Origin of the sequence: Nannocystis punicea, from assembly GCF_026965555.1 — a bacterium.
In the GTDB taxonomy this organism is placed as follows: Bacteria; Myxococcota_A; Polyangia; order Nannocystales; family Nannocystaceae; genus Nannocystis; species Nannocystis punicea.
In genome coordinates, this window is sequence record NZ_CP114040.1 from 10,077,746 (window position 1) to 10,135,416 (window position 57,671).

Below are 57,671 nucleotides of genomic sequence, written 5' to 3' on the forward strand. Positions count from 1 at the left end.
AGACCCCGCTGGCGTCGGCCAGCATCGCCCAGGTCCACCGCGCCACCCTCAAGACCGGCGAGCGCGTGGTCCTCAAGGTCCAGCGCCCCGGTCTCCGCCCGAAGATCGCCAGCGACCTCAACATCCTGCTGGCGACCGCCGGCTACGTCGAGGAGGCCTTCCCCGAGGCGGCGGCGATGGACCTCGTCGGCGTCATCCGCGGGTTCGCCAAGTCGCTGGCGCAGGAGCTCGACTTCTGCGTCGAGGCGCGCAACATCGCCCGCTTCCACCGCAACTTCGCCGACGACGACAGCGTCCGCGTGCCGGTCGTCTACGACGCCCTCAGCACCGAGGAGGTGCTGTGCATGGAGTTCGTCGAGGGCCGCAAGTTCAGCGAGGTGCTGCAGTCCGGCGAGGACACCCGCCCGCTCGTCGAGGTGTACTTCAAGACCGCCTACAAGATGCTGTTCATCGACGGCTTTTTCCACGGCGACCTGCACCCGGGCAACGTGTTCGTGCAGGAGGGCGGCCGGCTGGCGATCATCGACTGCGGCATGGTCGGCCGCCTGTCGCCGTCGATGAAGGACAAGCTGATCGACATCCTGTGGGCCGTGATGTCGGAGGACATGGAGGCGCTGGCGCGCTCGTTCTACGCCCTGGCGATCCCGACCGCCGGCAAGGTCGACTACGCCGCGTTCGAGGCCGACGTGGTCGAGATCGCCGAGCGCTACCTCGGCGGCGTGCCGCTGTCCGAGCTGCAGATCGGCGAGCTGTTCGGCGAGCTGGTCGCCGGCGCCACGCGCCACCGCGTGCGCATGCCGACCGACTTCACCATGATGTTCAAGGCGATCCTCACCACCGAGGGCCTGGCCCGCTCGATCGCCCCCGACGTCGACCCGCTCGAGCTGGCGCGTCCGTTCATCTCGCAGATGATCCAGGACCGCTACAGCAGCGACCGCATCAAGCAGACCCTGCTGGCCGACTTCCACCTGCTGTCCCGCGCGGCCCACAGCCTGCCGCAGCGCCTGCCCGCCCTGCTCGAGGACATCCACGAGGGCCGCCTCGCCGTCGGCCTCTCGCCCGCGTCGCTCACCGCCCTCGACAAGGCGTCCGAGCGGCGCATGAACCAGGGCGTACGCGCCGCGCTGACGATCACCTGCATCGCCTGCGGCACGTACGCCCTCGGCCTCGGCCTGCCGGCGACGTCGCCGATCGGGATCCCGTGGATCTCGACCCTGTTCTACGCGGCCGCCGCCTACGGCGTGATCGGCCTGCGCTGGCGCTCGTGAGCGGCGCTCACTGGCAGAGGCCGGCCTCGCCCGGGAACGGCAGGTTGCACACGTTGCTGAAGCAGTCCTCGTTGGAGCTGCACGGCGCGAACGGGCCGCCGTCGCTGCAATAGCCGATCACGGCGTTGGGCTGGTCCTTGACGCACTTCCAGTCGGCCGGGCAATGCGACGCCTCGGTGCACAGGCCGATCAGGCAGATCTTGTCCTTGGCGGTCAGGATGTCGGTGTTGCACACCGCGCCCTCGGGGCCGACCGGGCAGGTGTCGTCCTGCGCGCAGTACGGCAGCGTGTAGCACTTCGCCTCCTCCTCCGAGCTGTACAGGCACACCGCGTTCGACTCGCAGCCGTCGTCCGTCAGCGACGGGGTGCACTGAGTGTCCGGCGGCGGGGTGCTGCAGAAGCCGTTGACGCACACCTGGCCCTCTTCGCACGGCACGTCGGGGCAGGTCGTGACCTCCTTGTTGTGGCACAGGCGATCGGTGTCGGTCGCGCAGAACTGGTCGTCGGCGCAGTCCTCGTTGCTGTTGCAGCCGAGCGCGCAGAGGCCGTTCCAGCAGAACTGGCCGTCCGGGCACGGGTTGGACGAGCTGCACGGGCCAGGCACGTCGCCATCGGTCGTGGTGGGGGTGCCCGTGGGGTTCGACGCGCCGGTCGGGTCGGCGCCGGTGTCGTCCGAGCCGTCGGTCATGTCGCCGAGCGAGGGGCTGCAGGCGGCGAGGCACACGGCGGCGAACAACGAGCGGATCGTAAGGGTCGTGGTGAGCTTCATAGCGTCGTTCTCTTCTTCCATCGATTCGTTACCGCCGCGGCGTTTTTTCAGCGGGACCAGGCCAGGAGGTTCCTCAACACGCGGTCCATGTGAGCCAGTGAATACGCCCCAGGCCGACACATGTCCGCGAAATCCACCTTCGGACATGGTAAAAAGGACATGTACGATCGTACATGTCCTACAAGAAGATCAGCGAGCTTCACGCGCCGGCGCAGCTGCTCTTGACCCGCGGCGCGTGCGTCGAGTCGGGCCACTTCGCCAGCATGTCGCGGGCGACGCGCCGCGCGTCGGCGACGCGACCGGCGGCGCACAGCGCCTCGACGTGGTAGGCGAGTCGCTCCTGCACCAATTGTCCGCGCGCGCCGAACCGCCGCTCGTGCTCCTCGACCCCGGCCAATGCGCGGGCGCTGTCGCCCCGCTTGAGCGCGCCGCGGATCTCGGCGATGAGCTTCAGCTCGGCGGCGAAGTCGGCCGGCGCCGCGTCAGCGGGCAAAGCCTCGAGCTTCGGCTTGGTGCGCGGCGGCTTCTTCCTGGTCTCGCTCGGCTCCTCGGCCGCGGGCTCGTCGGGCGCGGGCGCCTCGGCCACGGGAGGATCGGGCGCAGGCGCAAGCGCCTCCACCCCTGCGGGTGTCGGCGCCGCCACGGGTGCGGTGATCGGTGACCTGGCCTCGGGGACAGCTTCGATCGGCGCCGCCGCGGCCACGACCGGCGGCGCTTCGGGCCGATCGCGGGCGGCCCACACTCCCACCGCGGCCGCGACCAGCGCGAGCCCGGCGATCACCTTGAGGACGACTCCGCCGCCGCCGGTGGCCCCTGCGAGGGTCCCCGGGGCGACGTCGGCGCCGCTCGGCGGAGCTGGCCCATGGGCCAGGCGATGCTCGACGGCCGCCCAGATCCGGTCCTCCGCGCCCGGCTCGGGCACGACCTCGCGCTCGGCGCGGAGCAGATCTTCGAGCCTGTCGGACTGCATCAGCGCACCTCCGTCCGCGCCGCCGCCGGCAACGCACGTTCGAGCTGCTGCCGCGCCGCTCGCAGCCGCGAGTACACGGTGTTGACGTTGAGCCCGAGCCCCGCGGCGATCTCCTGCGCCGTCATGCCCTCGAGCTCGGCGAGCACGAACACGGCCCGGCGCTCGTCGTCGAGCTGGTCGAGCAATTTTAATAGGGTGTCGGTCGCGTCCTTGCGGGCGTAGGGGTCGGAGCCGCCGTCCTCCGCGTGGGCCTCGGCGAAGGCCTCGACCCGCCGCAGGTGCCGCGAGGCGCTGCGGCGGTGGAGCTGCACCACGCGCATGGTGATGGCGAACAGCCAGGTCCGCATCGAGGCCTCGCCGCGGAACTCGGCGAGCCGGCGCGCGACGATGAGGAACACGTCCTGGACGACGTCGTCGAGCGCGGGCGCGGGCGCACCGAGCCGCCTGGCGCTGCGCCACACGAACTGGAAGTGCTCGCGGTAGACCGCCACCAGCGCGGGGCTGGGAGGAGCGGCGGCTTGGGCGGCGGCGGCCATCGGTTCGCGGGTTGGTGACCGGCTCCGCGAATTATCATCACGGCTCGTCACGGAAATCGGACTTCGGCGGCGAGCAGCGCGCGAACGCTCGCCGGGGCGCTGCGATAGGTCTCCCCGTGGTTCTCGACGGTGAACCGGGGTCGTACGATGTGGACCGCGCCCTCGACGATGGCGCCGACCGCGACGCGCGGATGGATGGCGTAGAACACGCCCGGCGCCAGATGCAGGGCGACGAACAGCTGACGCGCGTCGCTGGTGATCTCGTAGCCGACCCCGCGGCCGTACATGGCGCCGAGCTCGAGGCCGGCGCACAGCGGGAATTCGAACTTGCGCGCGTGCAGCAACGGACAGCCGCGCACCGCCCCGACCGCCAGCTGGAGGTCGGCGCCGCGGTCGGGCGCGTCGTCGAAGCGAGCCCGTCGCAGCGGGCCGTAGCCGACCTCGAACTCGAGCCGCGCGCGCGGCCAGATCAACGCCGGCGTGAGTTTAACTAAGGCGCCGACGCCGGGCAGGTCGCCGAAGCTCAGGCCGGCGCCGAGCCGCACGCCGCCCCGCACCCGCCTCTCCTTCTTCTTCTCCGGCGGTCTGGGTGGTTCCACTTCCTCGGGCTGCGGCTGCGGCTGCGCGGGCTCCGGCTCCGGGGGCGGCAGCTGGGGCTCCGGCGGTGGTTCCGGGTCGTCGACCGTCTTCGCCTCGGCCGCGACCTCGGCGGCATCTGTCTCTTCGGACATGCGATCGAGGACTGACGGATCGATCGCCATCGCGGCGATCAGCGCCCCGGCCCGCGCGAGCGCGTCGCACTGCGCGTGGGTCAGCGACCGCTGCAGCGTACCCTCGTCGCTGACGGTCCACAGCCGGAGGTCGAAGCCGCCGGCGGGCTCCTGGCGGACGCGGGCGATCGCAGTCAACCGCGGGCCCGTGCGAGCAGCCAGCGGTCCGCCGAGCAGGCGTTCGAGCTCGGCGACGACCTCGGCCTCGGCGGGGCAGCTCGCGGGCGCGTCCCAGCGGAACTCGACGACCGGGCGCGAGCTCGCGGGCGCCTCGCTCGGACCTGCCGGGCCCGCGAGCAGCGCCGCGACCAGCCCGCTGTGAAGCATCCCCACGCGTGCGGAGGATCGTCCGCCGCCGCCGCGATTTCAACGGCGAAAGCGGCGCGCACGGCCGCGCGCCTAGGACATGCCGCGACGGCGCATGAAGGCCGCCTTGTTCTTGGCGCCGCGCCGTTCGAGCGCGGGTCGCAGCCACGCGCGCAGGCGGGGCGACAGGTAGCCGAGCGTCGCCAGCTTGCCTGACGCAAAGGGCAGATCGATCTCCATCGGGCTGCGCGGGTCCTGAATGCACGCCAGCACCGCCTCCGCGCACTGCTCGGGGGTGCTCATCGGCTGCGAGAAGGTCAGGTTGCTGACGCCCTGGATGTCGGAGTCGAAGAAGCTGCTGTCGACCGGGCCGGGGTTGACGTTGGCGATCCGGATGCTGCGCCGCGCGAGGTCCTCGGCGGCCGCGAGGGCCCAGAAGCGCAGCCCCGCCTTGGATCCGGAGTACACCGCCGAGCCGGGCACGCCGAGCTTGCCGGCCAGGCTGGCGACGTTGACCACGCAGCCGCCCGCGCGCATGTGGTCGGCGGCGATCCGCGTCAGCACCACCGGCGCGGTCAGGTTGACGTTGAAGATCTCCGCCAGCGCCTCCGGCGGGTGGCGCAACATGTCTCCGCGGTAGTGCACGCCGGCGTTGTTGACCAGCACGTCGAGGCCGCCGAAGCGCGCCACGACCTGGTCGATGAGCCATGGCAATCGGGACAGGTCACCGACGTCGCAGGCGATCGCCACGGCGCCGTCGCCGAGCTCCGCGGCCGCGGCCGCGAGCTTGGACGCCGTGCGCGCGACCATCACGACGCGCATGCCGGACTTGTGTAGCAGCTTGGCGGTCGCCAGGCCGATGCCCGACGACGCGCCGGTGACGAGCGCGACCCTGTCCTTGAGCTCCACGCGGCGACGCTAGCAAAACCCCGCCGAAAAAGGACGAGCCCCGACCCTCGCGGATCGGGGCTCACGTGCCCCACGGCGCCGACACAGGGCGCAAAAAGGGACGAGCCCCGACCCTCGCGGATCGGGGCTCGTACGCGCGCGCAGATCGGCGAGCGCGAGCGAGGCTCACATGTCCATGCCGCCCATGCCGCCGCCCGGGTGGCCGCCGGCGCCGGCCGCAGGGGCCTCCTTCTTGGGCTTCTCGGCGATCATCGCCTCGGTGGTCAGCATCATGCCGGCGACCGAAGCGGCGTGCTGCAGCGCGGTGCGGACGACCTTCGTCGGGTCGATGACGCCGTCCTTGACGAGGTCGACGTACTGACCGGTGCGGGCGTTGTAGCCGAACGCGCCCTCGCCGTTGCGGACGGCGTTGATGACGACCGACGGCTCGGCGCCGGCGTTCGCCACGATCTGGCGGAGGGGCTCCTCGATCGCGCGGCGGATGATGTTGATGCCGACGCTCTGCTCGGCGGTCGGGGCCTTGACGTTCTCGAGCTCCTTCTGGGCGCGGATGAGGGCGACGCCGCCACCGGGGACGATGCCCTCCTCGACGGCCGCGCGGGTCGCGTGGAGCGCGTCCTCGACGCGAGCCTTCTTCTCCTTCATCTCGACCTCGGAGGCCGCGCCGACCTTGATCACGGCGACGCCGCCGACCAGCTTGGCGAGGCGCTCCTGCAGCTTCTCGCGGTCGTAGTCCGACGAGGTCTCGTCGATCTGGGCGCGGATCTGCTTGACGCGGGCCTGGATGTCGGCCTTCTTGCCGCCGCCGTCGACGATCGTGGTGTTGTCCTTGTCGATCGTGACCTGCTTGGCGGTGCCGAGGTCCTTCAGGGTCAGGTTCTCGAGCTTCTCGCCGAGGTCCTCGGTGAGCGCCTTGCCGCCGGTGAGGACGGCGATGTCCTTGAGCATCTCCTTGCGGCGGTCGCCGAAGCCCGGGGCCTTGACGGCGGCGACGTGGAGGGCGCCGCGGATCTTGTTGACCACGAGGGTGGCCAGCGCCTCACCGTCGACGTCCTCGGCGATGATGAGGAGGCTGCGGCCCTGCTTGGCGACCTGCTCGAGCACCGGCAGCAGGTCCTTCATCGTCGAGACCTTCTTCTCGTAGCAGAGGATGTACGGCTCGCTGAGCGAGACGACCATGCGCTCCTGGTCGGTGATGAAGTACGGGCTGAGGTAGCCGCGGTCGAACTGCATGCCCTCGACCACGTCGAGGTCGGTCGTCGAGGACTTGTTCTCCTCGACGGTGATCACGCCCTCCTTGCCGACCTTGCTCATCGCCTTGCTGATGAGCTTGCCGATCTCCTCGTCGCCGTTGGCGGAGATGGTGCCGACCTGCGCGACCTCCTCGTCGCTGCTGGTGGCCTTCGACAGGTTGCCCTTGATGAAGCTGATGAGGCCCTCGACGGCGATGTCGATGCCGCGCTTGAGCTCCATCGGGTCGTGACCCGCGGCGACCATCTTCAGGCCCTCGCGGTAGATCGCCTGGGCGAGCACGGTCGCGGTGGTCGTGCCGTCGCCGGCGATGTCGGAGGTCTTCGAGGCGACCTCCTTGACCATCTGCGCGCCCATGTTCTCGAACTTGTCCTCGAGCTCGATCTCCTTGGCCACGGTCACGCCGTCCTTGGTGACCGTCGGGGAGCCCCAGGACTTCTCGATCACCACGTTACGGCCGCGCGGCCCGAGGGTGACCTTGACGGCGTCGGCGAGGATGTTGACCCCGCGCAGGATGGCGTGACGAGCGGACTCTTCGAAACGAACTTCTTTGGCAGCCATGATGTGTGTCTCGTGTGTGTGGGGAAAAGCGTTGCGTCGTCAGGCCCGCTCAGGCCTCGAGGATGGCGAGGATCTCGTCCTCGCGCAGGATCATGTGCTCCTCACCGTCGAGCTTGATCTCGGTGCCGGAGTACTTGCCGAACAGGACCTTGTCGCCCGCCTTGACCTCGAGCGGGGTGCGCTTGCCGTTGTCGTCGACCTTGCCCGGGCCAGCCGAGATCACCACGCCCTTGGCGGGCTTCTCCTTGGCGGAGTCGGGGATGAACAGACCACCGGCGGTCTTCTCCTCCTCGGACATGCGCTTCACCAGCACGCGATCGTTCAAGGGACGAACCTTCGTCGTTGTCATCTGCGGTCTCTCCTGGGATTTCCGAATGCAGGCCCCGTGGGGGGGGAAGATGCTGTTCGCGGTTGCGAGCGTTCCCGCGCGACTCCGCGTAACTCTGCGGAATCGCCGTGGAAATTTGCGGGGGCTCGGTTAGCAATCACCCATGTAGGAGTGCTAACGCGGCGCGGAGTGTAAAGCGAGTCGGTACCCGGTCAACCCCTCCTCGCGGGGCGTTTTCGGCTCGGAACTCGTGCGGTTAACTCACATAATTCGCTTGCCTGCTCGTTCCTCTCTGGTAGCGTGGGGAAATAGGAAACTCCTCATGCCCGAGCCAGAACTTCGTTTTGCAGGAACCCTCGAGTCCTTCTTCTACGACCGCGTGGCCCAGGGAAAGACCGGCAGTTCGTTGCCGACCGAGGTCGGAGCGTACGTGGTCCACATGCTGGCCGACCACGTGCGCCGGACCAGCGTCGCCGGCCGGACCGCCGGACCGCTCGCGCTGCAGTACCTCGCGGCCCGCGAGCAACAAGGTACGCGACGAGCTCAAGCGTTGCGGGCCGTCGGCGACCGGGCGCTGTTCATCGCCGGCGTCGTCCCGCACAGCGTCGACCGCACCCCGGTCGACTTGCGCTACGTGCGCTCGATCGGAACCAGCGCGTACCGCCAGATCGGCGAACCAACCGTGTTCAACACCCTCGCCGCCACCTTCGAGAAGGCCGCCGAGGCGATCTCCGAGGCCACGGACAGCTGTCCTGACGGCGACCTCCTCGGCCTGTACGAGCGCTGGAAGAAGTACGGCGATCCACGCGACGAGCAGCGACTCGGCGCCGCCGGCGTCGTCCTCGTGCGCGGGAGGCGCGACGACCTGCAGTAATCGGCGAACTCGAGTTCGTCGCCGCGCCGATGAACTCGAGTTCCGCAGAGAGTCGGGGGGCCCGGGGCCCTCTTCGACTTCGGCGGACACGACCTCTTCTTTTGAGCATCGGTGCGGCACGACCGCCTGAGCTCGGTGCAGGGCCGGGAATGCTCCTCGGTCCGGAGACCTGCCCGACCCCGCAAATTGATCCACGGACCTTTGGCCTTCGGCACGACCGCCTGAGCTCGCTCGACGCAGGGCAGCGGGCCGTCATCGGGTTTGGAAGCCTCCGTCACCAGAGGGCCGCGCGAACTCCTTCCGACGACGGCTTGCCGACTTTGGCCATCTGGGCGGCGGGCGACCGTTACTGGTGCGGACGGCCCTGCGCGACCGTGCGGTCCAAACGTGGCTCGTCAGGGTCGCAGGACCGTGTTGTCGATGAGGCGCACGCCGCCGAAGAACGCCGCGACGGCGCACAGCGCCGGCCGCACCACCTCGGTCACCGGCTGCAGATCGTCGGCGTCGACCAGCGACGCGTAGTCGATTCGTCCGGGAGCGAGCGCAGCTGCGGGATCGCCGAGCAGCGCCGCTGCGTCGCGCTCGCCGGCGGCGAACCGCTGGCGCACGGAAGCCAGCCAGCGCGAGATCGCCAGCGCCTGCGCACGTGCCTCGGAGGACAGGTTGGCGTTGCGGCTCGACATCGCCAGGCCGTCGGGCTCGCGCACGATCGGCATGCCGACGACCTCGCCGCCGAGGAACAGATCGGCGTGCATGCGCCGCAGGATCGCCAGCTGCTGGAAGTCCTTCTCGCCGAACAGCGCCACGTCGGGGCGGACCAGCCCCCACAGCTTGGCCACCACGGTGCACACCCCGCGGAAGTGACCGGGGCGCGAGGCCCCGCACAGGTGGCGGTCGAGTTCCTGGACCTCGACCCATGTGTTCGTCCCGTGCGGGTACAGCTCGCGCGGGTCGGTCGGGCAGAACGCGACGTCGACCCCGCACTCGCTCGCCTTGGCCAGGTCACCGGCCTCGTCGCGGGGGTAGCGGGCGAGGTCTTCGTTCGGGCCGAACTGGGTCGGGTTGACGAAGATCGACAGCACCAGGCGATCGCCGCGCCGCCGGGCCTCGCGCAGCAGCGACAGGTGGCCTTCGTGGAGGTAGCCCATCGTCGGCACGAACGCGACGCGGGTCGCGTGACCGAGCGACGCCCGCCACACCTGCATCTCCGAACATGTCCGAACGACCAGCATGATCCTACTCCGCCGACTCCGAGCCGCTCTGGGTCGCAGGCCCGCCGGAGAAGCTGTGCTCGGCGGCGGGGAAGGTGCCCTCGCGGACCTCGCGGCCGTAGGTGGCGAACGCGTCGCGCACGACCCCGGCGAGCTCGGCGAAGCGCTTGACGAAGCGCGGCTTGAAGCGGTCGTCGAGGCCGAGCAGGTCCTGCATCACCAGCACCTGTCCGTCGCAGCCGACACCTGCACCGATGCCGATCGTCGGGATCGCTAGCGATTGCGAGATCTGCCGCGCCAGCGCCGCCGGGATGCCCTCGAGCACCACGGCATACGCGCCGGCCTCTTGCAGTTGAAGCGCGTCTTGCCGCAGACGCTCCGCAGCGGCGTCCTCGCGACCCTGCACGCGGAAGCCCCCGAATTCATGGACGCTCTGAGGCGTGAGGCCGAGGTGCCCCATCACGGGGATGCCCGCCTGCACGATCTTGCGCACCGCATCGGCCCGGCCGCCGCCCTCGAGCTTGACCGCCTCGGCCCCGCCTTCCTGCACGAGCCGACCCGCGGACAGTAACGCCTGCTCCGCGCTCACCTGGTAGCTCATGAACGGCAGGTCGACGACCAGGTGCGCTCGCTGGACCGCACGGCGGACGCAGCGGGCGTGGTAACACATGTGCTCGAGCGTGACCTCGAGCGTGTGTGGGTGGCCCTGCATCACCATGCCCACGCTGTCGCCGACCAGCACCACGTCCGCGCCCGACTCGTCGACGAGGCGAGCGAAGGTCGCGTCGTACGCCGTGATCATCACGATGCGCTGGCCCTGGCGTTTGTATTGATGGAGCACCGGCGCGGTCACTCGGCGAATGGTCGCGGGGATCTCCCCGGTTGCTGCGGGCTTGGCTCCGAGGGTCATACGTGGCTCGCGCGAAGCATATCGCAGAGCAGACAGGTCGCCGTCCATGAAGAATTTCGCCGCCGCGCTCCCTGGCCGGGTAGGACCTCGATCGGGGCACGTGTGCGGACCGATTCGCGCCTCGACTCACGAACCGAGCGCATCGTGTACGCGATACCCGCGGTGAAGATTTCACAGCACGCGAGCTTGCGATTCACCTTGCGTGGTTTCGCGGGACAGCGGTGACAAAAATCACCCGAGTGTGAAGTTCCCGCCGTGTCTTCACGCAGACTTATTCTCCTCATTAGGAAATGATGAGTTTGATGGGAAGGACTGATCGACGTCTCGCTCGCACGATTTTCAGTGCGACACCGCTGCTTCGCGGTACCTGTCCTCTCGGCCAGGTTCTCTGTGCCATGTCCCTGTGGGCTTGTGGTCAACCCGGCGGGGGCGCCTCGGAGGGCGAGGCCGACACCGAGATCGACAGCACCGGCGACACGACGGGCGGCACCGACGGGACGTCCGGGACCACGGCGCCGACCACCAGCGGCTCCGAGCCGTCGAGCTCCACGAGCGACTCGGGGATCGTCGTCGGTGAGGCCAAGGGCCTGCTCAACTTCACCTTCTATCCCGAGACCGCCGGCGGTCTGCCGGCCGAGCTGGGCATGGCGGGCGCCTGGCGCACCGAGCCGTTCACCACCGACGACTTCTTCGCCGTGCAGGCGTGGGGCATGCACCTCCCGCCGCCGCCGGAGGAGGCCAACACCGTCGTCAACAACTCGATCCCGGCCCCCTACGATTGGGGCAAGGACGAGACCTGGATCACCGGCGGCAACGCGCTCAAGCTGCGCGGCGCGGCCGGCGAGTCGCTCGCCTGCCTCGTGCTGGTGCAGGACACCTTCCCGGTCTACTTCAGCGACGACGCCGAGTTCTTCGACCCGCTGTGCGCCCCCGACCCCGCGAAGTGGGTCGCCGACGACGCGTACGACGTGATCGCCTTCGGCGGCGAGGGCAAGGACGACATCGTCCTCCCCGCGGCCGTCACCGCCCCGCCGGCGCTGACCGTCACCGCGCCCGACGTCGCCACCTCGCTGTTCGAGCACGACCGGGCCACCGACCTGGACATCGACTGGGAGGCCAACGGCGGCCAGGCGAACCGCGTCGTCATCCGCCTCATCGACACCTACGGCCAGATGCTCACCGCCCACGCCGTCGACGACGGCAGCTTCACCATCCCGAGCGCCGAGCTGACCAAGCTCGCCCCGGGCCCTGCCACCCTCACCATCTCCCGCGAGCAAAGCTTCGACCTCGGCCTCCCGGACGGCGACCTGCGGGTCGTCCTCCGCTACGAGGTCTGGGCCGATCCCGACCTGATTTAAAGGACACCCACGAGACGGACCATGCAGCGCAGAACCTTCATGAAGTCCCTCGGCGTCGCCACGGCGGCCGGCGCCTCCTTCGGCATTCTTCGCCACCCGCGGCGCGCGGAGGCTTACTGGGGCGAGTGGCCGGCCGACAAGCTCGACGCCATGATCCCGGTGGAGCGCCAGGCCAAGAACGTGCTCGAGCTCTACCTCTACGGCGGGATGAACGCCTTCGACACCTTCTACGCGGTGCCGGACTGGGGTCAGGACACCGAGCGGTTCCTCCACGCCTACTACAACCAGACCCAGACGCGCTTCGGCCAGTGCGGCTTCGGCAACACCCTCACCGACGAATTCGCCGAGGACGCCAACGGCCTGCTGGTCCACCTCGGTCCGTGGGTCGCACCGCTGCGAGCCCGGCCCGACATCGTCGCGCGCATGCGGATCCTCGTGCAGCGCCACGACCTCCTGCCGCACGAGGGCGCCAACCCCTACGCGCTGACCGGCAGCCGCCTCGGCTCGCCGCGCCTCGCCGGCGTCGGCGCGTCGATCCAGCGCCACTTCCTCGAGCAGCCCGGCGGCCTGCGCCCGACCCCGTACGCCTACGTCCTCTACCCCGGCGTCGAGTTCCCCACCGACAACGTCCTCGCCGCCTCCGCGATCGGCCTCCACCCCGGCTCCGCGCGCCCGCTCAGCGTCACCGTCGACCCCGGCTCGTCGCTGTCGCAGCTGCTCGCCCGCCCCAGCGTCGGCACCGGCCGTGACGCCTACGACGCCGCCGTCGACCACTACCTCGCCTCCTACCAGCAGCGCTTTCGGCCAGGTGGCAAGGGGCAGCTCACCCGCTCGGCCGAGCGCAGCAACTTCGAGTTCGCCCACTTCGCCCGCCGCGGCGCCGGCGAGCTGTCGGACGTGCTGTCGGCCGACCTGTTCGAGGGCGTCGCCGGCACCGAGTGCAGCGACATGGCCGGCAACGACAAGCCGCGCATGCAGGCGCGCATGGCCGCCAGCCTGCTCACCCGCGCCAAGGACCAGGCCCGCTACGTCCACTGGATCGACGGCGGCCTCAAGCCCAACCCCTCCGCCGGCCACGACACCCACGACAGCCACGTCGAGGACTCCTCGCGCAACGTCACGCACACCATGCAGTGCCTGGCGGACATCATCAACGCGCCGAACGAGAACGACCCCGGCAAGATCAACCTCGACGACACGATGATCGTCATCAACACCGAGTTCGGCCGCACGCCGCACCGGCAGGGCCAGTCGGGCCTCAACCACTGGCCGCAGGGCATGGTCAACGTCGTGATCGGCGGCCCGATCACCGAGGCCGAGCGCGGCATCTACGGCGCGATCACCGAGGCCGAGGGCTTCGCCGAGACCTATATCAGCCCGGCCGAGAACCGCATGCTCGTCATGATGGCCCTCGGCATCTACCCGTTCAGCTCCCAGACCTTCGCCGTCGGCGACGTCGCCGGCGGGGTCAAGAACCAAGTCGAGGCGGCCCAGCGGCTGCGCGACGTCTACATGGGGCTCAAGCTCTGAGCGAGAGGAGGCGCGACCATGACTCGACTTCATTCCAACCACGCTCCTCTCTTCACGGCTGTCTTCGCGTGCATGTCCCTTACGGCATGTCCGAACGACCAGTCTACGTCCGACGGCGCCAGCGCCAGCGACACCCAGGCCACCGGCGATCCGACCGAGGGTGACCCGACGGCGACCGACAGCGCGCCGACCACCACCGACGCGCCGACCACCGACGGCACCACGGCCACCACCGGCGACTCCGGCGACCCCGGCGAGGAGCCGCCGCCCGCGGGCGAGGCCGAGGAGTCGTGCGACGCCGGCGACGAAGCGTTCGTCAAGCGCATCGTCCCGCTGCTGCAGGGCCGCAAGCCCGAGGGCATGCGCGAGGTCCAGCTGCTGGTCAGCGCGATCGAGCAGCTCGACGCCAAGGGCCAGGACGGGCGAGCGATCGTCGCCCGCGGCCTCGCGTCCGGCGACCTCTACCTCCACCGCTGGCGCACCTTCTTCTGGGAGCAGCTGAAGATCAACCGCCTCGAGATGAAGTCGAACTACGGCTGCTACTCGCAGCCGACCGGCGCGGGCGACGACGGCGACCTCGCCGCTTACATCCGCGACAACGACGCCGAGGGCTCGAGCTTCGACGCCCCGTTCACCATGGCCGACGTCATGATGAGCGCCCTGCGGCTCGACGACCTGAGCCCGATGTACCGCGCCGACATGTTCGCGCGCATGGCCCGGCCGCTGTCCGGCGCCAACATCACGCAGGAGGAGTTCGAGGTCAACGCGCGCTCGAACTACGGCGAGATCTTCGAGTCGAGCTACCTCGGCCGGCGCAGCGGCTGCCTCGAGTGCCACACCAGCACCGAGTCGGTCACCTACAACCCCGACCCCAAGTACAACCACTTCTGGGCCCTGCCCGGCGACTTCGAGGGCGCCATCTACGGCGACCCGAAGGGCCGGCCGGAAGAAGAGCTGTACGCCGCGTTCCGCTGGACCGGCTTCGTCGACGACGAGGGCCCCGTCACTCCGTGGGGCTGGAGCGGCGCCTGCGGCCGCTTCACCCCCGGCACCGGCGGCGACATCCTCGGGATCCCCGGCTACCTCGGCGGCGCCCTGCCGGAGGGCGGCCAGCTGTTCGACATCGACCCGCTGTTCAAGACCGGCTTCGCCACCCTCGCCAGCGAGGGCCTCATGGTCGACGGCGACCTGTCCGTCGCCCCCGACCAGGCGCTCGCGTACCTCACCGCCGTCAACATCGCCAACGGCGTGTGGAAGGAGATGCTCGGCTACCCGCTGACCCTGGCGCACAGCTTCCCGCGCAACGAGAAGCAGCGCGAGATCCTCGGCGAGCTCGCCGACGCCTTCATCTCCGACAGCTACTCGCTGCGGACCCTCCTCGTCGAGATCGTCACGCACCCGTACTTCAACCAGGAGGCGCCCGACCTGTGCGACGCCTCGAACTCGTACCACATGAAGGCGGTGTTCGACCCGTTCTCGATCACCGCCGCCGACCCCAACATGCGCGGCAACGGCGTCGGCGACCGCGTCCAGCGCTACAGCGCCTGGGTGCTCATCGAGTCGGCCATGCGGGCGATGTGGTGGGAGCTGCCGGTGCAGCAGATCCAGGACAAGGAGTGGAACTTCCCCAGCGTCAACTTCCTGCGCGACCAGGGCATCTTCCTCAAGGACGCGATCAACGGCTTCAACGGCGTCGACTTCAACGGCCTCCTGTCGTGGGAGAACCAACTCGCCAGCGGCAGCAAGCAGTCGATGGAGGGCAGCTGCACCGGCCCGCTCGGCCAGCCGTGCGCGGAGTACGAGTGGATCGAGCTCATGCTGGTCGAGGCCAGCATGGTCCCCGGCACCACCGTCGGTGACATCGCGGCGGCGATCAAGGACCGCCTGATCACCGAACCGACCATCGACGGCCCGGCCGAGATCGCCGCGATCGAGGGCGTCATCGGCCTCCCGCTCGACACGCCGATGAGCCAGGCCGACACCGGCCAGCTCGAGTCCGGCGCCCGCCGGTTCGCCGGCATGCTGCTCAGCACCCCGCAGTTCATGCTGTCGGGCGTGCCCAGCCGCGACCAGGATCCGGCGGCCATCCCCGCCTTCGCCGTCCCCGGCACCGACACCGAGTCCCTGTGCAACGTCCACGCCCCGCAGCTCCTCGGCGACAAGTTCGCGTGGACCTGCAGCGCCGACGGACTCAAGCTGCGCTGACCGGCTGCCCTTGAGAGCATGGCCCCTGGGACATGGCCTTTCCGCCATGACCCGGGGGCTTCGCCGTATCTCCGGCGCACCCGAGCCCGCACGCGTCACATCCGTTCGCTGTCGAGCCGCCGCCCAGGTACCGACGGCGTCGCCATCGGCTGCTTCGACCTCGCCGCGAAATCTCCCCGGCCGACTGCCCAAGTCGCACCGCCGCTCAGCCGCGAGGCGCCGCTCACTCGCTCCGCCGTACCTCCCCGGCTGACTGCCCCGGTCGCCCCGTCGCTCGGCCGCGAGGCGCCGCCCGCTCGCACCGTCATGCCTCACCAACGGCCTGCCTGGGTCGCCACTCCGCTCGTCCGCGAGGCGCCGCTCGCTCACACCGCCACCTCCCCCGGCCGACTGCCCGGGTCGGCACGACGGCGAGGTGCTCAGATCGGGCGCAGTTCGGCCAGCCGCCGCTCGACCAGCCGCCGCTCCGCCTCTTCGGGCTCCGGACACGCCAGATAGCCCTTGAACAGCAGGCCCGCGTTGGCGGGGTTCTTCAGCGCGATCTGCTCGATCGCCGCCAGGTACAGGCGCTCGTGCAACGGGAGCAGGGCATCGACGGCCATCCGCTCGGCGCTCGAAGCCAGCGGCCGCAGCAGCGCCAGCTCCCGCTGAGCGGCATCGGCGGCGCCGCTGCGGTCGTAGACCAGGGACAGGATCAGCGTCGTGCGAACTTGCTCGCGGGAGGCCGCGCGCTCGCGTGCCCGGTGCGCCAGCTCCAGCGCCAGAGCGAGGTCGCCGGCCAGGAGCGCCGCGACAGACGCCAGGCGATCGATGCGATGGCCCTCGACCTCCGCCCGCGTCTCCGCCTGGGCCAGCGCGGCGCGAGCTGCTGCCGGCTCGCCGAGCCCGATCGCCGCGATCGCCGTCATCACCCACGTCATCGGCGGCGGCGCCTGCCCGCGCCGGTTCGCCTCGTTCCGCGCCGCAGCCAACCACTGCGCCGCCCGCTTGCGGCTCTGTCGCTGCGTCTCCGCCAGCGCGCCGACCTCCCCGGCCAGCTCCGACAGCGGCGGCAAGCTCGGCACCTGCGTCAACTCGAGCATCGCTGCTGCCACCAGCACCGCGGGCGCACCGGGGCACAACCGGGCCCGCTCGGCCCACAGGTTCGGCCCGTCCGCCCCGACCGATTGTTTGGCGACCGCGAGCTCGGCGGTCCGCTCGAGCTCGCGACACTGACCCCACGGTCGGCTGCCCGCCTCGGCCCACACCGTGGGTGGATCGGGCGGCCGGGGTTGCCACCCCGCCGGCGCCAGCATCAGCCAGATCGCCGTGACGAACGACATCGGTCGCGAGCCTAGCATCTGGCCCGGCCCGCTGCGGGCGCCCGATCGACAGCCCGCCGCGCCGAAATTTTGGTCCCCGCTCGCCCCCGTCGCACACTCGCCACGTGACTCCCCGGCCTCCTGTTCGCGCCGGCCAGGGCAACCGGCGCCGCCGGCCTCCCGCCCAGGCGGCTGCTCGCCGGCACACGCGCTGGCTCATGAACCAACTCCGCCGCGGCGCCCTCGTCGTGCGCGGCCTCCCCGCTCGCGTGCGCGGCCGGATCGCCTGGCGACGCGCCGGCCAGCTGGTGGTCGAGCGGAGCCGGTCCCTCATGCCCGCGGCCCAGCGCGCCATCTCCGGCGTCGGCAAGGGCCTCGACCGTGGCGCCACCGAGCTCGGCCGTTCCGCCGTCGCCGGTGGGCGCGGCCTTCGCAGCCTGTCCCGACTCGGCGCCGGCGGCCTACGCCAGTTCTCGCAGCTGAGCCTGCGCGCCTGCGCGCAGCTGGCCCGCCTGTCGCGCGTCGCAGGACTCGCCATCGGCCGCGGCGCTCGACGACTCGGCGTGGTCACCGGCCGCCTCTCGCGCCGCGTCGCCGGACTCTTGTGGGAGCGGCGGGCCGCCCTGCGCGCGCTCGCGCTGCGGGGCGCCTGGTGGGGCGCTCTCGCGCTGTTGTGGCTCGGCGGCCGGGCGCTCCTCGACCTGCGCGTCCCGCTCGCCCAGGACGCCCTCCCGCTGTTCCTCATCGGCCTGGGCCTGTGCTTGCCGCTCTTCTTCGCGGGCGCCGCGCGCCTGCGCTGGGCCGGCTTTGCTCTCGGAGCGAGCCACGCCGCCCTCGCGGTGCTCGTCTGGACGATCGCTACGTCCGGCTGACACCCCTTGGCGAGCCCGCGCGCACGCGATACGCCTGAGGCGTGCTCCCTCGTGGGCTCCTGCGTCCGGCCGTGCTGGCCCTCTCGGCCGGCCTCCTCTCGCTCGGCTGTCGACCCGACGGCGGGCCCATGGACGAGGGCACCGGCAGTGAGACCGGCACAGGCAGCGACTCCGACACCGGCGAGGTCCCGGACCCGGGCTTCCTCAACCCGGCGCTCGGCGCCTTCAACGTCGCCAGCACCCAACATGTCCCCAAGGACATCGTCGTCCAGAAGATCACTCTCGGCAACACGCAGCTGCTCATCGACGGCCAGACCGCCGGCACTTTGGGCCTCGGGAGCGCCCTCGGCGAGCTGACCGGCGACCGCCTGCGGATCTTCCTCCACGGCGCCCTCGCGGTCGGCACTCACACCCTGCAGTTGGCCTCGCACACCCCCGACGGCCCCCGCTTCTCGGCCGAGCTGACGATGAACGTCACCGCGCCGGACACCCCGCTGCCGCAGGTATGGGCCGAGCTCGACCCCGAGCCGCGCGACGGCGGTGCCGCCCTGCTCCTCAGCGGCGCCGGTCCCGACACCCTGCTCGGCGTGCTCGCTGGCGGTATCGACCCGACGCTCCGCCTCTACCGCGTCCAGGAGGGGACCTGGCCCGAGATGCCGATCCTCGAGACCAGCCTCCAGGGACATGTCCCCGAGACCATGGCTCTCGGACCAGGTGTTGCGGCAGCCGCTCTGCCGCCGACACCCGGCAGCGACATCGCCGTCGTACGCGTCGCGTACCGCCGCGGCGTCCCCGGTGATGCCGTCGTCACCCGCGACATCACGCTCGCTCCCGAGCCCAACATCGGCCCCCTGCAGACCGCCGTCGACCTGTCGGCCGGGCTCTTTCGGGACGCCGAGTTCGCCGCGCTCGGCCGCCCCTTCCTCCTCGGCGATGTCCTGTTCGCGGAGTTCCTCGCCGCCGACGACGCCGAGACCGCACACCCCGGAGATCGCGGCATCGCCTACGTGCGGCGCAGCAGCGATCGCAGCAACTGGTCGATCCCCGAGCGGGTCCCCACCGCGAAACCGCTGGACCTCGACGCCCTCGGCCCTGCGCTCTCCCTGCCTCACCTCAACCTCGGCGCCGGCATCTCCGTGCGCCTCGGTCAGCGCCTCACCGGCCTGCTCACCCTCTCCGACGCCGGCGCCGCCCTCATCTCGGCGCCGGGCGAGGACGTCGATCTGCTGCCCGGCGCGCCCGCGATCCTCAGCACGATCTCCAGCAGCCTCGGCGCCCGCACCGTCGCCGCGGTCACTCCCGATCGCGGCGTCGGTATCGCTTTCCTCGGCACCAGCGGCAAACCGAAGAACACGGTCGTCAACGTCCCTGCCGACAAGCTGCCCGACGCACGCCTCACTGCTCAGCCCGGCGCCGGCGTCGTCCTCGGCTACTCCGCCTTCCTCTTGCCGTACGGCGACGCCGCGCCCGTCCACCTGGTTCTGGGCGACGGCATGCGCACCTACGTCATCCCGCTCGACGGTCCCGAACCGCTGTCGTGCCGCTCCGTCGTGCTGATGCCCAGCCTCGACGGCAACCGCGACGAACCGATCGTCCCCCTCGCCTGTCTGCAAGGTGACTCGCTGCGGATCGGCGCGCTCAAGGCGAGCCTCACCGACCCTTGACCGCCCCTCGCCTGTCTGCAAGGTGACTCGCTGCGGATCGGCGCGCTCAAGGCGAGCCTCACCGACCCGTGACCGCCCCTCGCCTGCCTGCAAGGTGACTCGCTGCGGATCGGCGTGCTCAAGGCGAGCCTCACCGACCCCTGACCGCCCCGCGCCTGCCTGCAAGGTGACTCGCTTCGGATCGGCGTGCTCAAGGCGAGCCTCATCGACCCCTGACCGCCCCTCGCCTGCCTGCAAGGTGACTCGCTGCGGATCGGCGTGCTCAAGGCGAGCCTCATCGACCCCCGACCGCCCCTCGCCTGCCTGCAAGGTGACTCGCTGCGGCTCGGCGTGCTCAAGACGAGCCTCACCGACCCCTGACCGCCCCTCGCCTGCCTGCAAGGTGACTCGCTGCGGCTCGGCGTGCTCAAGACGAGCCTCACCGACCCCTGACCGCCCCTCGCCTGCCTGCAAAACGACCCGCCGCCCGCCGGGCTCAGAGCGACTCTCACCGACCTCGGATCGTCCCTCGCGTTCCTGCAAGACGCCTCGCTGCCCGCATTGCTCGAGACGAGCCTCGCCGACCCCGAACCGCTCCTCGCTCGCCTGCAAGGCGACCCACCGCCCGCTGGGCTCAAGGCGAGCCTCACCGACCCCGGACCGCCCCTCGCTCATGGCGAGCACAGGACCGTGGGCGGACGCCTCCTGCATGATCGATCGCTCACGCCGTCGACGCCCCGAGGACGACCGATCTGCCGCCGTCGCCGCGGCTTGTGAAGTGGCGCCCGCGGGCCCCGCCGATATACTCCCCACCTCGTGTCGATCCTCCGCAAGATCGCCCTCGGTCTCGTCCTCCTGGTCTTGATCGCCCTCGGCCTCGTCGCCTGGATGCTGCGCTCGCGCGCCGAGGAGATCCCCGACGAGTTGCCCGCGATCAACGTCGCCGAGGCCGACCCGCAGAAGCTCGTCATCCCCGGCGGCGGCGGCCTCAGCGACCTCGTGATCGCCGATCTCAAGGGCCGCACCGCCTACCTCATCGTCGAGGACCGCGAGAGCATGGGCGCGCGAGAGTCGTCGGCGATGAGCCGCGCCATGGCCCGCTGGGTCTATCCGGACACCGTGTCCGGTTTCGCCATCGGCGACGCCGAAGGCTTCGGCCTGCTCGCCTCGAAGATCGAGGAGTTCGTCGGGCCGATGCGGCCCGAGCTGCGGCTGCCGCTCTACATCGACTTCGAGGGCGCTGCCACCAAGACTTTCAAGTTGCCCAAGGGCCACGTCGGAGTCGTCGTCCTCGACCCGACCGGCGCCGTCGTCTACCGCCACAGCGGCAAGATGGAGCCCGCGGAGATCGAGAAGCTGCGCGAGCTGCTGGGAGCCAGTTTGCCCGCGCCCGCTCCCGCGCCCACCTTCAAGGTCGGCGAGCTCGACAACGCCGCCTGCGCCGGCCGCACCTGCGCGCTGGTCTTCCTCGGGGGCCCCGTCGCCCGCAAGGACATCCCCGGCGGCAAGCAAGGCTTCGACGGCGGCGCCGACGACAGCGTGAAGCAGTTCGCCAAGCCCGACGTGCGGCTGGCCGGCATCGTCGTCGACAGCGACGCGAAGCTCGACTCGGGCAAGGTCAGCGCCCAGCTCGTCGGCCAGGTCGACGGCGCCGAGCTCAAGCGTTGGAAGGCCACGCCGGACAGCGCGGAGGCCCGCGCGGCCTTCCAGATCCCCGCCGGCGAGGCCGCCCTCGTCGTCGTCGATCCGCAGGGCAACCTCGTCATGCGCGAGCTCGGTCGCGTGCCGATGTACAAGTTCGGCGTCCTGTCCGAGTTCATCGGCGTCGAACTCAGCGACCGCGACGAACCCTGATCGTCCATCGCGCAGGCGACACCCGCACAGCGCCGCGGACTCGCCCTCGCCGATCCCGCCGGCTCGCGGCTCTGCCGCCGAGACCCACCACGAAGCCGGGCCGCTCAGCAGAGCGCCGCGAGGCCCTCGAGATCGACGAGCACGACCGTACGCCCGAGCAGGTTGACGAGGTTGCGCTTGCGGAAGCTCGCCAGCGCCAAGGAAATCGTCTCGCGCGTCGACCCGATCAGGTTGGCCATTTCTTGGTGCGTGATCTTGAGGTCGACCTTGATCCCGTCGTCCGTCTCGTGCCCGTACTCGCGGCCGAGCTCGAGCAGGAGGGCCGCCAACTTGGCGTGGACGTCGCGGAACACGAAGTGCTCGAGCCTGGTCTCCGCGCTGCGGCGACGCTGTGCCAGCACCTCGGCGAAGCGAAACGCCAGCACCGGATCGGCGAAGATGAGGTCCCGCAGGGGCTCTCGCGGCAACAGCGCCACGATCGCGTTCTTCATCGCCTCCGCCATCTCCTCGCGCGGCGCGCCCGCAAACACGCACAACTCGCCGAAGAACGCCCCAGGACCGTGATAATCGAGGGTCAGCTCCTTGCCGTCGCGGGAGACCTTGCTGCACTTGACCCGCCCGCCCTGCAGGAAGAACACGTGCTCCCCCGGATCGCCGGGCAGGTACACGATCTGTCGCCGACGGAATTCCTTGATCTCCACCACCGCAGCGAGCGCCCTCAGGTGCTCGCCGCCCACGCCATCCAGCAGCGGGATCTTGCGCAGGTACCAGAGCACACGGCGCTCGTCCCTGGGCGGAGCAGGCTCCTTGGCGGCTTGATGCATGCGCGCTCTCGCTACCTCCTAAACTACGAGGCTTTGCGGATCCGCGCAATCCGGGAAACGCTCCGCCACCAGCGGCCTGCGCTGCTACCCTGAACGTCCCCCCATGTCGATCGCCAGCGGGCTTCCGTCTCCCATCCGCAGAGTGCTTCAGGAGGGCGAGCTCGTCCTCGAGGCTCCGTTCACCCGCCGGATCTTCACCAACCGCGACCTCGCGTTCGACCAGATCGGCGTCATCGGTTTCGACATGGACTACACCCTCGCGCTCTACCGCCAGGAAGAGCTCGAGGCGCTGTCGATCCGCTGCACGCTCGACAAGCTCATCGCCCGCGGCTACCCCGAGGCGCTGCGCGACATGCAGGCCGACCCCGCGTTCGCCATCCGCGGCCTCGTGGTCGACAAGACGTACGGCAACATCATCAAGATGGACCGCCACGGCTACGTCGGGCGGGCGTATCACGGCAAGAACCTGCTGCCCAAGCCGACGCGCAAGGCCCTCTACCGCGCCCAGCGCCTCGGCACCGAGCGCGAGCGCTTCGCCCCCGTCGACACCCTGTTCGCGCTGCCCGAAGTCACGATGTACGCCGAGGTCGTCGATCGCATCGATCAGCGCCCCGACCTGTGGCCCTCGGGCCCGCCGACCTACGCGCAGGCGTGGAACGACGTCCGCGAATGCATCGACCAGGCCCACCAGGACGGCTCGCTCAAGGACCTGATCCAGGCCGACCTGCCGCGCTACTTCCAGCTCGACCTCGAACTCGGGCCGACGCTGCACAAGTTCCGCTCGGCCGGCAAACGCCTGTTCCTGCTCACCAACAGCCTCCTGCCCTACACGGAGTCGGTGCTCGGCTACGTCCTCGGCGGGCAAATGTCGGCGTACGCCACCTGGCGCGACTACTTCGACTGGGTCGTCGTCGGCGCCCGCAAACCCGAGTTCTTCACCGGCAACCAACCTTTCCAGGAGCTCGACGCCACCGCCAACCCGCTCGGACGGCCCACCGGCGAGCCGCGGCGCGGACGGATCTACAACGGCGGCAATCAGCTCGGGCTGCAAGCCGCCCTCGGCGTCCATCCCGACGAAGTGCTCTACGTCGGCGACCACATCTACGGCGACATCGTCCGCAGCAAGAAGAGCTCCGGCTGGCGCACGGCGCTGGTCGTCGAGGACCTCGAGCACGAGCTCGGCATCCGCCGCGATCGCCAGATCCCGCTCAAGGAGATCGAGCAGCTCTCGTCGCTCCGGATCTCGCTGGCCGACGAACTCTCGGCCCAGCGCTATCTGTCGCGCCTGCTCGCCCGCATGACCCCCGACGACCTGGTCCGCCAAGGGGTCGCTCTCGAGGCCGCGGAGAGCCTGCTGGCCGACACCCGGATCCAGGTCCGCCGCCGCTTCGATCGCCTGCGCAAGTACGAGGAAGAGATGGCCGCGACCCTCGAGCGCCGGATCGCCGACGTCGACGAGGCTTTCAACCCCTACTGGGGCTCCGTGTTCGCCGCCCGCCGCGACTCGAGCCGCTTCGGGGCCCAGGTCGAGAGCTACGCCTGCATCTACACCAGCCGCGTCACCAACTTCCGGTACGTGTCGCCGACCCGCTACTTCCACTCGCCGCACGGCTCGATGCCCCACTGGCACTCCTCCGCCAAGTGAGCGACGCTCGCAGGCATGAAGTCGTACCGCGAAGAGCTGTGGTTCCAGACCGACACCCGACGCGCCTACCTCAACATCACGGGGCAGGTCGAAGCCGCCGTGCGCAAGAGCGGGGTGCGTGAAGGGCTGTGCCTCGTCAACGCAATGCACATCACCGCGAGCGTGTACATCAACGACGACGAACCGGGCCTGCTGCAAGACTACGACGACTTCCTCGAGCGCCTGGCCCCGCACGCCCCCACCAGCCACTACCGTCACAATCGCACGGGCGAGGACAACGGCGACGCTCACATCAAGCGCCAGCTGATGGGCCGCGAGGTGGTCGTGGCCATCACCGACGGCAAGCTCGACTTCGGCCCCTGGGAGCAGATCTTCTACGCCGAATTCGACGGCCGCCGTCGCAAGCGAGCGCTGATCAAGATCATCGGCGAGTGAGGCCGCGGCGCCTCCACGGCCGCCGCGAAGCCCGACCCGCTCCCGTCTGACCGGCCGCGTACCGCCTGGCCGGCCGAGCGCGACAAGCCCGTGCGTCACGGGTGCCCCGTCCACAGCAACAGGTTGGCGACGCGGCGGCGGCCATGCCGTGAGCCCGCGGCCCTGGTCGCTCCTGTCACGAGCCCTGGCCCCGCCTCTTGCGAAGCGAATGGCGCTGCGTTGCGCCAGACATCGGTCCGCGTTGCCTCGACGGAACCTGTGAATCGCCCAGGTCACGACCCCAGAGTATCGCAGCGACCCCACCGCGCCAGTGCGTCGATTCGTGCGTCCTCACCAAATTCAGTTGGGTATACGCAATCACAGTAGCCGACCACCAAGCTCGATTGCGTCGATTAAATCATGGCCCCCCATATCGACATCGACTAGCTTCACCGCATGGCTCGCACTCGCCCCTCCCAGGAATGACCCATGCTCACGTCCCTCCCCTCGTTGCCAGGTTTTCGTCTGCAGGAATATCTCGGCTCCGGCCCTTCTGGTCACGTCTATCGCGCCCGGGACGAGCTGTATTCGCGCGATGTCGCCGTCAAACTGCTCGACTCCCGCCGCTGCACCCCGGCCGGATGGCCGCGCTCGCCGGCGGTCTCGCCATGACATGTCTCTGAGGTCATGTCATCCCCCAACTCCAGTGGGTGTCCCCCGTCGTCGCTGCCCAACCCCCGTTGGTCCCCCCCTCCGATCGCCCACCAGAGCCCTCCGCTGCCGTCTTCGCCAGTTGGCAAGCTCCCTGCAAAGGCCGCGGCATCAGGAGCCCCCGCGCATGACCGAGACCTGTCCTGCCTCGCCCTCGCCCGTCCACGTTCTCGCCGCCGCCATGACCACCGCAAGCGTCCTTCAGGACATGTCCCTTTCGACCTCCGAGCGCGTCGTCCAGCGCGTCGTGCTGCGCGTCGCCGCCGGTCCCGACGCCGGCCGCGTGTTCTCCCTCGATCTCGACGTCGCCGGTCGCCCGCTCCGCGGCGGCCGCAGCGAGCTGTGCGACCTCCACCTCCGCGATCCTCGGGTCAGCGACTTGCACTTCGAGCTCGCCCCGCAGCGTGGGGCGCTGGTGGTCCGCGACCTCGACAGCGCGACGGGGGTGCTCGTCGGCGACATGCGGGTGCGAGAGGCCTGGATGGCCCCGGGGGCAGGCTTTTCTATCGGCGCCACTCGTCTCGAACTCGTCGCACTCGAGCTGGTCGATGTGCCCCTGCCACCTTTCTGTCGCTTCGGCGACCTCGACGGCCATAGCCCGGCGATGCGGCTGCTGTTCCACGGCCTGGCCGAGTTGATGGCCCGGCCCGGACGCCTTCACGGGCTGTTCTCCGGCGAGGCCGGGACGGGCAAGGGCCTCGCCGCGCGCAGCCTCCATCTCGTGGGTCCCGACCGCGACACCGCCTTCGTCGTCGTCGACCTGCGTCGAGTCGCGGGCGAGCAGGTCGACGTCGAACTGTTCGGCACGGCCACGCGCCGCGGCCGCCTGGCAGAGGCCAGCGGCGGCACGTTGCTCCTGCAGGCGATCGACGAGCTCCCGCTGGCCAGCCAGTCGGCCCTCGCACGCGCCCTCGTGACCGCGCCCGTGCGGCTGCTGGCCACCACGCGGCGCGACCTGCAGCGCCTGGCCGCTGCCGATCTTTTCGACTGCGACCTATATTCGCGCCTCGGCTTTCACGTCGTGCTCACCCCGCTGCGCGAGCGCGGCCGCGACGTCGTCCTCCTCGCCGAGCGGCTCCTGGCCCGCCTGAGCGTCGACGGCCGCAGCCGCACCCTGGCGGCCGAGGCCGTCGCCGCCATGCGCGAGTACTCGTGGCCGGGCAACGTGCGCGAGCTCGAGTTCGTGGTCGAGCGCGCCCGACTGGCCGCGGAAGGCCCGACCATCGAGCGCGCCGACCTCGGCCTCGGCCGCGACCTCGATCCGAACCTGGCCCGGGTCGCCGCCCTCATGCGCAGCACCCACGACGAGGCCGTCGCCGGCTTCGAGACCCTCTACTTCCGCCATCAACTATGCGCCCACCGCACGAAGATCGCGGCGGCTCGCGCGGCCGGGATGACCGGCGAGGGCTTCCGCCTGGCGTGCCGCCGCGTGCGCGTGTTCTGAGTCCCACTGTCATGCCCGACGCGACCCACATGACGATCGACGTCTCGCGCGAGCGATCGCCGCGCCGTCCGATCAACTGCGTCGAAACGGCCGCACGAGCTGGGCCAGGTAGCGGCGCGGCCACGGCTCCGTCAGGCCGAGCAGGTAGGTCTCCGGCCCGCGAGGACGGTGATATGTCCCGAAGAGCAGGTCGAGATAGGGCGCCAGATTGGCGAAGTTGTGCCGCGTTCGCTCGACCCGCGCGTGGTGCCAGTGATGCAGCTCCGGGGCCCCGAGCACCAGCCCCAGCGGTCCCAGCGGCAGCTGCACGTTCGCGTGGATCAAGATCGCCCACAGCCCACGGAACATCGCCAGCCCCCCCAGCGCCGCGAACGGCAGGCCGAGCGCGATGCCCGGCAGATTCACGCACAGCTGGGTCAGGACGCCGTCGACCGGGTGCTCGCGGTGCGCCGCCAGCCAATCGAGCTCCTCGGCGCTATGGTGCACCGCGTGGAACCGCCACAGCGGCCCCCACGAATGGCACGCGCGGTGAAACCAGTAGGTCAGCAGATCGCCGAGCACCAGCGCCAGTACCACCTGTATCCACAGCGGCAGCTCCATCGACCATGTCCGGAGGGACAGGGGCCAGACCCCGACGAGCGCATAGTCGACCCACGTCAGCGCCGTCACGGCCACCGCCGAGAACACCAGATACTGGCCGAGGAAGAACGCCGCGTCGATCGCCAGCTCCCGCCGCAGCACCGCCTGCTGCGGTCTGGCGGGGAACATCCGCTCCAGCGGCCCGTAGATCGCCGCCATCACGGCCGCGCTGGCGGCCGTGGCCAGGAGCAGGTCGATCACTGCGGCGCCGCCTGCTGCGGCTGCGGCGCCTGCTGCTGGACTGCGGGCTCTCGAGCAGGCTCGACCAGCGGCTCCGGATGGATCGCCGGCCCCGCTTTCGAGGCCGGGAAGTAATTCTTGCCGACCTCGAGGGTCCTCGGCTCGACATTGTTGGCCGCGTTGCCCGGGTTCGCCGCTGCCGGTTGCGGGGCGGGGTTCGGGGCGCTCGCGGCCTGCGCCTGGCTGGCTGCGGGCTCGGCCTCCGGGGTCTTCTTGGTGGCCTCGGCCGCGGGTTGCTGCACCTGGCTGGCCGGCTGCGGGGGCGGGGAGGCGTGCCCGTCACAGCCAGTGACCCCGCCCGCCCGCAAGATCAGGACCGCGGCCAGGCCGGTCGACGACATCACCACTGCCGCCCGCAACAGGCGCCGGCCGAGGCTCGTTTCGTGAGAGTCGTGGTGCTGCATCCCCTCGACCGTCGCACACTCGCGGCCGCCTGTCTCGCCGCGTGCCGCCCCCAGGCCCCGGGCAGCCTCGCGCCGGCCTCAGTGTCTCTGCCTCGCCAGCGCCGGCGACAGCGCCACGGCGAGCGGCCGCGTCATCCGCTCGACGTGGGCGGGGCTGATCGGCGACTCGCCGAACGGGACGAACGGCTCGGCCAACAGCCCGCGATTCAGCTCGACGCACAGCACCTGGCCGGGATAGGCGCGCGCGTACTGGTAGCCCATCGTCGCGGGGTGGAGCTTGTACGTCGCGTTCTCGCGCGCGTCGACGTTGATGGCGGCAAAGGCCGCCCGCACCGCTCCGACCAGCTCCGGCGACGACCACATCGTGCCCTCCCCGTCGGCGCAGATCAGGTCGACCGCCGGTCGCTCGGGCCAGGTCTCGTAGAGCGCCGGCTCATAGGCGCGGCGCAACGCCTTCACGATCTCACCGTCGATACGGTCGATACCGACCGACCGCGGCGCGTACGAATGCAGCTGCAAGGCCAACCCGCCAGTACCGCAAAGACGGCGATAGGCCCGCTCGGTGAGCGCGTGGTAGCTGGCGTGCAGCTCGGCGAGCAGCGCCTGGTCCGCCGGCTCTTCGATGTACGCGGCGACCGCCGGCGTCAGCCCGTCGACCACGGCCCCGCGCTGCGAGCCCTCGACCACGCGGTTGCAATCGATGAAGGTCCGCGGCACCAGGCAGCGCAGAATCAGCGTACCGAAGCCCTCGGCCGCCAGCGCCTCGCCCAACCACTGTGCACATTCGGGGGTGCCGATGTCGGTATTGACATAGAAGAACGCCTCGAGGTTGTCGGGCAGCGTCCCCGTCAGCCGCGCCCGCGTCGCCTCGTAATCGGCGGTCCGCGTAGCCCCGTGCGGCAGCTCGACCAAAAGCGTCGGTGCACCCGCCCGCGGCGGCGTATAAGCGACCTCGCAGACGCCCGGGACGGCGACGAAATCCTCGAATTCGGTCGGCATCGCGCAGCAGCTTGCCAACCCGGTCCGGGGCTGTCGACCGGCTCCGCTGATGCAGACTCACGCCGGCACCAGTTGACGCGTCAGCAGCGCCTCGATCCCGGCCCCGCGGACGAAGTCGCGGCACATCACCCGGACCTCGGCGGCGCTGTAGCGGAACACGCCGCGCTCGGAGAGCTCGCGGATCCGCCGGCGCTCCCGCCAGGAGATCTGGCCGTCGAGCAGGAACCCGATCACGATCAGCAGGACCGCCGCCCGCCGCAGCCGCTCCGGCGCCACGGCCAGGCGCGCCAGGTAGTCGTCGAGCGACCCCTGCTCCGGCTGCACCGCGATCGCGTAGCGCTCGATGAGCGCCTTCGTCAGCGCGAAGTGGTTCTGATGGAAGTCGCGCTTGCTGACGGCGATGAACCGAAACGTGTCGTACAGCAGCGCCTTATCCTCGGCGCTCTGCGCCAGATCTGCGGGCAGGCGCACGCACAGGTGTTCGATCAGCTTCTGGCCCATGATGATCACCTTGGCCTCGTGCAGCACGGAATGCGTGCTCCAGGCGTTGATCGCCATGTAGATCGGCATGCCGGCGAAGTCGAGCACCTCGCGCACGGCGAACCGCCCGAGCAGCCGCTGGACCGCGTACCGGAGGATCTTGCTGCCGAGCCAGCCCTTCAGCCGCAAGAGCAGGTTGACGAGGAACAGCAGCCACGGGTTGACGCCGAGGAACGGATCGATGCCGTACTGCAGGAGCCCGCGGTGCTTGTTCTCGAGGCCGATGTCGATGAGCGTGCCCGCGACCTCGGCCTTGTTGTGCGGCCCGAGCAGCCCGGTCGCCGCCGCGATCTCGTGCACCCCCCACAGGTTGAGCAGCACCAGCGCGTAGATCTCGATCACCATGAGGAGCAGGCCCCACAGCGTCTCGGCCCACGGGAGCGCGACCTCGCTGCCGAACAGCGTCACGGAGACCGACGGAAACAGCTCCGGCGCGCTATACACCGGCATGAAGTACAGCAGGAAGCCGACCACGCTCATCGCCGCCGCGCCGGCGACGGCGCCGCGATGGGTGCGGCGGACGGCGCCGAGCTCCGCGTCGCTGAGCAGGTGCAGCTGACCATCGCTTGGGCTCGTGCGCACGGGCAGACGGTCGAAGAATCGGCGGAACAGCGCGCTCATGACGTCCGTCCTCGATTATCACGGCGCGGCGGCGGTTCGCTACCGCGTCACTCCGGCGCGCGGACGCAACCATCGCGCAGCCTCGCTCGCCTCGCCGGCCACCACGCAGGCGCGCAGCACCGCGAGCACTCGGGCGGGTTCGCAGCCGCACAGCCCGGAGGCCCAGGCCGGGTTGGCCTCCGCGACGGCCCAGCCGCGGTCCTCGATCGCGCCCACGTCGATCACCACCCGCCGGCGGCAGCTCGACCGCATCGCCACATGACCCGAAGGACAGATCAACTAGTCCGGGCGCCGGCCCGACCTGTCCGCGAGCACCTGGGCGCACAGCACCAGCAGGGCCAGCGGCGCGCTCGCGGCCAGCGTCGGCCACCACACCCCGCGCGCCAGCTCGCTGCCGCTGCGCGCCAGCAGCTTCCCCCAGCTCGGCAGCTCCGGTGCGCTCGCGCCGAGGTACGCCAGCAGCGCCTCGACCTTGACCGCGTGGGCGAACAGCACCACCAGCGCCGACAGCAGCACCGGCCGCAGCGCCGGGATCACGTGCCAGCCGATCTGGTGCAGCGTGCCCGCGCCCATCGCCTGGGCCGCGCGGTAGAAGTCGGCGGCCCGCAGCCGCTGACCCTCCGCGCGGGCGGCCCGGAACACCCCCGTCCACTGCGTCGCCGCGATCGCCACCACCACCGTCGCCACACCTGGCCCGAGCGCCAGGGCCATCGCCAGCAGCGCGACCACCGGCGGCACGGCTGCGAACGCGTCGGTGGCCCCCGACAGCAGCCGGTCGGTCCACCCGCCGCGCAGCCCCGCCCAGGCCCCCAGCGCCCCGCCGACCGCCACCGCGCCCACCGCTCCGCCGACCCCCGCCACCAGCGACACCCGCGCTCCCTGTACCACCTGGGCCAGCAGATCGTAGCCGAGCGCGTCGGTGCCCAGCCATGCATCTGTCCCCGGGGACATGTACGGTCGACCCACCGGCACGTCCCACGCCTGCGCCCACAGCCCCGCGGCCGCCCCCACCGCCAGCACCGCGAACCCGCCGAGGCCGAACAGCGCCAGCCGACCCGCGCGCCCGAGCCCCGACCTCACGCGCCGCCTCCGCCCATACGTCCATGTCCTTCTGGACATGTCCTGCAGGACAACCTCATGCGATGCCCCCCGAGCGCCCGTCCCACGCCGCGTCCTGCCGCCTGCTACCAGCCGAGCCCCTCGACCGCGGCGCCTTCATCTGTCCCCGAGGACATCCGAAACACCGCGCCCCTGCCTCCACCCCGCGACTCACGCCACGTCCCTCCGGCGGACACGCGGGTCGACCAGCCACACCACCCCGTCGCACAGCGCCTGGCCGGCGATGGTCACCGCGGCGGTGGCGACCGCGATCGCCTGCACGAGCGCCGCGTCGGCCTCGTGGATGGCGGCGACCAGCAGCGCGCCGAGCCCGGAGATGTTGAACAGCTCCTCGATCACCACGCTGCCGACGACCACGTGCGACAGTCGCTGGCCGATCCGCGCGACGATCGGGCCGACCGCGGCGCGCAACACGTGCCGCTCCACCCGCCGCTCCGGCACGCCCCGCCCGCGCAGGCCGTCGAGGTGCGGCGCCGCCAGCTCGCGCTCGAACACCGCGCGGTAGTGGCGCACGTCGGGCCCCCACTGCAGCAGCGCCCACACCAGCGCCGGCAGCATCACGTACGCCAGCGGGCTCGCGCCGCCGGCGAGCGGCCAGCCGAGCACCGGGAACCAGCCGAGGCGGTGGGCCAGCACGTGCTGCGCCAGGACCACCACGATCACGCTCGACGTACTGATCACCGCCGTCGACAGCGCGAGCAGGGCGCGGTCGGCCCGTCGTCGCCGCGCGGCCGCCAGCCCGCCGAACACCGCCGCCGCCGTCCCGAGCAGCCAGCCGGGCAGCGCGTAGGCCAGCGTCGGCCCCAGCGCCTGCAGCATCAAAGGCCCCGCCGGCCCGCCGCGCACCTGGCTGACGCCGAAGTCGAACGTCATGGCCCGTACGACATGTTCCAAAAGACGTGTCCCGAAGGACCTGTCGAGCCCCATCGCCGCGCGCAGGGCCTCGCGCGCCTCCTGGCTGGCGCCGCGGCCGAGGCGCAGCGCGGCCGGGTCGGCCAGCCACTCGAAGGTCACGAACACCAGCGCGGCCACCAGCGCCAGCGAGGCCGCCGCGACCACCAGGCGCCGCAGCACGGCCGGCCAGGGGATCGAGGCGCGCCGCGAGGACATGGCCTTTCAGACAGGTCGCAACGCGAACGCGGCCTCGATGCGGTAGGCCGAGCCGCGGTGCGTCTGCGTGCTCGAGAACAGCAGCACGCGCTCGACCGGGAACAGCTCGGTGCGCATCAGCGAGTGCTCGGTCAGGTAGACCATCACGTCGTCGAGCTCGCAGTCGCCGACGCGGGCGATCGTCACGTGCGGGATGAGCTTGCGCGGGTCGGGCGGCACGTCGGGGACCTTGCGCAGGCAGGCGTCGACCTTCTGGCGCAGCGCGAGCACCGGGCCCGGGTCGGCGATCCCGGCCCACACCGACGTCGGCAGGCCGCGCGGCGGGAACATGCCCATGCCCTTGAGGCCGAGCATGAACGACGGGCTGTCGAGCTCCTGCAGCGCGTCGACGATCTCGCGGTGGACCCGGCCGTCGACCTCGCCGATGAAGCGCAGGGTGAGGTGGAACTTGTCGCTGCCCTCCCAGCGGGCCTCGGGCAGGCCGTAGCACATCATTTCGAGGTGGTCGTCGACCCCGGGCGGCAGATCGATCCCGATGAACAGGCGCGGCACGCGGCGACTATAGCGCGAACCGCCGCGCCGCGCTCACGGCGCTTCCGGCGGCGGCTCGTGCGTCGGCCGCCCGCGGGCCAGCTTGCGCTGCAGGCTGCGGCGGTGCATCCCCAGCCGCCGCGCCGCCTCGGACACGTTGCCGTTGCAGTCGGTGAGGACTTGCTGGAGGTGCTCCCACTCGAGCTCGTCGAGCGGCTTGGCCGCGTGCGGGCTCGGCGGCTCGACGATGGTCGGCTCGACGCGCTCGAACGCCCGCAGGATCTCGTCGGGCTCGGCCGGCTTGGTCAAGTAGTACGTGGCCCCGAGCTTGATCGCCTCGATCGCCGAGGCGATGCTGCCGAACCCGGTCAGCACGACGATCGCCATGGTCGGGTCGAGCTTCCGCAGCGCCGCCACCAGCTCGAGGCCGCCGCGGCCCGGCATGCGCAGGTCGACCACCGCGCGGTCGGGGGCCCACGCCTCCGCCTCGGACATGGCGTCGTCGAAGTTGTGGGCCACGATCGCGGCGCAGCCGCGGCGGCGCAACGAGCCGGCCAGGGCGGCGCAGAACGGCTTGTCGTCGTCGACCACGAGCACCGTGCTGTGGTTGTCTGCTGCCTCCGACATCACGCGCTCCTCCGCCGCAAGCATCCCGCGCCGGTGACGTCGCGGCAAGTCTGCGAGCGCGCGGCCTCAGCCGCCGCGACCGTCGGTCGCACCCTCGCGCAGGGCCTCGCGCAGCGGGAAGCGGACGGTCGTCGTGGTCCCGCGGCCGTGCTCCGACTCGAGCTCGATCGTCCCCCCGAGCTTGCGCAGGTGGGCCCGCGCCAGAAACAGCCCCAGACCCATCCCCTTGCCCTCCGGCTTGGTCGAGAAGAACGGGTCGAACGCGGCCGCGACCGCCTCCGGCGGCATGCCCACCCCGTCGTCGCGCACCCGCAGCAGCGCCTGGTCCGCCGCCACGTCGATCGCCACCCGCACCCCCGTACTGCCCGGTTTGGCGCGGCAGGCGTCGACCGCGTTGGTGCCGACGGCACGCACGATCTGCAGCACCACTTCTTGCGGCTGCGTCGTCGTCGCCGCCGCCCCGGCCGCCGACATCTCGATCGTCACCTCGCCGCCGAGCGAGCGCAGCGCCTCCCCGAGCTCGGCCAGCGGCCACGCCTCGGCCGAAGCCGCCAGGCTGCCGACGCGCAGCTCGGGCGACGACATCTGCTGCAGGATGTGTTTGCAGCGCGCCAGCTCGTGGCGGATCGTCTGCATCGCCTCGCTCTGCTCGCGCGGCTCCATCACCGGCAGGTCGGTCACCAGCACGCCGATGGTCGCCAGCGGCGAGCCCAGCTCGTGGGCCGCGCCCGCGGCCAGGGTCCCGAGCGCCGCCAGCTGGCGGTCCTGTTGGGCAGTCATGCGCAGCCGCTCGAGCTCGGCGCGCTGACGCGCCAGCGACAGGGCGATGCGGTGCACGAAGTAGATCACGAACGCGGCCGAGATGCCGAACGCCACCCACATGCCGCGGATGTGGCCGAGGAAGTGCTCTTCGTGGCCGGGCGGGCCGACCGGCGCCGGCCCGAGCACGAACAGGCTGGCGAACCCGAGCAAGCACGCCCCGCCGATCGCCCACGCCCAGCCCGGCGACAGCTGGATCGCCAGCGTCATCGGCACGAAGTACATGCTCGTGAACGCGTTCGAAACTCCGCCCGACAGCGCCAGCAGGGCCGTCAGCGCCGCGGTGTCGAGCAGCAGGTGCGTGCCCGCGAGAGACATCGTCGCCCGCCCGCGGGCCAGCACTCGCCGCGACACCCACAAGTTGGCGACCGCCATCAGCACCACGACGATGCTGGTCCCGATCGGCTCCGGCGGCGGCGGGAACCACGACACGATCTGGCGGAACAGCGTCGGCCGGACCGCCTGCAGCGTCCAGCCGAGCGCGATGAGCCCCAGCATCACCCAGCGGGCCACCACGAACAGCCGCAGGGTGATCTGGACCGAGCTCGTGAGCCGTTGCATCGCGCGACCATGCCACAAAAGTCGCGCCGAGGTCGGTCGCGCGCGGGCTTGCGACCGCCGGTCGCGCCGGTGTGCTACCGTCGCGCCATGCGTCGCGCCGCCCTAGCCTGTCTTGTTTGTCTCGCCGCCTGCCCGCACCCTTCCGGCCCCGAGAACACCTGGGAGATCGTCGAGAAGGGCCTGCCCGGCGCTCTGATGAGCGTGTGGGGCAGCGCCATCGACGATGTCTGGGTCGTCGGCGCCGACGCCGGCGACGGCCCGGCCATCAAGCACTGGGACGGCATCGCCTGGACCGAGCTCGACGCCGGCAGCCCCGGGCACCTGTGGTGGGTCAGCGGTCTGGACGACGGCGTATGGATGTCGGGCGACGGCGGGCGGATCCTCCGATATGTCCGCAAGGACATGTCCTTCAAGACATGGACAGCGCCCTCGCCCGAGCGCCTCTACGGTGTGTTCCCGCTGGCCGACACCGACGTGTGGTCGTGCGGCAGCAACGAACAGAACACCGCCGGCGTGATCTGGCACTATGACGGCGTCGCCTGGGCTGCGCCCGCGGACCTCACCCCCGAGCTGATGGCCGGCTTCGCCTGTTTCAAGGTCTGGGGATCGGGTCCCGACGATCTGTGGTTCGTCGGCTACGGCGGGGTCGTCCTCCGCTACAAGGGCGGCACCTGGAGCCGCATCGAGCTCCCCTCCGACCGACCGCTGTTCACCGTCCACGGCGACGGCGGCGAGGTCTACGCCGTCGGTGGGGCCGTCTCGGGCTACATCGTCGAGCTCGGCGACGAGGTCCGCGACGTCACGCCCAAGGGAGAAGTCCCGCAGTTCGCGGGGATCTACGCGGGCGATTTCGACACGGTCGCGGTCGGGCTCGAGGGCGCGGTCTGGCAGCGCAGGGATGACGGGGCCTGGACCGCGATCGAGGCTGCCCCGACCACGCCGCTGGAGTACCATGCCGTCTACGTCGACCCCGACGGCGGGATCTGGGCCGTGGGCGGCCGCATCTACACCGGCAACCTGAGCGACGGACTGCTCACCCATTACGGCGCTCCGCTCCCCCAGTGAATGCTTACACCCCTCTCTTAGCCCAAAGCATCGGTACCTCGAGATGACACGCAGCCAACCCCTCCTCTCGCTCCTCGCAGTCGTCGCCCTCGCGTCCGCATGTGACAGCGACGGTCCCCCGCCCTGCCCGACCACCGCCGGCACGATCTGCACCTGGGCCGGCAACGGCGAGGCCGGCTTCAACGGCGACGACGAGCCGCTGTCGGAGGCCCGGTTCTACTGGCCGATCGACGTCACGATCACCCGGGGCGGCCAGTTCTACATCCTCGACTGGAACAACCATCAGGTGCGCCTGTTGACCGAGGAGGGCACGCTGAAGACGGTGCTGGGCACCGACTTCGTCGGCGACGGCCCGTTCGACCTGTCCGACCTGATGCAGCCGGGCACGGCCGGCACCAACATCAACCTCAACCATCCGACGCAGATGCTCGAGGAGGCCAGCGGCACCCTGCTGCTGATCTCGTGGCACAACCACAAGATCCGCCGCTACGACCCGAAGACCGGCAAGGCCTACGTGATGTGCGGGCGCGGGGCCGGCTACGCGGGCGACGGCGGCCCGATCGACGACCCCGACGCGCGGCTCAACCAGCCCTCGGGGGGCGTGCTCGACGAGGACGGCAACCTCTACCTGCTCGATCAGCGCAACCAGCGGATCCGCCTGCTCTCGGCCGATGGTTCGCTGCTCAGCACCGTCGCCGGCTCCGGCGAGATGGGCTACGACGGCGACGGCGGCGCGCCGATGGCGGCCAAGTTCCACTTCCCGCCCGGCAGCAACCCGCCGCCGGCCGGCACCCTGGCGCGCGACGCCGAGGGTCGGCTCTACATCGCCGACACCCTGAACCACGCGATCCGCCGCATCGACTTCGCCGCCGACACCATCGAGACGGTGGCCGGCACCGGCGAGGCCGGCTACGGCGGCGACGACGGCCCCGGCCCCGCGGCGAAGCTCAACAACCCCCGCGACATCGAGTTCGGCCCCGACGGCCGCCTCTACATCGCCGACGAGCTCAACCACCGCGTCCGCGCCCTCGACGTCGAGTCGGGCGTCATCACCACCGTGGCCGGCAACGGCCGCGCCGAGTTCAGCGGCGACCGCGGCCCCGCCGTCGACGCCAGCCTCAACCGCCCGACCGGCGTCGCCTTCGACGCCGAAGGCACCCTCTACATCAGCGACAGCCACAACCACCGCGTCCGCACCGTGGTCCTCGGCAAGTAACTTAAGCACAGGAACTTAAAGCCATGTCCATCAAGACCACCGCCACCCTGCTCTCGCTCGCGGCCCTCGGCTTCGCGGCGAGCTCCGCCTGCGACCGCGGCGACGAGCGCTGCCTGCCCGGCCCGGGCAAGATCTGCACCTTCCTCGGCACCGGCGAGGCCGGCCTCGGCGACGACGGCCTCGACCGCGAGGACACCCAGCTCTACCTCCCGCAGGACCTCACCTTCGCGGCCGACGGCCGGCCCTACGTGCTCGACTGGAACAACCACCGCATCATCGCGGTCGAGGCCGACGACACCGTGGTGCAGGTGGTCGGCACCGGCGAGCTGGGCGACGCGCCCGACGGCGACGCGCTGAAGACCAACCTCAATCACCCGACCCATCTGAGCAACTCGCCCGACGGCAAGCTCATCATCTCCGCCTGGCACAACTCGAAGATCATCGAGTACGACACTAAGGCCGGCACGCTGACGACGATCTGCGGCAACGGCATGCGCAGCTACGGCGGCGACGGCGGCCCGGCCAAGGACGCGATCCTCGACTTGCCGGTGGCCACCGCCTTCGACGCCGCGGGCAACATGTACATCACCGACCAGGCGAACCAGCGGATCCGCAAGGTCGGGGTCGACAAGGTCATCGACACCTTCGTCGGCAACGGCATGGCCGGCTTCAGCGGCGACGAGGGTCCGGCCGCGGGGGCCCAGATCAAGCTGCCGGGCGGGCAATCGGCGCCGCCGGCCGGGCGCCTGGCGATCGACGGCGCGGGCAACATCTACCTCGCCGACTCCGGCAACAACCGGATCCGCAAGATCGACCCCGAGGGCGTGATCAGCACCTACGCCGGCAACGGCGATCCGACCTTCGGCGGCGACGGCGGCCCGGCGCTCGCGGCCTCGCTGTCGCGCCCCAGCGACATCGACCTCGACCCCGACGGCAACCTCTACATCGCCGACACCGACAACTCCTGCGTGCGCAAGGTCGACACCAAGGGCGTCATCACCACGGTCGCCGGCCAGTGCGGCAGCCCTGGCTACGGCGGCGACGGCGGCCGGGCGGCGGCGGCCTTGCTCGACCGCCCGTACGGCGTCGAGTTCGAGGACGGCCTCCTCTACATCGCCGACACCCACAATCACCGGATCCGCGTCGTCGGCCTCGAGTGATGCCTGTCCTTCGGGACATCCTCACCCGGGCAGCGCCGACCACGGCGCTGCTGGGCGCCCTCGCGTGGACGCCGACGACCCGGGCCGGCAACGTCGGCCTGCCGCGCACGCCCGTCCAGCACAAGGACGAGGTCTGCCTGACCCGGGTCGACCGCAGCGTCGACCCGGTCGTGCACCTCGAGTACACGATCCCCTCGGTCGACATCTGCCTCACGCCCGACGAGCCGGCCGACAGCCGCACCCACCAGTTCGTCGCCTTCTGCCGCGACGCCCCGCCGGAGTCGATCCCCCACTGGCTGAGCCTGGCCGACGTCCAGGCCAACATCGACTCCGGCTACTTCGACCCGGCCGAGCTGAAGCCGAACCAGATCGTCGAGGACACCGACTACTTCGCCGATTGCTGGTTTCCGATCACCACCGCCGCCGAGCGCCGGCCGATCACCTGCGAGGCCGCGCGACCGGGCGTCGACTGGGACACCTCCGCCCTCGCGCCCGGCGCCTACTTCGTCGCCGGTTACACCTACGAGCCCACCCTCAACGACTGGACGCCGCGCCGCGGGGTGTTCCGCGTGCACGACGGTGACCTCGCCGCCGCCCCGCCGGCCGCGGCGATCTTCACCCACACGGTCGACGTGTGGTACGGCGACCCGGTGCGGCTGGCCGCGTGCGTCGACGCGATGCCCGGCTCGACCTGGCGGCTCGAGTTCGCCGAGATGCCCGACGAGCCCCGGCTCGAGCTCGACTGGCAGACCCTGCTCCCGGTCGCGCCGGTCGAGTCCACCGACTTCGACATCGAGTTCGTGCTCGACGACGCCCACGCCGACGTCCGCCTGCACGTGCGCCTGGTCGTCGAGGACCCGGAGGGCCGCACGACCATCGCCCACATGCCCACCCCGGGCACCGTGCTGATGCGCAAGCAGACCGGCGTGACCGGCAGCGGCGGCGACGAGCCGAACGACTTCGACTTCTGCCGCGACAACCCGGCCGCCGACAAGCTGCCGGATTGCGGCCAGCCGAGCGAACCCGAGACGTCGGGCGAGACCCCCGAGGACCCGGCCGACGGCTGCGCCTGCAGCTCCACGCCCAGCCCCGGCCCGGGTTCGCTGATGGCGCTCGTCCTCCTCGCGTGCGGTCGTCGCCGCTGTCGCTGGGCATAGAGCGCTGAATGTGGCGTTGCCGAGCCGGCGCCGGACGAGCACGAACATCCAGGGTCAGACCGACCGTCACGTCAGGGGAAGCTGACGTCCACGCTGATGCTGACGGTGGCGTCGTTGCCGAGCGGCGGATCGGCGTAGCTCTTGCCGTCGTCGTCCGTCGCCGTACCGCTGACCCGGTCGATATGCGTGAGGACGAACGCGCCGGTCAGCGGATCGAACACGGGCGACGCGACGATTCGACCGACGAACGAGCAGCTGTACGAGCCATTGGGAGCGATCGTCGCCGGCAGCGTTCCGGCGCCCCCGCTGGCGATCGGCACGCCGCAGGTCGTGCTGACCACTTGCTCGAAGCCGCCGCCGGCGGCGTGCGCCGCGGTGATGCTGCCGAACTTGTTGTCCACGAGGGTGTTCAGCGTCAGGACGTCGCCCACGGTGGTCGGATTGTTGACGATCACGTTGAAGCGCACGTCCATCTGGGTGACCACGTTCGTCACCGCCACCGCGTCCTTGAGCAGGTTCGGATTGGCCGGAGTGTCCTCGTACGTGACCTCCGCGTCATCATCGCCGCACGCGGGATCGCCGTTCACATCGACGCCGCAGACCTCGACGAGGTCGATGACCGAATCGCCGGAATCACCAGGGGGCATCGCCACGGTGAAGCTGCACACGTACGGATTGTTGACGGTCGTGGGATCGGCGTCGGGGACATTGCCCGCCTGGATCTTCACCTTGGCGCAGGTCGTGGAGACGATATCGTCGTGGCCTGCAGTGGTGATGTCGCCGTAGACGCTGTCGAGCAAGGACGTCAGCGTGATCGCGGTGACCTGCGCGTCGTTGTGCACTTCGACCGTGTAGGTCACCTGCCCGCCCTGCTCCGGGACCGTCAGTGGAGACGCGGTCTTCTTCACCGTGATCCCCGGCGGCTCGGTGAACACGTCGATATCCAGGACGCCGCAGTTGCACTTCGACGGCGACCCGGGATAGGCGTCCCACTGGGCGGCCGTGGTAAACACGGTCGTGTCGCAGAGAGTGTCCGCTCCGGGCTGTCGCCAGGTCGTACAGAACGGTAGATTGACCCCGTCGCCCTCGGGGTCGTTACACCTGGCGGTGATCGTCTGGGAGAACACCTGCGGGGTCGCCTCGCTGGTGATGTCACCGCAGATATCTCCCGAATTGGCTTGCCCGTCTTTCGGGCTCAGGATGAACGTCGACGAATTGGCGGCGGTGAGCACGTTGGCCTCGCATACGCCCGTCAGCGCCAGGTCGCCGTTGGGGTCGCCGTCGACGGAGACGTAGAGGCCGAGGTCCACCCGCTCCTGGGCGGTCAGCGGCATGGCGTAGTCGGCAGTGAAGGTGAAGTCCTGCCCGGAGACGCAGGTCAGCTGTCCCTGCGCGTTCGGATTCTGACAGCCATCGCCGTCCGGGTCCTGAGGACCACCGGGGGCCACATGCACGCAGATCTTCGACACCGACGAGAGGGTCACGTCATTGGCGGAACAGGTCAGCTTCTGCTTGTTCCCGTGTGCATTCCACACCTCTTGCATGCAAGCATCGGCGTACACCGGCCTCGCCCCCAGGAGCAACGCCCCCGCACCGATGATGGCCATCGACATGCCGGTGACCCACCGGGGCAAACCACATCGAATCGTCATTGTCATGTCGCTCGATCCTTTCATTCGTCCATGCAGGCCGCTCCGACTTCGTCGTCCGCGTGAATCACGACCTCGTGCCAGCAGACCTCGCAGCCGAGCAGCGTACGGGCACAAGCATGGCTCAGGTTGTACCGGAGGCCGTGAGCGCGATGATGGAGAACACGGGTTGACTGCATCCTGCGAGGGTGTCGCACAACGCCGTCCCGGGCGGCTTCGCGAACGATCCGCGGGCATTCTCATCTTCCACGACCGCTCGTCGCTGTCTCTGTGCGCCCTTGCTCATTCGCGGCCGCTGCGTCTCGGACGAGCCGGCAGCATGTCTCGCGGGCCATGTCCTCTCCGTCAGGAGCCGTCGGTCATCACACCCGCCGGCTCGGCCGAGCCCCCGCTCGCGCTGCGGGATCACGATCCGTGACAGCGCGAGACTGACAGCGAGATCGAGCAGACGACGGCGTCCGCCCGGCCCCGGCGACGGCGGCGCCGATCGGTCTCGTACCCGCGTTCCGGACCGCTCTCGCGGCCCGCAGGCAGGCGGGTCCCCCGCCGCGCGAATCATCGACCATGCCGACGGGTACCAGGTCCTGCCGCGTCCGCTGGCGCTCTCGAATGCAGGCCGGTCATCACCTGCTCGCGCACGACTCTCGACCGCACCCGCTCCATACCTCGCGAACGACCGGCAGTCCTTCGCGTGATCCGGGCGAGGCGTCGCGGCGCTGTGCGCCGATTCGCATCCTCGCCCGGAGCTACCCGCCGCTCACCCCCCGAAGCGGCCGAGCCATTCGGATGTCCTATTAAACATGTCCTCGACGCCAGGTGCCACGAACAGCTGCGGCTGCAGGTCGGCGGGCGAGTACTCGGTCGCAGCGATCGCGTCGAGGTCGAACGCGCGGTGCTCGGTGTGCAGCACCCCGCGCTCGATCTCCTCGACCGACGACAGCAGGCCGGCGCCGAACGCTCGCACCTCGCCGGCGTCGCGGACCAGGCCGAACTCGAGCGTGAACCAGTACACGCGCTCGATCGCCGACAGCTCCGCCTCGCTCGCGCGCAGGGCCGCGCGGCCGAAGCTGCGACTCAGGGCGGCCACGCGCGGGTCGGCGAGGCTCGCCGCGTGGCCGACCAGCTCGTGGATCACGTCGGGCTCGGGCGTGTACCACGGGCGGCTGGCGTGGCGGATGTACTGCGTCGACAAGAAGGTATCGGCGGCCAGGGCGGCCAGGAATTCGCGGGCGCCGATCAGCCCCGCGACGGGTCGCAGGCGCATGCCCGAGGCCGCGCGCAGGCGCGCCGACACGCCGGCGAGCTGGGGGATGTGGCCGGTCGCCAGCGGGAAGCGCCCCAGCATCGCCTGCACCTCGCGGGCGGCGAAGCGGCGGTGCAGCGGCGCCAGGGCGGTCGTCACGGTCCGCCACACCGCGTGCTCGGCGGCGGTATACGGCGCGTCGGGGATGGCGCCATCGCCCGCGTAGCTGTCGGCGATCCGCGCGATCTGGTCGCGCCGGGCGCGGTACGAGCGGTCGTGGAAGCCGGGGTGGTCGGGATCGAGGTCGACGTTGAACATATTGGCCTGCTGGGGGTTTGGGGGACTCCCGCGGCAGGCCGTTCGCACACGACGAAAGGGGCCTGCCCTCCGCGGGCGGCCCCTCGTTGGCGCGACGAGGTGCTACGCCCGCGCGCCGTAATAGCGATAACCACCCACGAGGGCGGCATCGATACGGGTCACGAGGGCGAGGCTCACGACGATCAGTCTGCCGCGGGGCGGCGACGCGGTCAACCGGCGCCTGCGCCGCCGCGTCGCCCGCGTCACGATCAGGCGCCGAGGCCGGCCAGGGCGTCGTGGAGCCGCTCGAGGAGCAGGCCGAACGCGAACCACACCGGCGCGTAGTCGAGCCGCACCAGCCCGTGGACGTGCCAGCGCGCGTAGCTGTAGTCCCACGGGCAGCGGCCGGACGCGGCGCGGAGCAGGCGGCCGAACGCGTACTCGACCGCGAAGATGGCCGCGGTCCACAGCGCGCCGCGGACCGGCCACGGGAGGTGGCGGATCCACTCGTGACATGGCTCGAAGGCCAGGCCGCCCATTCCGTACAGCGGGAACATCCACAGGTAGGTGTGACCGGCCAGCTTCCACCGCTCGGGCGGCGTCATCTTGACGCGCACGCGCGGGTCGAGCGGATCCTTGCGGGTGCCGCTGACCAGCTCGTACGCGGCGGTCCATACGATCTCGGCCGCCCAGCCGATCACCCCGTAGACGAGGAATCGCAGCAGCACCTAGCGCGCCCCCACGGCGACGATGACGATCAGCGACCCGACGTCCTTGCCCTTGGCGACCTTGGCGATCCCGACCCCGACCGCCCCCGCGACCGGCTCGGACCACAGCTGGAAGCCGTCGAGCGAGGCGAAGCTCGGCGCCAGCACGCGGTGGGTCTCGACGCGGGCGAAGCGGTGCTGCTCGAGCATCGCGTCGTACTGCTTGGTCACGCGGCTCTCGTTGCCGGCGGCGATGCCGTCGGCGAACGCCTGCGCCGCCTCCGACAGGCCGCGGTGCCAGGCGATCGCGGCCAGGCCCTTCTGGTCGCGCAGGGCGTCGACGCGGTCGCGCAGCGCCTTGGGCATGTCGGACGTCGGCGCGTCGGCGCCGACCTTCGAGTAGTAGTTCTGCGTCAGCAGGATCGGTCGCGGCGCGTCCTTGGCCTCGGTCTCGGGCGGGGCGATGACCACGCCGATGCCGACGTGCGTCACGTCGGTGGCGAGGATGTTGACGCGGTGGCCGGGGCTCTGCATGAGGCCCTGATGGATGGCCCACGGCCCGTAGCCGCGGGCCACGTTCTCGCGCACCACCGCCGACTTCACCCCGGCGCGGCCGAAGCGGTCGTCGACGTCGCCGGTGCTCGGCGAGGTGTGGCCGACGAACCCGCTGCGCAGCATGTCCTCGCTGTGGGCCTGGGCGATCGCCGCCGCCTGGTTGTCCCACTGCAGGAGCGGCAGCCCCTGGCGCGCGCGCGTGTCGTTGAGCGCCGCGAAGTTGGCGCGCGCGACCTCGCCGGCGTCGACGCTGGCATCCATCTGCTCGACCTCGACGCGCAGCGCCCCCGGCGGGTCCTCGCCGCAGTACAGCGGGAAGTTGGCCACGACCTCGGGCCCGTATGTCCCTTCGGCCAGGACCTCGACCTGGTAGGCCCCGCCCCCGCGCTCGCACGAGAACTGGCCGACGAACTCGCCGCGCGAGATCTTGGCCGGGATCGGCGTCCACCGGCCCTGCGGGTCGAACACCTCGAACGACGGGCTGTGCCGCTTGCCCAGCAGGCGCCCGCGGATCTCCGCGCGCCCGTTCGCCGGCAGCGTCTTGGCCATCGGCTCGATCGCCGCCCCGCGCTCCGTCAGCGCCACCACCAGCCGCGTCGTCCCGTCGGGCAGCGTCGACACCCCGGCCCCGAAGTACACCCCGCCGCGCGTCAGCTGGCGCACCGACTCGCGCGCCGCCTTCGCCAGCATCGCGATCGCCTCGCGGCAGCTCGCGCTGACCTGATCGCCGCACGGCGCCCCGTCGGGCGGCAGCTCCGAGATCGCCAGCCGCGGCGGCGGGTCGTACAGGCCGACCCACGAGGTGATGCCGGTGATCAGCGCCCCCGGCACGTTGGTGCGGTCGGGCGCGGTGCGGGCCAGCTCGCGGGCGGCCCGCGACAGCCCGGGGTCGTGCCGCAGCCCCGCGCCGCCGACCGCCTCCATCAGCGCCGACTCGGCCGCGCTCAGCTTCTGCTCGACCGGCGTGCCGTAGCGCGGGGTCGCGGCGGTCGACAGCCGCACGTCCTCGACCGCGACGGAGATCCCGCGCACCCGCGGGGCCGAGGTGGCGCCGTCGGCCAGCACGCCGCCGGCCCCGCCGCTCCCGCCGCTCCCGCCGCCGGACGAGCCGGCGCAACCTGTCTGTACGAACATGCTCGCAAGGACAAGTCCCAACGCACATGTCTTCAAGTTCAGCATCGTCCCCTCACTCGAGCCGCAGCACCGCCGCGTTGTCCCAGGCGTGGAAGTCGGGCGCGCGGGTCGGGCTGAGCGACAGGCCGACGGCCCGCTTGCGCCCGACCCGCTCGAGCCGGAACGCGTTGACCCGCAGCTGCATTCCCGCGCGCGGCGGGCAGGCCAGCTCGGTCTCGGCGCACAGCTCGTCCCAGGGGATCGCCACCTCGACGACGAAGCCGCGGTCGCGGTCGCGCGCGGCGTTCACCGTGCCGTCCGCCCGCACCGCCGTCTCCCAGCGCGAATCCCACGCCTCGTCGCCGGCGCGGTAGCGCGGGAAGCGGGCGTCGAAGGTCACCCCGCGCGCCGACACCTGGTACTCGAGATAGCGCCGGCCCTCGCCCGTGGCCGCGACGAACAGCTCGAACGCCTCCTGCTTGTACAGCGGGTCGTCCTGCTGCGCGTACTCGGTCCACAGGTCGTCGTCGGGCACGTCGGCGGCGGCGTACAGGAATTCGTCGTCCCAGGCGAACGCGACCCGCGTGCCGAGCTCCGGCGCCAGCGAGCCGAGCGAGCCCGCCTGCGCCGGCGCCCTGGCCGAGGGGTCGGGCTCGCCGTCGAGCGAGAGCGTCAGCGGCACGCCGGCCTGGGCGGTCCACGTCGGCTCGTCGAGCACGCCGTCGACCGCGATCGCGCTCGCCCGCGCCGCGGTGATCTGCAGCGGTCCGCCGGCCACTCGCACTGCCGCGAGGATCGCCGCGCCGTCGGCCCGCCGCGGCCCCGCGACCGCGACGTCGCCGACCAGCTCGGCCACGATCACCGCGTGGCTCGCGTGCCACGGCGACGCCAGCGGCAGCTCGACCGCCACCTCCTCGACCGGCCCCGCGAGCTCGACGAAGCGGTCGCGCGGGTCGTCGACCTGGCCCCTCGGCACGCTCGTCTGGCCGCGCGCTTCTTGCAGCCCCGCGATCTGCGGCGCCCGCAAACCGACCCGCAGCCGCGCGCCCGCGCCGATGCCCGTGGCCGTGAAGCGCACCTGGATCGCCTCGCCCGCATGCGCCTCGGCCGGCGCGATCTGCCGCGGCCCGATCGTCGCCCCGCCCGCGAACTTCACCTCGCCATCGAAGCGCTGCCCGCCCTGCGGGTCGGCGAAGTCGACCGCGCGCAGCACCGGCTCGGCCGGCGGCTCGGCCCGCTCCGCCGGCCCGCGCGGGTCGCCGCCGCAGCCCGACGCCGCGACGAGATGTCCGAAGAGACAGCTCGCCGCGAGGCCCGTCAGGCGCATGGGCGCTCACGAGACCACACCGGGTCCGCCTTGGCAAGGCGACCGCCGTGAACACGCCGGAGAGCGCGGAGCGCTTTCGCACAATCATCGCATGAACCGCTGCAGACCCGGCAAAAACCGGCGGCGCAGCCCGCGAATCGGGGCTCGACGCGCGCGCTCGCGGCGATCGGCGCGTCCGTCGCAACGCACATCATATGTCCGTAAGGACAGCCCAGCTCGACGGCGATCCTCGCCGAGCGCCGCGGCTCGCAGCACGGCCGGGGCGTCACCCATGTCCTTCAGGACATGTCGCGCTCAGCTCCGGTCCTCGCACGGCGGCGGCCCCGGGCTGCCGCCCTGGCGCGGCCCGAACCGCTGCACACGCCCCTCGACCTCGTCATCGCCGCACCGTGAGCGTGAACTCGCGGGTCGCAGGCACGTAGCTCCCGGCCACGCCCTCGGCGAGCCGGTGCTTGAGGCTGATCCCCGGCCACTCGCAACCGTCGGAGCGGCGCAGCGGGTACGTCGCCTCCGCGAAGCCGAGCCAGGTCGCGACCGCCGCGCAGTCCATGTCCTCCGGGACATGTCCGCGAAGACCGACGCAGCGCCCGCCGCGGAACTGCAGCTGCAGCGCGTCGTCGGCGGGCGTGGCCCAGCCGTCGGCGAACCGCAGCGCGCCCAGCTGCGCCTCGATGTCCTTCTGCTCGCGCCCGAGCAGGCGCGCCGGGGCGACCTTCGCCGGCGCTGGCGCTGGCGCTTCCGGCTGCGCGCTCGCGGCCGGGTCGACTGCATCGGCCGCCGCCGGGCCCTCGCTCGCCCCCGCCGCGACCTCGGCCGTCGGCGTCGACGGGCTCACGCTCGCCGCGCTCGTCGAAGCCGGGCGCTCCGCCGAACCTGGCCCTTGCGACATGTCCTTCGAGCCCGCACAGGCCGCGAGCCCGCCGACCACCAGCCACGCGATCCGTCCTCGCACTGCGTCAGCGTGACACGCTCAGGCGAGCGCCTGCAAGCGGGCCGCGAGGGCCTGCAAGGCGTCGGGATGGGCCGCCAGGAGCCGCGCGAGGGGCGTCTCCGCCACGCTCGCCGGCTCCGCGGCCTCGCTCGTGTCGCTCGTCTCGTCCGGCTCGGCCGAGGTCGTCGCCGCGCTCGCCTCGGCTGCCGGCGCCAGCGGTGCCCACGTCGGCGGCACCCCGAGCAGCCCCGCGAGCGCGTCGAGCGTGGCCGGCTCGGCGCGCAGCAGGGTCGCCACCGCCAGCTCCGCGGGCGAGCGCTCGACGGCCGGCGCGGCGCTCGTCGCCTTCGCGGCCGGCTTCGCCTCGGACCTGGCCTTCGGGGCAGGCGGAGGCGCCACCGGCACGCTGCGGTCCCAGGAAAATTCCCACGCCGGCAGCTTGCTCAGCTCGCGCGGGAACGCCAGGCCTGCCTCCTTGACCAGGGTCTGCATCACCCCGGGGCCGAGCGGGCGCAGCGTCACCACCAGCTTGGGCAGCCACGGCACCAGCACCTCGTCGGGCAGGGCCGCGAAGGCGCGGCTGAGGAACTCGACCGCGAGCCGGGAGATCCGCGGGGTGAACTCGAGCGCGAGCAGGAAGCCCGCCATGTACTCGGGGAAGACCGGCAGCAGCATCGGGCTGTGCAGCAGGTGCTGGAAGTCGGCGCGGATCTCGTCCTCGCTGCGCTGGCCGAGGATCCACTGCGCCGCCCAGCGCAGCGCGATCTTCGGTGGGTCCTCCGGCTCGGCCTGCGCCACCGCGATCAGCAGCTGACTGCGCTCGCAGCCCATCGAGAACGCCAGCGCCTCCTGCGTGAAGATGAACGCCAGCATCGCCGCCAGCTGGCGCGGCGCGGTGCCGCGGTCGGTGAACGCCGTCGGCAGCAGCGTCGCGTAGTGGCGATAGCCGGTGGACACGAAGTCCTTGATCCAATCCGGCATCCCCAGGGTGCGGTAGTAGTGCACCAGGCCGCGCACGCGCTGGAAGATCTCCGGCGCGTCGTTGCCTCCGAGCTCCGCCCGCAGCAGCTCCGTCGCGCGCAGCCCGAGCTCGCGCGTCAGTCGCCCGCTGCGCAGATACAGCACGCTGTCCTCGGCCGCCTCGAGCGCCTTCGCGGCCCGCGACGTCGCCTCGAACGCCTTGGCCTTGAGCCGCTTCTCGAGCACCTGCTCGATCGTCAGGCCCTCGTAGCCGAGCTGGATCAGCGAGCCCTGGTGCTTGCCGATCTCGATGTCCCACGACTCCTGCTTCGGCTTGTGACCGAGCGTGCGCTCGCCCATGATCGGCCGCACGCCCGCCCCGAGGTAGCGCAGCCGCCACAGCAGATCGGAAGCCGGCAGCAACTCCGGTCGACCCTGGATGTCGAGCAGCGCCCGCTCGATGCGGCTCGACTTGAGGTTGACGCCGAGCACCGCCAGGCGGTCGTACACGTCCTGCGCCAGCGGCGGCAGCGACTCGTAGCCGACCCGGCCGAGGCGGTCGCCGCCGAGCAAGATCTGGCACAGCCGCCGCACGTCGCGACGACCGGGCACGCGATCTTTCTCGAGGCACGTCACGGCAGCGTCCTGGAAGTCGTACGGCGACGGGTGCGGCCGGTCGCGCAGCCGCGCCAGCAGCGTCGAGGTGTGCAGGATCGCGATCGTGTCGGCCGTCGACGCGTTGTAGCCGTGCTTGCGCGCCAGGCGGACGACGTCGACGCACCAGCGCATCAGCTGCTCGTCGTCGGCGGCGACGAAGGTCGGCGGCCGGGTCAAGAACTCGCGCAGCCCCGAACCACTGACCGCCGCCGGAACCTCGACCGCGGCGCTCGAAACGCTCGCCGCACTCGGAGCCGCCGCGCCCTTCTTGCGCACCGTCGGCTTGCCCTCGCCCTCGGCCTTCTTCTCGGCCTCGATCTTGAACGGCTTGAGCTCGAGCGCCTGCAGCCCCTTGTCCCACATCGACTGCGCGATCGAGACCTCGCCGGCCGGCAAGCTGAACTGGCGCTCGATGGCCGCGTAGCTCGAGGGCACCACGCCGTAGAACCACTGCGTCGGCGTCTTCGCCGGCACCGTCCAGGCGGCGCCCTTGGAGCCGAACTCGGGGATCGGCGAGACCGCGTGGATCGCCCCGCACACGTACATCGCCTCGCGCGGGTCGATCTTGTGCGCCTTCATGTGCTCGCGGATCCGCGTCCACATGTAGCGCTCGCGCTCGCAGTCGGCGACGCGGTCCTTCTCGGTGATCCCGATCCGCCGCAGCAACGAGCCGACCAGGAAGAACACCTGGCGATACGTCCCGTAGTCGCAGGACAGCGTCGGCCCCTCGACGTACTGCGTCCACCACTCGCTGTAGTGGCGCACCTTGGCGTTGCGCAGCAGCACGTCGAGGAAGTCGCCGAAGGTCGGCTGCATGTCGCCGATCTGCAGGCCCACCGCGCCGCCGTGCAGGTTGCCGGTGTTGCCGGTCGACGCGCCCTCGCCCTCGCCCTCGCCGGCCGTCTCTTCCGCTTCGGACTCGTCGCCGCCGTCGTCCGCCTCGCCGGCGTCCTCGCCCGGCGGCGGGCCGCCCTTCGGCATCCACTGGAACACGTGGTCGACCGAGCGATCGACGAACACCAGAGTGGTGCCCGGGTTCTGCAGGCAGTACGCGATCGCCTGGTACTCGGCCGAGAACTCCGTCAACGGCAGCACCACGTTGAGCGGCGTCCAGTCGGCCGGGAACGCCGGCGCCTCGGGGGCGAACGCCTGCAGCGCGACCGGGAAGCGGCAGTGGTGCAGGCCGGCGAGCGAGGCGTTCAGGTCCTCGCAGCCCTCCATGTAGATCACCTTCGGCGCGCGCGCTCGCAGCCGCCGCAGCATGTGCAGCGCCGACGCCGGCGAGTGGTGCTTGACCGGGAACACCTCGACCGGCTCGGCGGTGGCGCGCTGGACGTCCTCGATCATCGCGCGCAGCAGCGCCCCGAGGTGGGCCGAGTCGCCGGCGAACGCCGCCGCCGCCGCTTCGAGCTGCGTGCGCAGGGCCTGCAGCGCCGGGTCGAGGAGAGCAGGGTCGAGGATCGAGTTCACGCGGTACCGCCTACTTGAACGACGACAGCGCCTGCTTGCCGCCGGCGACGAACGCCTCCAGCTCGGGCGACTTCTCGCCCTTGGGCGCCGCGGACGTGGCCGCCTCCTCGCCCTTCTTGCGCTTCTTCACGCCCTCGGTCTCGGCCGCGGTCGCGTGCCAGAACTTGTTGAGGATCGACACGTCCTCGGGCACGCGGCGGACCAGCGTGCCGACCAGGGAGCGGGCCAGAGTGCCCGGCTGCAGCGCCTTGTCGCCGAAGAAGTTGCTGTGCAGCAGCGCGTCCTCGAGCACCCCGATCTGCTCGGCCGTCGACAGCGACGACTCGAGGCGCTGATCCTCCGAGGTCGTGTTGGCGGTCGCCTCGCGCAGGTCGGCGAACGTCTGCAGCAGGATGTCGAGCATCGTCGGCGGCACGTCGACCGTGATCGTGTGGCGAGCCATCAGCTCGCGCGTCCGGAACAGCACGATCTCCTTCTCCGACTTCTTGTTGGTGACGATCGGGATCGTCACGAAGTTGAAGCGCCGCTTCAGCGCCGTCGACAGCTCGTTGACCCCGCGGTCGCGGCTGTTGGCGGTGGCGATCATGTTGAAGCCCGGCTTGGCGTAGACCACGCTCTCGTCGCCGCGCAGCTCGGGGATGGTGATGTACTTCTCCGACAGGATCGAGATCAGCGCGTCCTGCACGTCGGAGCCGCAGCGGGTCAGCTCCTCGAAGCGGCCCATCTCGCCGCGCTGCATCGCGGTCATGATCGGCGACGGGATCATCGACTCGCGCGACTGTCCGCTGGCGATCACCATCGCCACGTTCCACGAGTACTTGATGTGGTCCTCGGTGGTGCCCGCGGTGCCCTGGACCACGTGCGTCGAGTTGCCCGAGGTCGCCGCCGCCAGCAGCTCGGCCAGCCAGCTCTTGCCGGTGCCCGGGTCGCCGATGAGCAGGAGGCCGCGGTCCGACGCCAGCGTCACGATCGCCCGCTCGACCAGCGACGCGTCGCCGAAGAACTTCTGCGCGATCGGCCGGTCGAAGCTGTCCCCGGGGCCAGCCCCGAGGACGAACGTGCGGATCATCCGCGGCGACAGCCGCCACGCGAACGGCCGCGGGTCCTTGTCGACGCTGGCCAGGTACGCCAGCTCGGCCGCGTACTTCTCCTCGGCCGGCATGCGCAGCTTGGTCTCGCTGGTCGCCGGCGCCGGCGCGGGCACCGAATCAGTCGTGGCGGGGGTAGAGATCTTCTTGGCCATCGCGACTACATCACCTTTTTGATCTGCTCGATCAGCTTCTTGGGGCTGCCGCTGAGGATCGGCGCGCCGATCTCCTTGAACTTCGCCGCGTACTCGGGGTTGACCGCGAAGTACCCGGTCGTGTGCAGCGACCCGACCGGGATCAGGTGGCAGCCCGACTCCTTCCACTGGCGCAGCACCGAGAAGAAGTCGCTCCAATCATAAAAATCGGAGATCACGACCACCGCGGTGTTCTGCGGCGAGTCGATGCACGGCGCCGCCAGGTCGAGCGCCAGCCGCATGTCGTTGCCGCCGCCGAGCTTGGTGCGCAGCAGCGTCTCGACCGGGTCGTGCACGTACGGCGTCAGGTCGATGACGCGGGTGTCGAACGCGAACAGGTGGACGATCACCTTCGGCAGCGAGGCGAAGATCGACGCCAGAATCGTCGTCTGCACCATCGCCGACGTCATCGAGCCCGACTGGTCGACGATGATGATGAGCTTGCTCGGCAGGCTCTTCTTGCCGGTGCGGCGGTAGAACAGCCGGTCGACGTACAGCCGGCGCTCGTTCGGGTCCCAGTTGGTCAGGTTCTTCCAGACCGTCCGCTTCATGTCGAGGTTGCGGAAGATCCGCCGCGGCGGCACCCGGTGGTCGTGCACCCGCGACGTCACCTGGCGCATCTGCAGCTTCAGCACCTTCGACAGCTCGTCGACGTAGCGGGCGATCAGCCGCTTCGCGTTCTGCAGCGCCGGCCCGCTGAGGTTGCCCTTGTCCCACAGGATCTGCTCGAGCAGCGCCATCGACGGCGTCAGCCGCTCGCTCAGCACCGGGTCCTTGAGGACCTCGCGCAGGTCCATGCGGTGGATCATGTCGGCCTCGAGCACCGCGAGGCCGGCCTTGAGCTCCTCGTCGCCGATCGGCGGCCGCGTCGCCTCGCCGCCGCCCCCCGACGGCGCCCCCGAGTTCTGCGCGCTGCCGCTCTGGCGCAGCGACCCCGGCGGCAGCCCCAGCGCGCCCTCGAGCCACTCGACGTCGCGGGCCCACGCGCCGTACTGCTGCGCCGTCACCGAGCCCTGCGTGTTGGGCCCGAACGCGTTGAGCAGCAGTTTTGACACGACCAGCGCCCGCTGCACCGTGCTCTTCAGATCGGTCGGGCTCTCGGTCGGCTGCGGCGCTTCCCCATCCGGCGTCGGCGGTTCGAAGCCCGGGAGCGGTCGCGAGAACTCGGGCTTGAGCCTGGGGAAGCGGTGCACGAGCACGTCGACCGTCACCTTGGGGTCGAGCAGCTCGACCGGCAGGTCGGTCGTGTTCGCCAGCTCGCGCGCCAGCGACTCGAGGTTCGGCGCCGCGTCGCCCTGCTCGAACAGGGCCGACATCAACCGCCAGTAGAGCCCCTGACGGGCCCGCTGCATCAGCTCGGGATCGGCGGCGCTCATGTCAGCTCTTCTTGCGCAGCAGCTTGCCGGCGCGCTCCTTGAGGGTCCCGAGGTTGCCGCCCCTGGCCTTGGCGCGGGCCGCCTGCAGGCTGGTGCCGACCAGCCGCGGCAGCGGCTTGCCCTTGTCGATCATCACCGGCTGCAGCGACCAGCGCCCGCCGTCGAACCGCAGCAGCGCCACCAGCCCCTTGCTGCCTGCCACGTCGGCGGGCAAGAGATCGTCGCTGCTCGGCCAGCGCTCGGACGCCACCGCGAACGATTCCCCCTTGAGCGACAGCTCGCGCACTTCCTTGCCCGCCGCCGAGTAACCATCGCCCGGCAGCCACACCAGCTCCTCGATCAGCGCCGGGTGGCGATCTTCGGGCCGCGCGCTCGGCCGCAGCGCCGTCGGCGAGGCCAGCACCGCGGCTGCCTCTTCGGCCAGCTTCAACTTGGCCGGCAGCACCTCGGCGCGCGCCTCCTGCCACAGCAGGTCACCGGTCGCCTGCAATAACATGCCGGAGATCTTGACGCCCTGCCCGCCCGCGATCGCCTCGAGCAGCTTGCCGCCGACCTCGCCGAGCAGGCCGGCGAAGTCCTCGCCCTGCAGCACGTCGACCTTGAACGCCGACACGCAGGTCCGCACCACCCGTGGCGGCTTGCCCGGCTCGTGCAGCGCGCCGAAGGCCACCAGCGAGACCACGTGATCGTGCTGCCGCAAGTCGGTGGCGAACACCCGCAGCTCGCCCTTGACCTCGCGCGTGGCCGCCGGCGCCGGCGGGGCCAGCGACAGCACCATCGAGCGCGTCCACAGGTCGACCCACCGCAGTCGCGGCACCTCCGGCTTGCCGTGCGCCGGGAACACCGTCAGCAGCTCGTCGAGGAAGCCGCTCAGCAGCGCCGCGTGCCGCACCAGCGCCGGCTCGGCCATGATCGCGTCGAGCGTGGCCTGAAACGGCAACAACGCCCCGACCTCGAGGTTGGCGAAGCCGGCGATCGCCAGCTCCATCAGCCACTGCCGCACGCTCTCGAGCAGCACCGCCGCCCGCGGCGGGGCCGCTTGCCCGGGCGTGTCCGCCAGCGCCTCGAGCTCGGGCCGCGGCCGCGACAGCGCCGCGCACGCCTGGGCCACCAGCGCGTCGTGCATCGCCCCGTGGGCGGCCGCCCGCGCGGCCGCGATCGCGGCGAAGTGACGATCGACGAACTCCGACCGCCCGAGCCCGGCGATCGCCGCGTCGAGCGGCTCCGCCAGCGGCGTGCCGGCGAAGCTCGCCGCCAGCGACGCCAGCGTCTGCAAGTTGGCGCTCGACAGCCGGCCGAACCCGGACTCGAACACCTCGTCGAGGCGCGCGACGAGCTCGGCCGTGTGCACCACGGGCTCGGGGACACTCTTCAGATCCGTCAAAGGCATCAGCGCACGAACCAGGCCATGTCGGGCAGCGGCACGCCGGTCGGCGCGACGCTGACGTATTGCAGATAGGTGAGGAAGCGGCTGAACACCATGCCCGCCTCGACCTTGTGCGGCCCGCCCTTGATGAAGCGGAGCAGCTCGCCGCCCGCCCTCACCTTGTCGGGCTCGGCCTGCTGCAGCCCGAGGTACGCGATCACCCGCGCCGGCCCGTACTGCAGCACGCCCTCGTTCAGCAGCTCGACCAGGTGCTTGCACGGCGAGCCGCGCAGGCCGCCGCAGGGCCGGTTGTTGTTCGTACTACAATAGAAGTTGCCGGTGCCCGCCTCGAAGTACGAGACGTAGACCCGCTCCTCGTCCGAACCGCTCGAGACCACCCCCTGCAGGCGGCCGGCGTACAATTCGACGAACGGGACCTTCTGGACCTTGCGCGGGCGCGGCAGCACTCGGGGGCGAATCACGGAGCGGGGGGACGCAGCAGACACGCGAGCCGGACCATACAACGATCGCCACGCGCGCCGCAACGCCGACGAGCGCCCGCCATTCGAACATTGTCACGACCCGGCCACGCCCCCGCTCCAATTTGCCCGACGCTCGGCCCACCCTCGCCAGCCCCGCGCAGACCTCCACCGCCCGTCCCACCTGGCCAAAAGTTCATGCTGACCAAATAGGCGGAGCTCCAGGGTGTAGCCTACCCTGGAGCCCCTGGGGTCCGCGGGCCTGGGTGCCACCGGCACTTGCGCCCGCGGGGTCGGAATTCGAGGCTCACGGCCTTTTCCAGCCCTTAGATCTGAAGACCCGCGTCTTGACGTTGGACCACCGGCACATACGATTGGCGTGCCAGGCCGGAATCTAACCGGCATCTCGGATCGGGGTGTGGCTGGGCGTCGAGAGAGCTTCGTCCGACCTGTCTTGAAGTTGGGAGAGAAGTTGAGCTTGAAGCTCGGCGAACCGCCCTCACCAGAAAGTGAAGGTGCGTCTACCGTTTCGCCACCCCGACGCGTGGCCGACCCGCGCGGGTCGTGGATGTCGGGGGAAGGACTCGAACCTTCATGGCCCGCCTGTTTGGCCTTGAGATTGAACTCCAGCTTGAGCTTGTCTCCCTGTCGGGAATTCTCGGCCTCCTTCGCGCGTGCGCGGTCGCGGGTGGTCTTACTTCTTCACCGGGCCCTCGGCCTGGGTGCCCTCGAAGATGAAGTCGAGGATCCGGCGGCCGGCGACGACCTCGGTGGCGTCGATCGAGTTGGCGCGCTCGCGGGCGAACTTGACCGCCTCGCCGAGCCTGGCGATCCGCTCGAGCAGCGCCTTCTTGCGCGGGCGGGGGATCGCGCCGCTGCGCTTGATCGTGGTCCAGTGGCCGACCACCACGTCCTCGGTGATGAGCTGCGTCTGCGCCGGATGATGCTCGGTCGCGTGGTAGAGCACGATCGGCCGCTGCTCCTTCTTGGTCTTCTGCGTCTGCACCGGGTCGCTCTGGTGCAGCCCCGTGCCGGCGTCGTACGACCAGCGCTCGGCCGGGTCGAGCTCGACCATCTTCTCGATGAAGGTCTGCAGGTCGTGCAGCTCCTTCTCGAGGAACAGCAAGTACGTCACCGGCACCTGCGGCAGGAACACCTTGCCGTCGACCACCACGTCGGCGCGCGCCTCGCAGTTGGTCCAGTCCTTGGTGGCGACCGTGTCGAGCAGCGACACCAGCGCCCCCGTGATGTCCTTGATCGCCGCCTCGTAGGTCAGCTGCACCACCTGCGAGTCGTCCGGGAAGGTCTCGCCGTCCTCGCGCCGCGGGGTGAACTTCTTGTGGTGGCCCGTCATCAGCGACGGCTGCTGCGTCGACTTGTGAAGGCTGGTGATGAGCGTGTGGAGCTCGGTCCGGCGGCCCTTCTCGACCGCGAGGATGGCATTGAGCTTGGGCATGACGCCTCCGATGGTGGGCGATGAGGCTATCGGCCGGGCCCGGCGAGTCAAGCGCGTGTTGCGTTCGCCGCCGCGCGCGGAATACTCTCGCGCGTGCCCTCCGACCGCGCGCCGCTGCTCCACCTGCTGGCCGCCGCCAGCACCGGCGCCCTCCTGGCCGCCTCGTTCCCGCCGCACGGCGCCCCCGCTCTGGGCTGGCTCGCAGTCGCCCCGCTGTGGGTCGCCGCGCGCGAGGCCCCCCACTGGCGCGCGGCCCTGCGCCTCGGCCTCGTCGCCGGCGTCGTCATGGGTGCGATCGGCTACCCCTGGATCGTCGATCTCCTCCACACCTTCGGCGAGCTCGACCTGTGGCTGTGCGTCCCGCTGTTCGTCGTGTTCGCGCTGTGGACCGCCGCGCCGCTGGCCGCGTGGGCGGCGTTGGTGTCCGCGTGGACAGGTCCTTCACGACATGTCCCATGGGTCATGTCGATGGCCCTGTCCGGGCTGTGGTGGTCGTGGCCGATGCTGTTCCCGTTCTCGCTGGCGATGGGCCTGGCCGCCCGCCCCGAGTGGATCCAGGCGGCCGAGCTCGGCGGCGCGGCGCTGGTCGAGGTGCCGATGCTGCTGTGCGGCGTCCTGCTCGGCGAGGCCTGGCGCGCGCGCCGGCCCGCGCAGCTGCGCCTCGGGACGCTCGCGCTGCTCCTCCCCGTCGCCAGCCTCGCCCTCGGCAGCTGGCGGATCGCGTCGCTCGCGGGCGAGACCACCCGCGAGGTCCGCGTCGCGCTGATCCAGCCCAACATCCCGCTGCTGTGGTTCGACCGCCAGGCCAAGCTCGAGCGCCTGCGCGAGCCGTCGGCCCGCGCCGAGGCCGAGGGCGCCGAGCTCGTGGTGTGGCCGGAGAACATGTTCCCGTGGACGCTGAACCGCCCGTTCGAGCGCGACTTCAGCGACGACGACCGCGTGCTCCGCCGCCACTCGCTGCCGACGCTGTTCGGGGCCGGCACCGCCGCCGACAGCGACCTGTACGGCTACAACTCGGTGATCAACATGGCCGCCGACGGCCGCGTGGTGGGCCGCTACGACAAGATCTACCTGGTCCCGCTGGGCGAGGAGATCCCGCTGGTCGACCCGGAGTGGGCCAAGGGGCTGGTGCCCGGGATGGCCCACAACTTCCGCGGCGACGGGCCCGGCCGACTGCTGGTCCAGCCGGGCCGCAGCAACGAGGCGCCGATCGCTCTCGGTCCGCTGGTCTGTTACGAGGACGTGCTGCCCGCGTACGCGCGCGCGGTCGCGGCCCAGCCCGGCGGCATCGAGGCGTTCGTCAACCTCACCAACGACACCTGGTTCGGCGCGACCGCCGAGCCGTGGCAGCACCTCGCGCTGGCGCAGCTCCGCGCCGTGGAGCACCGCGTCCCGGTGCTCCGCGCCGTCAACTCCGGCCCCAGCTCCCTGGTCGACCGCGCCGGCCGCGTCGTCGCCACCACCGACCTGCGCGCAGCCAGCATCGACGCCCTCGTGCCGCCCGAGCACCTGGTGGTCCGGCTCGAGCTCG

The 57,671-nt window shown here is 71.0% G+C and carries 50 protein-coding genes (2 of these 50 running past the window's edge); 17 read left to right on the forward strand and 33 right to left on the reverse strand.

Annotated features, from left to right (window positions below; translation table 11 throughout):
- Nucleotides 1-1,268, forward strand: partial view of an ABC1 kinase family protein gene (locus O0S08_RS38585; protein ID WP_269034476.1) — the 3' portion only. The gene continues 421 nt to the left of window position 1, outside the view; only the last 1,268 of its 1,689 coding nucleotides appear in the window; the start codon falls outside the window, past its left edge; its stop codon occupies nt 1,266-1,268.
- A gap of 7 nt (nt 1,269-1,275) precedes the next feature.
- On the opposite strand, the gene O0S08_RS38590 is transcribed toward O0S08_RS38585, so the two are convergent.
- From O0S08_RS38590 to groES, 7 genes are all read right to left on the reverse strand, one after another.
- Nucleotides 1,276-2,037 carry a hypothetical protein gene (locus O0S08_RS38590; RefSeq protein WP_269034477.1) on the reverse strand — a complete coding sequence of 254 codons (762 nt, stop codon included), beginning with the start codon at nt 2,035-2,037 and terminating at the stop codon, nt 1,276-1,278.
- 199 nt (nt 2,038-2,236) lie between these two features.
- Nucleotides 2,237-3,007 (reverse strand): hypothetical protein, encoded by a 771-nt coding sequence (locus O0S08_RS38595; protein ID WP_269034478.1) that lies wholly within the window; start codon nt 3,005-3,007, stop codon nt 2,237-2,239.
- Nucleotides 3,007-3,543, reverse strand: coding sequence for an RNA polymerase sigma factor (locus tag O0S08_RS38600; protein ID WP_269034479.1), 537 nt, complete (start codon nt 3,541-3,543; stop codon nt 3,007-3,009). The genes O0S08_RS38595 and O0S08_RS38600 overlap by 1 nt, the downstream gene beginning before the upstream one ends.
- Nucleotides 3,544-3,590: 47 nt before the next feature.
- Nucleotides 3,591-4,646: a hypothetical protein gene (locus O0S08_RS38605; RefSeq protein ID WP_269034480.1), complete on the reverse strand. Its 1,056-nt coding sequence runs from the start codon at nt 4,644-4,646 to the stop codon at nt 3,591-3,593.
- 66 nt (nt 4,647-4,712) lie between these two features.
- A complete protein-coding gene (locus O0S08_RS38610) occupies nt 4,713-5,528 on the reverse strand; it encodes an SDR family NAD(P)-dependent oxidoreductase (RefSeq protein WP_269034481.1) in 816 nt (271 codons plus the stop codon).
- 165 nt (nt 5,529-5,693) lie between these two features.
- Nucleotides 5,694-7,340 carry a chaperonin GroEL gene (groL, locus tag O0S08_RS38615; RefSeq protein WP_269034482.1) on the reverse strand — a complete coding sequence of 549 codons (1,647 nt, stop codon included), beginning with the start codon at nt 7,338-7,340 and terminating at the stop codon, nt 5,694-5,696.
- A 49-nt stretch (nt 7,341-7,389) separates the two neighbouring features.
- Nucleotides 7,390-7,689, reverse strand: a complete 300-nt coding sequence (gene groES, locus O0S08_RS38620) for a co-chaperone GroES (protein WP_096330647.1) — start codon at nt 7,687-7,689, stop codon at nt 7,390-7,392.
- A 301-nt stretch (nt 7,690-7,990) separates the two neighbouring features.
- Here groES and O0S08_RS38625 point away from each other — a divergent pair, with 301 nt between their 5' ends.
- The gene (locus tag O0S08_RS38625; RefSeq protein WP_269034483.1) at nt 7,991-8,542 is read left to right on the forward strand and encodes a hypothetical protein; all 552 of its coding nucleotides are present in this window, start codon (nt 7,991-7,993) and stop codon (nt 8,540-8,542) included.
- A 395-nt stretch (nt 8,543-8,937) separates the two neighbouring features.
- On the opposite strand, the gene panC is transcribed toward O0S08_RS38625, so the two are convergent.
- Entirely contained in the window at nt 8,938-9,774 is an 837-nt protein-coding gene (panC, locus tag O0S08_RS38630; protein ID WP_269034484.1) for a pantoate--beta-alanine ligase, read from the reverse strand.
- A 4-nt stretch (nt 9,775-9,778) separates the two neighbouring features.
- A complete protein-coding gene (gene panB, locus O0S08_RS38635; protein ID WP_269034485.1) occupies nt 9,779-10,663 on the reverse strand; it encodes a 3-methyl-2-oxobutanoate hydroxymethyltransferase in 885 nt (294 codons plus the stop codon).
- 395 nt (nt 10,664-11,058) lie between these two features.
- On the opposite strand from panB, the gene O0S08_RS38640 reads away from it, so the two are divergent.
- The 3 genes from O0S08_RS38640 (at nt 11,059) to O0S08_RS38650 (ending at nt 15,756) form a co-directional block, all read left to right on the forward strand.
- Nucleotides 11,059-12,021, forward strand: coding sequence for a hypothetical protein (locus O0S08_RS38640; RefSeq protein ID WP_269034486.1), 963 nt, complete (start codon nt 11,059-11,061; stop codon nt 12,019-12,021).
- 21 nt (nt 12,022-12,042) lie between these two features.
- Nucleotides 12,043-13,551, forward strand: coding sequence for a DUF1501 domain-containing protein (locus tag O0S08_RS38645; protein ID WP_269034487.1), 1,509 nt, complete (start codon nt 12,043-12,045; stop codon nt 13,549-13,551).
- Between the two features lie 72 nt (nt 13,552-13,623).
- The gene (locus O0S08_RS38650; protein WP_269034488.1) at nt 13,624-15,756 is read left to right on the forward strand and encodes a hypothetical protein; all 2,133 of its coding nucleotides are present in this window, start codon (nt 13,624-13,626) and stop codon (nt 15,754-15,756) included.
- A gap of 419 nt (nt 15,757-16,175) precedes the next feature.
- Here the strand turns inward: O0S08_RS38650 and O0S08_RS38655 are convergent, their stop codons facing one another.
- The gene (locus O0S08_RS38655) at nt 16,176-17,078 is read right to left on the reverse strand and encodes a hypothetical protein (RefSeq protein ID WP_269034489.1); all 903 of its coding nucleotides are present in this window, start codon (nt 17,076-17,078) and stop codon (nt 16,176-16,178) included.
- Nucleotides 17,079-17,275: 197 nt separating this feature from the next.
- Here O0S08_RS38655 and O0S08_RS38660 point away from each other — a divergent pair, with 197 nt between their 5' ends.
- The 3 genes from O0S08_RS38660 to O0S08_RS38670 all read left to right on the forward strand — a co-directional run bounded on the left by O0S08_RS38660 (nt 17,276) and on the right by O0S08_RS38670 (nt 21,426).
- A complete protein-coding gene (locus tag O0S08_RS38660; RefSeq protein WP_269034490.1) occupies nt 17,276-17,929 on the forward strand; it encodes a hypothetical protein in 654 nt (217 codons plus the stop codon).
- Nucleotides 17,930-17,970: 41 nt separating this feature from the next.
- Nucleotides 17,971-19,593: a hypothetical protein gene (locus O0S08_RS38665; protein ID WP_269034491.1), complete on the forward strand. Its 1,623-nt coding sequence runs from the start codon at nt 17,971-17,973 to the stop codon at nt 19,591-19,593.
- Between the two features lie 795 nt (nt 19,594-20,388).
- The gene (locus tag O0S08_RS38670) at nt 20,389-21,426 is read left to right on the forward strand and encodes a peroxiredoxin family protein (RefSeq protein ID WP_269034492.1); all 1,038 of its coding nucleotides are present in this window, start codon (nt 20,389-20,391) and stop codon (nt 21,424-21,426) included.
- 104 nt (nt 21,427-21,530) lie between these two features.
- Here the strand turns inward: O0S08_RS38670 and O0S08_RS38675 are convergent, their stop codons facing one another.
- Nucleotides 21,531-22,250 carry a Crp/Fnr family transcriptional regulator gene (locus O0S08_RS38675; RefSeq protein WP_269034493.1) on the reverse strand — a complete coding sequence of 240 codons (720 nt, stop codon included), beginning with the start codon at nt 22,248-22,250 and terminating at the stop codon, nt 21,531-21,533.
- Nucleotides 22,251-22,353: 103 nt separating this feature from the next.
- Between O0S08_RS38675 and O0S08_RS38680 the strand changes: the two genes are divergently transcribed.
- The 4 genes from O0S08_RS38680 to O0S08_RS38695 all read left to right on the forward strand — a co-directional run bounded on the left by O0S08_RS38680 (nt 22,354) and on the right by O0S08_RS38695 (nt 26,464).
- Complete coding sequence (locus O0S08_RS38680) at nt 22,354-23,895, forward strand: HAD-IG family 5'-nucleotidase (protein WP_269034494.1); 1,542 nt, start codon at nt 22,354-22,356, stop codon at nt 23,893-23,895.
- 15 nt (nt 23,896-23,910) lie between these two features.
- Entirely contained in the window at nt 23,911-24,330 is a 420-nt protein-coding gene (locus O0S08_RS38685) for a secondary thiamine-phosphate synthase enzyme YjbQ (RefSeq protein ID WP_269034495.1), read from the forward strand.
- A 468-nt stretch (nt 24,331-24,798) separates the two neighbouring features.
- The gene (locus O0S08_RS38690; protein WP_269034496.1) at nt 24,799-24,981 is read left to right on the forward strand and encodes a hypothetical protein; all 183 of its coding nucleotides are present in this window, start codon (nt 24,799-24,801) and stop codon (nt 24,979-24,981) included.
- Nucleotides 24,982-25,201: 220 nt separating this feature from the next.
- Nucleotides 25,202-26,464, forward strand: coding sequence for a sigma-54-dependent Fis family transcriptional regulator (locus tag O0S08_RS38695; RefSeq protein ID WP_269034497.1), 1,263 nt, complete (start codon nt 25,202-25,204; stop codon nt 26,462-26,464).
- Between the two features lie 72 nt (nt 26,465-26,536).
- Here the strand turns inward: O0S08_RS38695 and O0S08_RS38700 are convergent, their stop codons facing one another.
- From O0S08_RS38700 to O0S08_RS38745, 10 genes are all read right to left on the reverse strand, one after another.
- Nucleotides 26,537-27,304, reverse strand: coding sequence for a sterol desaturase family protein (locus O0S08_RS38700; protein ID WP_269034498.1), 768 nt, complete (start codon nt 27,302-27,304; stop codon nt 26,537-26,539).
- Complete coding sequence (locus tag O0S08_RS38705; RefSeq protein WP_269034499.1) at nt 27,301-27,747, reverse strand: hypothetical protein; 447 nt, start codon at nt 27,745-27,747, stop codon at nt 27,301-27,303. Before O0S08_RS38705 ends, O0S08_RS38700 begins: the two co-directional genes overlap by 4 nt.
- 78 nt (nt 27,748-27,825) lie before the next feature.
- Nucleotides 27,826-28,746 carry an N-formylglutamate amidohydrolase gene (locus O0S08_RS38710; RefSeq protein WP_269034500.1) on the reverse strand — a complete coding sequence of 307 codons (921 nt, stop codon included), beginning with the start codon at nt 28,744-28,746 and terminating at the stop codon, nt 27,826-27,828.
- A gap of 57 nt (nt 28,747-28,803) precedes the next feature.
- On the reverse strand, nt 28,804-29,907 hold the full coding sequence (locus tag O0S08_RS38715) for an LBF_2804 family protein (protein WP_443094081.1): 1,104 nt from the start codon (nt 29,905-29,907) through the stop codon (nt 28,804-28,806).
- Nucleotides 29,908-29,946: 39 nt separating this feature from the next.
- Nucleotides 29,947-30,159, reverse strand: a complete 213-nt coding sequence (locus O0S08_RS38720) for an ATP-grasp domain-containing protein (protein ID WP_269034502.1) — start codon at nt 30,157-30,159, stop codon at nt 29,947-29,949.
- A gap of 27 nt (nt 30,160-30,186) precedes the next feature.
- A complete protein-coding gene (locus tag O0S08_RS38725) occupies nt 30,187-30,987 on the reverse strand; it encodes an ABC transporter permease (protein WP_269034503.1) in 801 nt (266 codons plus the stop codon).
- 189 nt (nt 30,988-31,176) lie between these two features.
- Complete coding sequence (locus O0S08_RS38730) at nt 31,177-32,136, reverse strand: ABC transporter permease (protein ID WP_269034504.1); 960 nt, start codon at nt 32,134-32,136, stop codon at nt 31,177-31,179.
- 6 nt (nt 32,137-32,142) lie between these two features.
- Entirely contained in the window at nt 32,143-32,688 is a 546-nt protein-coding gene (thpR, locus tag O0S08_RS38735) for an RNA 2',3'-cyclic phosphodiesterase (RefSeq protein WP_269034505.1), read from the reverse strand.
- Between the two features lie 33 nt (nt 32,689-32,721).
- Complete coding sequence (locus tag O0S08_RS38740; RefSeq protein WP_269034506.1) at nt 32,722-33,294, reverse strand: response regulator transcription factor; 573 nt, start codon at nt 33,292-33,294, stop codon at nt 32,722-32,724.
- A 66-nt stretch (nt 33,295-33,360) separates the two neighbouring features.
- Nucleotides 33,361-34,674 carry a sensor histidine kinase gene (locus O0S08_RS38745; protein ID WP_269034507.1) on the reverse strand — a complete coding sequence of 438 codons (1,314 nt, stop codon included), beginning with the start codon at nt 34,672-34,674 and terminating at the stop codon, nt 33,361-33,363.
- An 87-nt stretch (nt 34,675-34,761) separates the two neighbouring features.
- Here O0S08_RS38745 and O0S08_RS38750 point away from each other — a divergent pair, with 87 nt between their 5' ends.
- From O0S08_RS38750 to O0S08_RS38765, 4 genes are read left to right on the forward strand one after another with little or no spacing between them, the layout of a single operon-like run.
- Nucleotides 34,762-35,739: a beta propeller repeat protein gene (locus tag O0S08_RS38750; protein WP_269034508.1), complete on the forward strand. Its 978-nt coding sequence runs from the start codon at nt 34,762-34,764 to the stop codon at nt 35,737-35,739.
- A gap of 43 nt (nt 35,740-35,782) precedes the next feature.
- Nucleotides 35,783-36,955 (forward strand): NHL repeat-containing protein, encoded by a 1,173-nt coding sequence (locus O0S08_RS38755; protein ID WP_269034509.1) that lies wholly within the window; start codon nt 35,783-35,785, stop codon nt 36,953-36,955.
- A gap of 23 nt (nt 36,956-36,978) precedes the next feature.
- The gene (locus tag O0S08_RS38760) at nt 36,979-38,115 is read left to right on the forward strand and encodes an NHL domain-containing protein (RefSeq protein ID WP_269034510.1); all 1,137 of its coding nucleotides are present in this window, start codon (nt 36,979-36,981) and stop codon (nt 38,113-38,115) included.
- The gene (locus tag O0S08_RS38765) at nt 38,115-39,272 is read left to right on the forward strand and encodes a hypothetical protein (RefSeq protein WP_269034511.1); all 1,158 of its coding nucleotides are present in this window, start codon (nt 38,115-38,117) and stop codon (nt 39,270-39,272) included. Before O0S08_RS38760 ends, O0S08_RS38765 begins: the two co-directional genes overlap by 1 nt.
- Before the next feature lie 71 nt (nt 39,273-39,343).
- Here the strand turns inward: O0S08_RS38765 and O0S08_RS38770 are convergent, their stop codons facing one another.
- The 12 genes from O0S08_RS38770 to O0S08_RS38825 all read right to left on the reverse strand — a co-directional run bounded on the left by O0S08_RS38770 (nt 39,344) and on the right by O0S08_RS38825 (nt 56,140).
- Complete coding sequence (locus O0S08_RS38770) at nt 39,344-40,906, reverse strand: hypothetical protein (protein ID WP_269034512.1); 1,563 nt, start codon at nt 40,904-40,906, stop codon at nt 39,344-39,346.
- Between the two features lie 772 nt (nt 40,907-41,678).
- On the reverse strand, nt 41,679-42,482 hold the full coding sequence (locus tag O0S08_RS38775) for a hypothetical protein (RefSeq protein ID WP_269034513.1): 804 nt from the start codon (nt 42,480-42,482) through the stop codon (nt 41,679-41,681).
- A gap of 248 nt (nt 42,483-42,730) precedes the next feature.
- Entirely contained in the window at nt 42,731-43,189 is a 459-nt protein-coding gene (locus O0S08_RS38780; protein ID WP_269034514.1) for a putative ABC transporter permease, read from the reverse strand.
- Nucleotides 43,190-44,902: a CAP domain-containing protein gene (locus O0S08_RS38785; protein ID WP_269034515.1), complete on the reverse strand. Its 1,713-nt coding sequence runs from the start codon at nt 44,900-44,902 to the stop codon at nt 43,190-43,192.
- 7 nt (nt 44,903-44,909) lie between these two features.
- Nucleotides 44,910-46,163 carry a carbohydrate-binding family 9-like protein gene (locus O0S08_RS38790; protein WP_269034516.1) on the reverse strand — a complete coding sequence of 418 codons (1,254 nt, stop codon included), beginning with the start codon at nt 46,161-46,163 and terminating at the stop codon, nt 44,910-44,912.
- 376 nt (nt 46,164-46,539) lie between these two features.
- Nucleotides 46,540-47,115 (reverse strand): hypothetical protein, encoded by a 576-nt coding sequence (locus tag O0S08_RS38795; protein ID WP_269034517.1) that lies wholly within the window; start codon nt 47,113-47,115, stop codon nt 46,540-46,542.
- 18 nt (nt 47,116-47,133) lie between these two features.
- A complete protein-coding gene (locus O0S08_RS38800) occupies nt 47,134-50,181 on the reverse strand; it encodes a DUF5682 family protein (RefSeq protein ID WP_269034518.1) in 3,048 nt (1,015 codons plus the stop codon).
- Between the two features lie 10 nt (nt 50,182-50,191).
- Nucleotides 50,192-51,343: an ATP-binding protein gene (locus tag O0S08_RS38805; RefSeq protein WP_371879577.1), complete on the reverse strand. Its 1,152-nt coding sequence runs from the start codon at nt 51,341-51,343 to the stop codon at nt 50,192-50,194.
- A gap of 86 nt (nt 51,344-51,429) precedes the next feature.
- Nucleotides 51,430-52,839 carry a vWA domain-containing protein gene (locus O0S08_RS38810; protein WP_269034520.1) on the reverse strand — a complete coding sequence of 470 codons (1,410 nt, stop codon included), beginning with the start codon at nt 52,837-52,839 and terminating at the stop codon, nt 51,430-51,432.
- A gap of 1 nt (nt 52,840) precedes the next feature.
- On the reverse strand, nt 52,841-54,229 hold the full coding sequence (locus tag O0S08_RS38815) for a hypothetical protein (protein ID WP_269034521.1): 1,389 nt from the start codon (nt 54,227-54,229) through the stop codon (nt 52,841-52,843).
- Nucleotides 54,229-54,687, reverse strand: coding sequence for a hypothetical protein (locus tag O0S08_RS38820; RefSeq protein WP_269034522.1), 459 nt, complete (start codon nt 54,685-54,687; stop codon nt 54,229-54,231). Before O0S08_RS38820 ends, O0S08_RS38815 begins: the two co-directional genes overlap by 1 nt.
- Nucleotides 54,688-55,378: 691 nt before the next feature.
- Complete coding sequence (locus tag O0S08_RS38825) at nt 55,379-56,140, reverse strand: DUF7873 family protein (protein ID WP_269034523.1); 762 nt, start codon at nt 56,138-56,140, stop codon at nt 55,379-55,381.
- Between the two features lie 93 nt (nt 56,141-56,233).
- Between O0S08_RS38825 and lnt the strand changes: the two genes are divergently transcribed.
- Nucleotides 56,234-57,671, forward strand: partial view of an apolipoprotein N-acyltransferase gene (lnt, locus tag O0S08_RS38830; RefSeq protein WP_269034524.1) — the 5' portion only. 158 nt of this gene lie beyond the right edge of the window; only the first 1,438 of its 1,596 coding nucleotides appear in the window; the start codon lies at nt 56,234-56,236; its stop codon lies off the right edge, out of view.

Coding starts and splice junctions, on each gene's coding strand:
- O0S08_RS38765 (WP_269034511.1), top strand. CDS start 38,115: ATGCCTGTCCTTCGGGACATCCTCACCCGGGCAGCGCCGACCACGGCG.
- O0S08_RS38810 (WP_269034520.1), bottom strand. CDS start 52,839: ATGAGCGCCGCCGATCCCGAGCTGATGCAGCGGGCCCGTCAGGGGCTC.
- O0S08_RS38750 (WP_269034508.1), top strand. CDS start 34,762: ATGCGTCGCGCCGCCCTAGCCTGTCTTGTTTGTCTCGCCGCCTGCCCG.
- O0S08_RS38775 (WP_269034513.1), bottom strand. CDS start 42,482: ATGTTCAACGTCGACCTCGATCCCGACCACCCCGGCTTCCACGACCGC.
- O0S08_RS38660 (WP_269034490.1), top strand. CDS start 17,276: ATGAACCAACTCCGCCGCGGCGCCCTCGTCGTGCGCGGCCTCCCCGCT.
- O0S08_RS38680 (WP_269034494.1), top strand. CDS start 22,354: ATGTCGATCGCCAGCGGGCTTCCGTCTCCCATCCGCAGAGTGCTTCAG.
- O0S08_RS38790 (WP_269034516.1), bottom strand. CDS start 46,163: ATGCGCCTGACGGGCCTCGCGGCGAGCTGTCTCTTCGGACATCTCGTC.
- O0S08_RS38690 (WP_269034496.1), top strand. CDS start 24,799: ATGCTCACGTCCCTCCCCTCGTTGCCAGGTTTTCGTCTGCAGGAATAT.
- groL (WP_269034482.1), bottom strand. CDS start 7,340: ATGGCTGCCAAAGAAGTTCGTTTCGAAGAGTCCGCTCGTCACGCCATC.
- O0S08_RS38650 (WP_269034488.1), top strand. CDS start 13,624: ATGTCCCTTACGGCATGTCCGAACGACCAGTCTACGTCCGACGGCGCC.
- O0S08_RS38685 (WP_269034495.1), top strand. CDS start 23,911: ATGAAGTCGTACCGCGAAGAGCTGTGGTTCCAGACCGACACCCGACGC.
- O0S08_RS38705 (WP_269034499.1), bottom strand. CDS start 27,747: ATGCAGCACCACGACTCTCACGAAACGAGCCTCGGCCGGCGCCTGTTG.
- O0S08_RS38740 (WP_269034506.1), bottom strand. CDS start 33,294: ATGTCGGAGGCAGCAGACAACCACAGCACGGTGCTCGTGGTCGACGAC.
- O0S08_RS38760 (WP_269034510.1), top strand. CDS start 36,979: ATGTCCATCAAGACCACCGCCACCCTGCTCTCGCTCGCGGCCCTCGGC.
- O0S08_RS38600 (WP_269034479.1), bottom strand. CDS start 3,543: ATGGCCGCCGCCGCCCAAGCCGCCGCTCCTCCCAGCCCCGCGCTGGTG.
- O0S08_RS38815 (WP_269034521.1), bottom strand. CDS start 54,229: ATGCCTTTGACGGATCTGAAGAGTGTCCCCGAGCCCGTGGTGCACACG.
- O0S08_RS38625 (WP_269034483.1), top strand. CDS start 7,991: ATGCCCGAGCCAGAACTTCGTTTTGCAGGAACCCTCGAGTCCTTCTTC.
- O0S08_RS38675 (WP_269034493.1), bottom strand. CDS start 22,250: ATGCATCAAGCCGCCAAGGAGCCTGCTCCGCCCAGGGACGAGCGCCGT.
- O0S08_RS38745 (WP_269034507.1), bottom strand. CDS start 34,674: ATGCAACGGCTCACGAGCTCGGTCCAGATCACCCTGCGGCTGTTCGTG.
- O0S08_RS38755 (WP_269034509.1), top strand. CDS start 35,783: ATGACACGCAGCCAACCCCTCCTCTCGCTCCTCGCAGTCGTCGCCCTC.
- panC (WP_269034484.1), bottom strand. CDS start 9,774: ATGCTGGTCGTTCGGACATGTTCGGAGATGCAGGTGTGGCGGGCGTCG.
- O0S08_RS38785 (WP_269034515.1), bottom strand. CDS start 44,902: ATGCTGAACTTGAAGACATGTGCGTTGGGACTTGTCCTTGCGAGCATG.
- O0S08_RS38720 (WP_269034502.1), bottom strand. CDS start 30,159: ATGCGGTCGAGCTGCCGCCGGCGGGTGGTGATCGACGTGGGCGCGATC.
- O0S08_RS38655 (WP_269034489.1), bottom strand. CDS start 17,078: ATGTCGTTCGTCACGGCGATCTGGCTGATGCTGGCGCCGGCGGGGTGG.
- O0S08_RS38595 (WP_269034478.1), bottom strand. CDS start 3,007: ATGCAGTCCGACAGGCTCGAAGATCTGCTCCGCGCCGAGCGCGAGGTC.
- O0S08_RS38710 (WP_269034500.1), bottom strand. CDS start 28,746: ATGCCGACCGAATTCGAGGATTTCGTCGCCGTCCCGGGCGTCTGCGAG.
- O0S08_RS38805 (WP_371879577.1), bottom strand. CDS start 51,343: ATGCCGGCCGAGGAGAAGTACGCGGCCGAGCTGGCGTACCTGGCCAGC.
- O0S08_RS38825 (WP_269034523.1), bottom strand. CDS start 56,140: ATGCCCAAGCTCAATGCCATCCTCGCGGTCGAGAAGGGCCGCCGGACC.
- groES (WP_096330647.1), bottom strand. CDS start 7,689: ATGACAACGACGAAGGTTCGTCCCTTGAACGATCGCGTGCTGGTGAAG.
- O0S08_RS38695 (WP_269034497.1), top strand. CDS start 25,202: ATGACCACCGCAAGCGTCCTTCAGGACATGTCCCTTTCGACCTCCGAG.
- O0S08_RS38640 (WP_269034486.1), top strand. CDS start 11,059: ATGTCCCTGTGGGCTTGTGGTCAACCCGGCGGGGGCGCCTCGGAGGGC.
- panB (WP_269034485.1), bottom strand. CDS start 10,663: ATGACCCTCGGAGCCAAGCCCGCAGCAACCGGGGAGATCCCCGCGACC.
- O0S08_RS38715 (WP_443094081.1), bottom strand. CDS start 29,907: ATGAGCGCGCTGTTCCGCCGATTCTTCGACCGTCTGCCCGTGCGCACG.
- O0S08_RS38730 (WP_269034504.1), bottom strand. CDS start 32,136: ATGTCCTCGCGGCGCGCCTCGATCCCCTGGCCGGCCGTGCTGCGGCGC.
- O0S08_RS38645 (WP_269034487.1), top strand. CDS start 12,043: ATGCAGCGCAGAACCTTCATGAAGTCCCTCGGCGTCGCCACGGCGGCC.
- O0S08_RS38590 (WP_269034477.1), bottom strand. CDS start 2,037: ATGAAGCTCACCACGACCCTTACGATCCGCTCGTTGTTCGCCGCCGTG.